This window comes from Stutzerimonas sp. S1 (genome assembly GCF_025966695.1).
Lineage (GTDB): Bacteria > Pseudomonadota > Gammaproteobacteria > Pseudomonadales > Pseudomonadaceae > Stutzerimonas.
Map to the genome: position 1 here is coordinate 115,344 of NZ_JAOEIY010000005.1, position 55,708 is coordinate 171,051.

53 protein-coding genes and 1 pseudogene (2 of these 54 only partly in view) are annotated in these 55,708 nt (G+C 64.6%); 26 read left to right on the forward strand and 28 right to left on the reverse strand.

Annotated features, from left to right (window positions below):
- The 3 genes from N8H22_RS11940 to argA all read left to right on the forward strand — a co-directional run.
- Positions 1-1,125, forward strand: the 3' portion of a protein-coding gene (locus N8H22_RS11940; RefSeq protein WP_264590731.1) for an inorganic phosphate transporter. The gene continues 141 nt to the left of window position 1, outside the view; the window shows 1,125 of its 1,266 coding nt (coding positions 142-1,266); the start codon falls outside the window, past its left edge; the stop codon is at positions 1,123-1,125.
- A gap of 127 nt (positions 1,126-1,252) precedes the next feature.
- Positions 1,253-2,407 (forward strand): acetylornithine deacetylase, encoded by a 1,155-nt coding sequence (argE, locus tag N8H22_RS11945; RefSeq protein ID WP_264590732.1) that lies wholly within the window; start codon positions 1,253-1,255, stop codon positions 2,405-2,407.
- Between the two features lie 35 nt (positions 2,408-2,442).
- Complete coding sequence (argA, locus tag N8H22_RS11950) at positions 2,443-3,741, forward strand: amino-acid N-acetyltransferase (protein WP_264590733.1); 1,299 nt, start codon at positions 2,443-2,445, stop codon at positions 3,739-3,741.
- Positions 3,742-3,778: 37 nt separating this feature from the next.
- Here argA and N8H22_RS11955 read toward each other — a convergent pair whose 3' ends face one another.
- The 4 genes from N8H22_RS11955 to N8H22_RS11970 form a co-directional block, all read right to left on the reverse strand.
- On the reverse strand, positions 3,779-5,521 hold the full coding sequence (locus N8H22_RS11955) for a CocE/NonD family hydrolase (protein ID WP_264590734.1): 1,743 nt from the start codon (positions 5,519-5,521) through the stop codon (positions 3,779-3,781).
- 195 nt (positions 5,522-5,716) lie between these two features.
- Positions 5,717-7,294 carry a glutamate--cysteine ligase gene (gshA, locus tag N8H22_RS11960; protein WP_264590735.1) on the reverse strand — a complete coding sequence of 526 codons (1,578 nt, stop codon included), beginning with the start codon at positions 7,292-7,294 and terminating at the stop codon, positions 5,717-5,719.
- A 97-nt stretch (positions 7,295-7,391) separates the two neighbouring features.
- On the reverse strand, positions 7,392-7,781 hold the full coding sequence (locus tag N8H22_RS11965) for a PaaI family thioesterase (RefSeq protein ID WP_264590736.1): 390 nt from the start codon (positions 7,779-7,781) through the stop codon (positions 7,392-7,394).
- A gap of 2 nt (positions 7,782-7,783) precedes the next feature.
- Positions 7,784-10,102 (reverse strand): Tex family protein, encoded by a 2,319-nt coding sequence (locus N8H22_RS11970; RefSeq protein ID WP_264590737.1) that lies wholly within the window; start codon positions 10,100-10,102, stop codon positions 7,784-7,786.
- 237 nt (positions 10,103-10,339) lie between these two features.
- Here N8H22_RS11970 and ompR point away from each other — a divergent pair, with 237 nt between their 5' ends.
- Entirely contained in the window at positions 10,340-11,074 is a 735-nt protein-coding gene (gene ompR / locus N8H22_RS11975; RefSeq protein WP_264590738.1) for a two-component system response regulator OmpR, read from the forward strand.
- 76 nt (positions 11,075-11,150) lie between these two features.
- Complete coding sequence (locus N8H22_RS11980) at positions 11,151-12,482, forward strand: ATP-binding protein (protein ID WP_264590739.1); 1,332 nt, start codon at positions 11,151-11,153, stop codon at positions 12,480-12,482.
- 37 nt (positions 12,483-12,519) lie between these two features.
- Here N8H22_RS11980 and rimK read toward each other — a convergent pair whose 3' ends face one another.
- On the reverse strand, positions 12,520-13,425 hold the full coding sequence (rimK, locus tag N8H22_RS11985; RefSeq protein WP_264590740.1) for a 30S ribosomal protein S6--L-glutamate ligase: 906 nt from the start codon (positions 13,423-13,425) through the stop codon (positions 12,520-12,522).
- Positions 13,422-13,889, reverse strand: a complete 468-nt coding sequence (locus N8H22_RS11990; protein ID WP_264590741.1) for an ATP-dependent zinc protease — start codon at positions 13,887-13,889, stop codon at positions 13,422-13,424. Before N8H22_RS11990 ends, rimK begins: the two co-directional genes overlap by 4 nt.
- Positions 13,890-13,990: 101 nt before the next feature.
- On the opposite strand from N8H22_RS11990, the gene N8H22_RS11995 reads away from it, so the two are divergent.
- The 4 genes from N8H22_RS11995 (at position 13,991) to N8H22_RS12010 (ending at position 17,849) form a co-directional block, all read left to right on the forward strand.
- Positions 13,991-14,386, forward strand: a complete 396-nt coding sequence (locus N8H22_RS11995; protein WP_264590742.1) for a S4 domain-containing protein — start codon at positions 13,991-13,993, stop codon at positions 14,384-14,386.
- 93 nt (positions 14,387-14,479) lie between these two features.
- Complete coding sequence (gene hslO, locus N8H22_RS12000; RefSeq protein ID WP_264590743.1) at positions 14,480-15,367, forward strand: Hsp33 family molecular chaperone HslO; 888 nt, start codon at positions 14,480-14,482, stop codon at positions 15,365-15,367.
- A 157-nt stretch (positions 15,368-15,524) separates the two neighbouring features.
- Positions 15,525-17,069, forward strand: coding sequence for a phosphoenolpyruvate carboxykinase (locus tag N8H22_RS12005; protein ID WP_264590744.1), 1,545 nt, complete (start codon positions 15,525-15,527; stop codon positions 17,067-17,069).
- Between the two features lie 177 nt (positions 17,070-17,246).
- Positions 17,247-17,849, forward strand: a complete 603-nt coding sequence (locus N8H22_RS12010) for a nitroreductase family protein (protein WP_264590745.1) — start codon at positions 17,247-17,249, stop codon at positions 17,847-17,849.
- Between the two features lie 59 nt (positions 17,850-17,908).
- Here N8H22_RS12010 and N8H22_RS12015 read toward each other — a convergent pair whose 3' ends face one another.
- A complete protein-coding gene (locus tag N8H22_RS12015; RefSeq protein ID WP_264590746.1) occupies positions 17,909-19,930 on the reverse strand; it encodes an FIST N-terminal domain-containing protein in 2,022 nt (673 codons plus the stop codon).
- Positions 19,931-20,130: 200 nt separating this feature from the next.
- Positions 20,131-20,313, reverse strand: a complete 183-nt coding sequence (locus N8H22_RS12020) for a hypothetical protein (protein ID WP_264590747.1) — start codon at positions 20,311-20,313, stop codon at positions 20,131-20,133.
- 225 nt (positions 20,314-20,538) lie between these two features.
- Between N8H22_RS12020 and N8H22_RS12025 the strand changes: the two genes are divergently transcribed.
- From N8H22_RS12025 to N8H22_RS12035, 3 genes are all read left to right on the forward strand, one after another.
- Positions 20,539-21,459 (forward strand): aldo/keto reductase, encoded by a 921-nt coding sequence (locus N8H22_RS12025; protein ID WP_264590748.1) that lies wholly within the window; start codon positions 20,539-20,541, stop codon positions 21,457-21,459.
- Positions 21,460-21,463: 4 nt separating this feature from the next.
- Positions 21,464-22,771, forward strand: coding sequence for an MFS transporter (locus N8H22_RS12030; protein ID WP_264590749.1), 1,308 nt, complete (start codon positions 21,464-21,466; stop codon positions 22,769-22,771).
- A 294-nt stretch (positions 22,772-23,065) separates the two neighbouring features.
- Positions 23,066-23,926, forward strand: a complete 861-nt coding sequence (locus N8H22_RS12035; protein WP_264590750.1) for a dienelactone hydrolase family protein — start codon at positions 23,066-23,068, stop codon at positions 23,924-23,926.
- 14 nt (positions 23,927-23,940) lie between these two features.
- Here N8H22_RS12035 and N8H22_RS12040 read toward each other — a convergent pair whose 3' ends face one another.
- From N8H22_RS12040 to N8H22_RS12055, 4 genes are read right to left on the reverse strand one after another with little or no spacing between them, the layout of a single operon-like run.
- Complete coding sequence (locus N8H22_RS12040) at positions 23,941-26,133, reverse strand: urea transporter (RefSeq protein ID WP_264590751.1); 2,193 nt, start codon at positions 26,131-26,133, stop codon at positions 23,941-23,943.
- Positions 26,133-27,563 carry a hypothetical protein gene (locus N8H22_RS12045; RefSeq protein ID WP_264590752.1) on the reverse strand — a complete coding sequence of 477 codons (1,431 nt, stop codon included), beginning with the start codon at positions 27,561-27,563 and terminating at the stop codon, positions 26,133-26,135. The genes N8H22_RS12040 and N8H22_RS12045 overlap by 1 nt, the downstream gene beginning before the upstream one ends.
- Before the next feature lie 7 nt (positions 27,564-27,570).
- Entirely contained in the window at positions 27,571-28,644 is a 1,074-nt protein-coding gene (locus N8H22_RS12050) for a hypothetical protein (protein WP_264590753.1), read from the reverse strand.
- Positions 28,641-28,934: a PqqD family protein gene (locus tag N8H22_RS12055; RefSeq protein WP_264590754.1), complete on the reverse strand. Its 294-nt coding sequence runs from the start codon at positions 28,932-28,934 to the stop codon at positions 28,641-28,643. Before N8H22_RS12055 ends, N8H22_RS12050 begins: the two co-directional genes overlap by 4 nt.
- Positions 28,935-29,188: 254 nt before the next feature.
- On the opposite strand from N8H22_RS12055, the gene N8H22_RS12060 reads away from it, so the two are divergent.
- The gene (locus tag N8H22_RS12060) at positions 29,189-30,751 is read left to right on the forward strand and encodes an ABC transporter substrate-binding protein (protein WP_264590755.1); all 1,563 of its coding nucleotides are present in this window, start codon (positions 29,189-29,191) and stop codon (positions 30,749-30,751) included.
- A 58-nt stretch (positions 30,752-30,809) separates the two neighbouring features.
- On the opposite strand, the gene N8H22_RS12065 is transcribed toward N8H22_RS12060, so the two are convergent.
- Both N8H22_RS12065 and N8H22_RS12070 read right to left on the reverse strand, forming a co-directional pair.
- Positions 30,810-31,277 (reverse strand): hypothetical protein, encoded by a 468-nt coding sequence (locus tag N8H22_RS12065; protein WP_264590756.1) that lies wholly within the window; start codon positions 31,275-31,277, stop codon positions 30,810-30,812.
- 534 nt (positions 31,278-31,811) lie between these two features.
- Positions 31,812-32,729 (reverse strand): LysR family transcriptional regulator, encoded by a 918-nt coding sequence (locus N8H22_RS12070; protein ID WP_264590757.1) that lies wholly within the window; start codon positions 32,727-32,729, stop codon positions 31,812-31,814.
- A 102-nt stretch (positions 32,730-32,831) separates the two neighbouring features.
- On the opposite strand from N8H22_RS12070, the gene N8H22_RS12075 reads away from it, so the two are divergent.
- Genes N8H22_RS12075 through N8H22_RS12090 form a run of 4 tightly spaced genes read left to right on the forward strand, consistent with a single transcriptional unit; the run spans position 32,832 to position 37,519 of the window.
- Entirely contained in the window at positions 32,832-34,070 is a 1,239-nt protein-coding gene (locus tag N8H22_RS12075; RefSeq protein WP_264590758.1) for a 3-hydroxyacyl-CoA dehydrogenase, read from the forward strand.
- A gap of 2 nt (positions 34,071-34,072) precedes the next feature.
- Positions 34,073-35,863 (forward strand): acyl-CoA dehydrogenase C-terminal domain-containing protein, encoded by a 1,791-nt coding sequence (locus N8H22_RS12080; RefSeq protein ID WP_264590759.1) that lies wholly within the window; start codon positions 34,073-34,075, stop codon positions 35,861-35,863.
- A gap of 24 nt (positions 35,864-35,887) precedes the next feature.
- Positions 35,888-37,051: an iron-containing alcohol dehydrogenase gene (locus N8H22_RS12085; protein WP_264590760.1), complete on the forward strand. Its 1,164-nt coding sequence runs from the start codon at positions 35,888-35,890 to the stop codon at positions 37,049-37,051.
- A gap of 36 nt (positions 37,052-37,087) precedes the next feature.
- Positions 37,088-37,519 (forward strand): thioesterase family protein, encoded by a 432-nt coding sequence (locus tag N8H22_RS12090; protein WP_264590761.1) that lies wholly within the window; start codon positions 37,088-37,090, stop codon positions 37,517-37,519.
- Between the two features lie 41 nt (positions 37,520-37,560).
- Here N8H22_RS12090 and N8H22_RS12095 read toward each other — a convergent pair whose 3' ends face one another.
- The 3 genes from N8H22_RS12095 to yrfG all read right to left on the reverse strand — a co-directional run bounded on the left by N8H22_RS12095 (position 37,561) and on the right by yrfG (position 41,649).
- Positions 37,561-38,022, reverse strand: coding sequence for a glycine zipper domain-containing protein (locus N8H22_RS12095; RefSeq protein ID WP_264590762.1), 462 nt, complete (start codon positions 38,020-38,022; stop codon positions 37,561-37,563).
- A 201-nt stretch (positions 38,023-38,223) separates the two neighbouring features.
- On the reverse strand, positions 38,224-40,785 hold the full coding sequence (locus N8H22_RS12100; RefSeq protein WP_264590763.1) for a PAS domain-containing protein: 2,562 nt from the start codon (positions 40,783-40,785) through the stop codon (positions 38,224-38,226).
- A 183-nt stretch (positions 40,786-40,968) separates the two neighbouring features.
- Positions 40,969-41,649 (reverse strand): GMP/IMP nucleotidase, encoded by a 681-nt coding sequence (gene yrfG, locus N8H22_RS12105; protein WP_264590764.1) that lies wholly within the window; start codon positions 41,647-41,649, stop codon positions 40,969-40,971.
- A gap of 112 nt (positions 41,650-41,761) precedes the next feature.
- Between yrfG and nudE the strand changes: the two genes are divergently transcribed.
- Both nudE and cysQ read left to right on the forward strand, forming a co-directional pair.
- On the forward strand, positions 41,762-42,328 hold the full coding sequence (gene nudE, locus N8H22_RS12110) for an ADP compounds hydrolase NudE (RefSeq protein WP_264590765.1): 567 nt from the start codon (positions 41,762-41,764) through the stop codon (positions 42,326-42,328).
- Positions 42,325-43,143 (forward strand): 3'(2'),5'-bisphosphate nucleotidase CysQ, encoded by an 819-nt coding sequence (cysQ, locus tag N8H22_RS12115; protein ID WP_264590766.1) that lies wholly within the window; start codon positions 42,325-42,327, stop codon positions 43,141-43,143. Before nudE ends, cysQ begins: the two co-directional genes overlap by 4 nt.
- 63 nt (positions 43,144-43,206) lie before the next feature.
- Here cysQ and N8H22_RS12120 read toward each other — a convergent pair whose 3' ends face one another.
- Both N8H22_RS12120 and N8H22_RS12125 read right to left on the reverse strand, forming a co-directional pair.
- Positions 43,207-43,659 (reverse strand): thioesterase domain-containing protein, encoded by a 453-nt coding sequence (locus N8H22_RS12120; protein ID WP_264590767.1) that lies wholly within the window; start codon positions 43,657-43,659, stop codon positions 43,207-43,209.
- Positions 43,660-43,810: 151 nt separating this feature from the next.
- Positions 43,811-44,245, reverse strand: a complete 435-nt coding sequence (locus N8H22_RS12125) for a YkgJ family cysteine cluster protein (RefSeq protein ID WP_264590768.1) — start codon at positions 44,243-44,245, stop codon at positions 43,811-43,813.
- 162 nt (positions 44,246-44,407) lie between these two features.
- Here N8H22_RS12125 and N8H22_RS12130 point away from each other — a divergent pair, with 162 nt between their 5' ends.
- From N8H22_RS12130 to N8H22_RS12150, 5 genes are all read left to right on the forward strand, one after another.
- Complete coding sequence (locus N8H22_RS12130; protein WP_264590769.1) at positions 44,408-46,861, forward strand: glycogen/starch/alpha-glucan phosphorylase; 2,454 nt, start codon at positions 44,408-44,410, stop codon at positions 46,859-46,861.
- A 160-nt stretch (positions 46,862-47,021) separates the two neighbouring features.
- Positions 47,022-48,032, forward strand: coding sequence for a class 1 fructose-bisphosphatase (locus N8H22_RS12135; protein WP_264590770.1), 1,011 nt, complete (start codon positions 47,022-47,024; stop codon positions 48,030-48,032).
- 3 nt (positions 48,033-48,035) lie between these two features.
- Positions 48,036-48,638, forward strand: a complete 603-nt coding sequence (locus tag N8H22_RS12140; RefSeq protein WP_264590771.1) for a DUF924 family protein — start codon at positions 48,036-48,038, stop codon at positions 48,636-48,638.
- Positions 48,639-48,711: 73 nt separating this feature from the next.
- A complete protein-coding gene (locus N8H22_RS12145; RefSeq protein WP_264590772.1) occupies positions 48,712-48,966 on the forward strand; it encodes an outer membrane protein assembly factor BamE in 255 nt (84 codons plus the stop codon).
- Positions 48,963-49,514: a lipocalin family protein gene (locus N8H22_RS12150; protein WP_264590773.1), complete on the forward strand. Its 552-nt coding sequence runs from the start codon at positions 48,963-48,965 to the stop codon at positions 49,512-49,514. Before N8H22_RS12145 ends, N8H22_RS12150 begins: the two co-directional genes overlap by 4 nt.
- A gap of 12 nt (positions 49,515-49,526) precedes the next feature.
- Here the strand turns inward: N8H22_RS12150 and N8H22_RS12155 are convergent, their stop codons facing one another.
- A complete protein-coding gene (locus tag N8H22_RS12155; RefSeq protein ID WP_264590774.1) occupies positions 49,527-49,958 on the reverse strand; it encodes a hypothetical protein in 432 nt (143 codons plus the stop codon).
- 78 nt (positions 49,959-50,036) lie between these two features.
- Here N8H22_RS12155 and pip point away from each other — a divergent pair, with 78 nt between their 5' ends.
- Positions 50,037-51,011, forward strand: a complete 975-nt coding sequence (gene pip, locus N8H22_RS12160; protein WP_264590775.1) for a prolyl aminopeptidase — start codon at positions 50,037-50,039, stop codon at positions 51,009-51,011.
- Positions 51,011-51,448 (forward strand): D-aminoacyl-tRNA deacylase, encoded by a 438-nt coding sequence (gene dtd, locus N8H22_RS12165; RefSeq protein WP_264590776.1) that lies wholly within the window; start codon positions 51,011-51,013, stop codon positions 51,446-51,448. Before pip ends, dtd begins: the two co-directional genes overlap by 1 nt.
- Before the next feature lie 15 nt (positions 51,449-51,463).
- On the opposite strand, the pseudogene N8H22_RS12170 reads toward dtd, so the two are convergent.
- The 8 genes and pseudogenes from N8H22_RS12170 to ubiB all read right to left on the reverse strand — a co-directional run.
- Positions 51,464-51,871, reverse strand: a pseudogene (locus N8H22_RS12170) (UPF0158 family protein); the annotation flags it as partial.
- A gap of 100 nt (positions 51,872-51,971) precedes the next feature.
- Positions 51,972-52,679 (reverse strand): 16S rRNA (uracil(1498)-N(3))-methyltransferase, encoded by a 708-nt coding sequence (locus tag N8H22_RS12175; RefSeq protein WP_264590777.1) that lies wholly within the window; start codon positions 52,677-52,679, stop codon positions 51,972-51,974.
- Positions 52,676-53,482, reverse strand: a complete 807-nt coding sequence (gene tatC / locus N8H22_RS12180; protein WP_264590778.1) for a twin-arginine translocase subunit TatC — start codon at positions 53,480-53,482, stop codon at positions 52,676-52,678. Before tatC ends, N8H22_RS12175 begins: the two co-directional genes overlap by 4 nt.
- On the reverse strand, positions 53,479-53,898 hold the full coding sequence (gene tatB / locus N8H22_RS12185) for a Sec-independent protein translocase protein TatB (protein WP_264590779.1): 420 nt from the start codon (positions 53,896-53,898) through the stop codon (positions 53,479-53,481). Before tatB ends, tatC begins: the two co-directional genes overlap by 4 nt.
- 89 nt (positions 53,899-53,987) lie before the next feature.
- Positions 53,988-54,218 carry a twin-arginine translocase TatA/TatE family subunit gene (gene tatA, locus N8H22_RS12190; RefSeq protein WP_264590780.1) on the reverse strand — a complete coding sequence of 77 codons (231 nt, stop codon included), beginning with the start codon at positions 54,216-54,218 and terminating at the stop codon, positions 53,988-53,990.
- A 19-nt stretch (positions 54,219-54,237) separates the two neighbouring features.
- Entirely contained in the window at positions 54,238-54,570 is a 333-nt protein-coding gene (locus N8H22_RS12195; RefSeq protein WP_264590781.1) for a phosphoribosyl-ATP diphosphatase, read from the reverse strand.
- The gene (gene hisI, locus N8H22_RS12200; RefSeq protein WP_264590782.1) at positions 54,563-54,958 is read right to left on the reverse strand and encodes a phosphoribosyl-AMP cyclohydrolase; all 396 of its coding nucleotides are present in this window, start codon (positions 54,956-54,958) and stop codon (positions 54,563-54,565) included. The genes N8H22_RS12195 and hisI overlap by 8 nt, the downstream gene beginning before the upstream one ends.
- 49 nt (positions 54,959-55,007) lie before the next feature.
- On the reverse strand, positions 55,008-55,708 hold the end of the coding sequence (ubiB, locus tag N8H22_RS12205; protein WP_264590783.1) for a ubiquinone biosynthesis regulatory protein kinase UbiB. It continues 910 nt past the right edge of the window; only the last 701 of its 1,611 coding nucleotides appear in the window; the start codon falls outside the window, past its right edge; its stop codon occupies positions 55,008-55,010.

Below are 55,708 nucleotides of genomic sequence, written 5' to 3' on the forward strand. Positions count from 1 at the left end.
CAGGCGATCGTGATCGCCATGATCTTCGAGTTCTGTGGTGCCTACCTCGCCGGCGGTGAAGTCACCGAGACGATCAAGAACGGCATTGTCGATGCCGAGGTCATTTCTGCGGATCTGATGGTGCTGGGCATGATGTCGGCGCTGCTGGCGGCCGGGACCTGGTTGCTGATCGCGACGATGAAAGGCTGGCCGGTTTCCACCACGCACTCGATCATCGGTGCGGTGATCGGCTTCGCAGCGGTCGGGGTGTCCACCGATGCGGTGCACTGGAGTGCCATCGGCCCGATCGTCGCCAGTTGGGTGATCACCCCGTTCCTGTCCGGACTGGTTGCGTTCGGCCTGTTTGTCAGCGTGCAGAAATTGATCATCAACACCGACGAGCCTTTCCGCAACGCCAAGCGTTTCGTGCCGCTGTACATGTTCATCACCGGTTTCATGGTCGCCCTGATGACCGTGACCAAGGGCCTCAAGCACGTCGGTCTGCACCTGAGCGGCGAGCAGGGCATCCTGCTGGCGCTGGGCATCGGCGTGCTGGTGATGCTGGTAGGTATCGCGCTGCTCTCGCGGATCCAGGTAGACGTCGAAGCGGACCGGACTTTCCATTACGCCAGCGTGGAGAAGGTGTTCGCCGTGCTGATGATCTTCACCGCCTGCTCGATGGCTTTTGCCCACGGTGCCAATGACGTGGCCAACGCCGTCGGCCCGCTGGCGGCTGTGGTCGGTGTGATCCAGTCTGGTGGTGCTGCCGAAATCGCCGCCAAGTCGGCGGTACCGGGTTGGGTGCTGCTGCTCGGCGCCATCGGTATCGTCATCGGCCTGGCCACCTACGGCTACAAGGTGATCGCCACCATCGGCAAGGAAATCACCGAACTGACCCCAAGCCGCGGCTTCGCCGCCGAACTGGCGACCGCCTCCACCGTGGTCGGCGCCTCGGCTATCGGCCTGCCGGTTTCCACGACCCACACCCTGGTCGGCGCGGTGCTCGGTATCGGTATCGCGCGCGGTATCGGTGCGCTGAACCTTGGTGTGGTCGGCTCGATCTTCATGTCATGGATCATCACCCTGCCGGCCGGCGCGGTGCTGGCGATCGTATTCTTCAGCATCCTCAAGGCGATCTTCGTCTGATCGCGGACGCCTTGTTTCAGCGGCACACACGCCCCGTCAGCCGACGGGGCGTTTTGCTTCCAGGTCCCGCACCAGGCCGTTTCGTGCTTCACTGAGCGCTCCTGTCGCGCATCGAAGGAGGCCGCCGGTGCCCATCCCCTCGCTCAAAGAACAGTTTGCCGCGCTGATTGCTGCACCCTCGGTCAGCTGTACCCAGCCGCACTGGGACCAGAGCAACCGTGCGGTGGTCGAGCTGCTGGCCGCCTGGCTGAGCGATCTCGGCTTCGCCTGCGAGCTGCAGCCCGCCAGCCCTGGAAAGTTCAATCTGCTCGCCAGCTATGGCAGCGGCCCGGGTGGCCTGGTGCTGGCCGGGCATAGCGATACCGTGCCGTTCGATGCGGCGTTGTGGCAATCCGACCCGCTGCGTCTGCGCGAGGCCGACGGCCGCTGGTACGGCCTGGGCAGCTGCGACATGAAGGGCTTCTTTCCACTGATCATCGAGGCGGTGCGTCCGCTACTGGCGCAACCGTTTCGTCAGCCGTTGCTGATCCTGGCCACCTGCGACGAGGAAAGCTCGATGTCCGGCGCCCGAGCGCTGGCCGCCGCCGGAAGGCCGCTGGGGCGCGCCGCGCTGATTGGCGAACCCACCGGGTTGCGTCCGGTGCGTCTGCACAAGGGCATCATGATGGAACGGCTGGACATCCTCGGGCAGAGCGGCCATTCGTCCAATCCGGCCTATGGCCACAGCGCGCTGGAGGCCATGCACGCGGCGATGGGCGAGCTGCTGACGCTGCGCCGCCAGTGGCAGGCGGAGTTCAACAACCCGCTGTTCGATGTGCCACAGCCGACGCTGAATCTCGGTTGCATCCACGGCGGCGACAACCCCAACCGCATCTGCGGACAGTGCGCGCTGGAGTTCGACCTGCGCCCGTTGCCGGGCATGGATCCGGCGCAGCTGCGCGCGACCATTCGCCAGCGCCTGCAGCCCCTCGCCGAGCAGCATCAGGTGAAGATCGAGCTGGCACCGATCTTCCCCAGCGTACCGGCCTTCGAACAAGCGGCGGATAGTGAACTGGTGCAGCTGGCCGAACGCCTGACCGGGCACCGCGCCGAGGCGGTGGCGTTCGCCACCGAAGCACCTTATCTTCAGCAGCTCGGTTGCGAGACGCTGATCTTGGGCCCGGGCGACATCGCCTGTGCGCACCAGCCGGACGAGTACCTCGAGCTGGCGCGCATCGAGCCGACCGTCCAGCTGCTGCGCCAGCTGATCGAACACTACTGTTTGCACCCGGCGCGGGCCTGACGCCGTCTCTTCGTATTGATCCGACAGGTTTATTCATGCACGACTACGTCACCTGGCTACGCGACTCCTCGCCCTACATCAATTCCCACCGCGACCGCACCTTCGTCGTCATGCTGCCTGGCGACGGCCTGGAGCACGCCAATTTCGCCAACATCGTCCACGACCTGGTGCTGCTGCACAGCCTCGGCGTGCGTCTGGTGCTGGCGTTCGGCTCGCGTCCGCAGATCGAGGCGCGGCTGACGGCACGCGGCATCGAGCCGCATTTCCATCGCGATCTGCGCATCACCGATGCGGCGACCCTGGAGTGCGTGATCGACGCCGTCGGGCAGATGCGCATCGCCCTCGAGGCGCGGCTGTCGATGGACATGGCGGCCTCGCCGATGCAGGGCGCGCGGCTGCGCGTGGCCAGTGGCAACTTCGTCACCGCGCGGCCGATCGGTGTGCTCGATGGCGTCGACTTCCACCATACCGGCGAAGTGCGGCGCATCGACCGCAAGGGCATCGGTCGCCTGCTTGACGAGCGCACCATCGTGCTGCTTTCGCCGCTGGGCTACTCGCCCACCGGCGAGATCTTCAACCTGGCCTGTGAGGACGTCGCCACCCGCGCGGCGATCGATCTGCAGGCCGACAAGCTGGTGCTTTATGGCGCCGAGCCGGGGCTGCTGGATGAAAGCGGCAAGCTGGTGCGCGAGCTGCGCCCGCAGCAGATTCCGGCCTATGTCGAACGCCTCGGCAGCCAGTACCAGGCCGAGTTGCTGGATGCGGCGGCGCAGGCCTGCCGCGGCGGCGTGCGGCGCAGTCATGTGGTCAGCTATGCCGACGATGGCGCACTGCTCAACGAGCTGTTCACCCGCGACGGCGCCGGCACCCTGGTGACCCAGGAGCAGTTCGAGCAGCTGCGCGAGGCCACCATCGAGGATGTCGGCGGGCTGATCGATCTGATCACCCCGCTGGAGGAACAGGGCATCCTGGTGCGCCGCTCGCGCGAAGTGCTGGAGCGTGAGGTCGAGCAGTTCAGCATCGTCGAGCGCGACGGGCTGATCATTGCCTGCGCGGCGCTCTATCCGATTGCCGACTCCGATGCCGGCGAGCTGGCCTGTCTGGCGGTGAATCCGGAATACCGCCATGGCGGCCGCGGCGATGAGCTGCTCGAACGCATCGAGGAGCGCGCGCGCAAGCTCGGGCTGAAGAAGCTCATCGTGCTCACCACCCGCACCGCCCACTGGTTCCGCGAGCGCGGCTTCGAGCCGATCAGCGTCGAGCGCCTGCCGGCGGCGCGCGCCTCGTTGTACAACTTCCAGCGCAATTCGAAGATCTTCGAAAAGCCACTCTGAGGCACGGCGGCGGGCCGCGCGCCCGCCGTCCGCCCTGTCACTGCAGCGGCAGCTGCACCGTCCCGCGCAGGCTCACGGCGCTCGGCACCCGTGAGAAGCTGAGGGTGTACTGCGGATGAAAGCCGTAGAGCATCAGTCCGACCTCATCACCCGAATTCAGTCGGGTGCTCACCGCCACCAGTTCGGTCTGCCGCGCGCCGACGCCACGCAGCGGCAGAATCTGGTCGTGCAGCAGCTCGGTGCGGCCACTGGCTACGCGCTTGACGCCGAGCCCGACGAACAGGCGCGGGTCCAGCGCCGCTTCGCCATCGATGGTCAGGTCTGCCAGTGGCACGCCAGCCACGGTTTGTGCACCGCTGGCGCGATACAGCGGCACGAAGCGCGGGGCGGTGCCGAGTTCGGCGATCAGCTGCGGCGGTAACGCCGTAACCAGTTCGGTGAGGATCGCGCTGACTTGCTCCGGGTTACCGGTGGCAATGCCGCTCAGTGCGCCGAGGAGGACTTTCACGCTGTCGGCCGACAGCCGGCTCAGCAGCTCGGACAGCGTCGCTGGGTCGAGCTTGCGCAGCAGGTTCAGAACCACATCGATGGACGGCGGGCCGACCAGCAGATTGCCGCTTGCGGTGCTCAGGACAACCCCACCGCGCGGAACATCGTCGCGCACGATGCCGTGATCCTCGCCCTGAGTGAAGCAGACGCGTGGCATGTCGATCTGCCGTTGCAGTTGACGCAGCTTGCCGTCGAGAAAGGTGTAGGCGAGGTCGGTGATGCGGTAGGTGCGATCGCCGCAACGCACGTCGGCGTCCACCGAGCCGATCGCACCGTACTGCAGGCCCGGCAGCAGATGACCGCCGCTGGAGACCAGCAGATAGGCGTCGTTGCCGGCCGCGCGCAGGCATTGGTAGTTCCAGCCTGCTTCGTTGGCATTGAACAGGGTGTCGTTCACGCCCTGAATGAACAGCGCATCGACCCGTGGTGGGTTCGTGCCGCAGAACGCCCCCAGGCCGTGGCCGGCCAGCCGTTCGGAGGTTGCCGCATCTATGCTCCCGGTCAGTGACTGGGCATAGGCGCGCGTGACCCAGGGCGCCTGATCGTTAACCGCCAGGGCGCTGAGCAGCGTCAGCCAGAGCGTCTTCGGAACGGCGTTGGGCGTGAGACTGTAGGCGAGGTCGTTCCAGGTGATCATGGGCACCAGGGCATCGAAACGCGGATCGATGCCGGCGCCGATCAACTGGAAGCCGCCGCCGTAACTCAGCCCGATGCCGCCCACCAGCGGATCGCCGCTCAGGTAGGCGAGATGCGGTGTCAGGCTGCCTTCGGCCCAGTCGAGTAGCGTGCGGATATCCCGGCCCTCGATCTGCGGGTCCTGCACATGGGCCTGCCCGCCGCTTTCGCCGAAGCCGCGCTGATCGAAGGTCATGACGAAATAGCCGCTCTCCCAGGCCTTGCGGGCGGTCGCCGTCAGCGAATCGCTCTCGCTGAGATCCTTCGAGCGACTGCCGCCCCAGCCGTGGCTGTAGACCAGTAGCGGGGCGGCCTGGCCTTGGGCGAGCGCGGGCTGGAAGACGGTGACTGCGAGCGGTGTACCGTCGAAGGAGGTGATGGTCAGGTCGTAGCGCAACGCCGACAGGGCCGGTCCGCCACCGCTGATGGCGCCGGCAAGCGGTGGGCTGGCGGCTTCCGTGGTTGGTGACTGGGTCAGGCCCAGCAGCGTGGCGAGCACCAGGGCGGCAGCCAAGGTGCCTCGGCGGGCGCAAAGCAGGATCGAATGCAAGGACATCAAACGCACCTCTTTTGTTGTTGTTCTGGAGAGCAGGCGTGGCAGTGCGCCACGGCCGCTTTCGGCGTACCGCTGTTAGAGCCGTAGAGGTGGGGAAAAAGTTCGACGTAGCGGACGCGCAGCACTGCGGATGCGCTGTGGTGGGGGAATCGGGGCGCCGATGGCGCCCTGTAGATCTGGGGATGCTGCTGGGGGTCAGGCGCTAAGGCTGCGCTGGTACTCGGCGACGAAGCTGTCGAAATCGAGCGTGTCTGCCGCTTCCATCGCTGCTTGCTGCTCCAGCGACTGGCGGGCCGCTGTCTCGAAAGCGGCCACTGTCTCGGCCGGCAACGGTTGTCCGCGGAAATGTTCGGCATGGTTCAGCGTCTGACGCATGGCGAACTGGCGGAAGCTCTCGCCGGTACGCTGCAGCTCGTCGAGCACGCGCGCCGAGGGCGTCAGGCGGCTGTCGGCGACCTTGGCCTGTTGTGCCGCGATGGCCTGGGCATGCTGCTGGCCGTCGTGAGCGCGGTCGAGCAGGTCGGCAACCGTGCCGATCTCCTCGAGCAGCGAAGCGGCCCAGTCGACCAGCGGGATGCTCCGGCCGCTGCGGCGCAGCTCCAGGCCCGGACGCCGGCCTTCCTTGACGACCTTGAGGAAGTTGTCGGTCGCCGCGCCGCATTCGCCCTCGATCAGGCACGGGCTGTTCTTCAGTGCACAGAACAGCAGGAAGGCGTCGAGGAAGCGTGCCTCCTCAAGGTCGATACCCAGCGGCAGGTACGGATTGATGTCCAGGCAGCGCACTTCGATGTACTGGATGCCGCGCGCGCGCAGCGCCTGCAGCGGCCGCTCGCCGGTGGCGGTGACACGCTTCGGGCGGATGTTGGAGTAGTACTCGTTTTCGATCTGCAGCACGTTGGTGTTGAGCTGCTGCCAGTTGCCGGCGGCATCCTTGATGCCCATCGCCTCGTAAGGGCCGTAAGGCGTGGAAACCGCGCGGTAGAGGCTTTCGGTATAGCTCGGCAGGTCGTCGTAGCAGGGCGTGAGGCCGGCCTGAGCATTGTTCTGGTAGCCCAGGTCGCTCATGCGCAGGCTGGTCGCATACGGCAGGTAGAGCGTGTCGGTATCGAGTTGTTCGAGCCCCTGTGCGCGACCGCGCAGGAAGCCGGCGTCCAGTGCCGGCGAGGCGCCGAACAGGTACATCAGCAACCAGCTGTAGCGGCGGAAATTGCGGATCAGGCCGATGTAGCGCGCCGACTGGTAGTCCTGCCGTGCGCTGTGATCGCCTTCGGCCTGCTGCAGCAGCGGCCACAGCGCCTCGGGCAGCGAGAAGTTGTAATGGATGCCGGCGATGCACTGCATGGTCTTGCCGTAGCGCAATGCCAGACCCTGGCGATAGACGTGCTTGAGTCGGCCGATGTTGGAGCTGCCGTATTCGGCAATCGGGATGTCCGCCTCGTCCGGCAGCGGGCAGGGCATCGACGGGCTCCAGAGGTACTCGCCGTCGAGCTTGGTATAGGTGAAGCGGTGAATGGCCTCCAGCTCGGCCAGGGTCTGCGCCGGGTCAGCTGCGGTGCCGGTGATGAACTCCAGCAGTGCCTCCGAGTAATCCGTGGTGATCTGCGGATGGGTCAGCGCGGAGCCGAGTGCCCGAGGATGCGTGGTGTGGGCCAGCTGGCCATTCGCATCGACGCGCAGGCACTCGCGTTCGATCCCGTGCAGGCATTGGCTGAGCAGCGGCAGGTTGGGGTGCTCGGCCAGCAATGCCAGACGATGAGAGAGGATATCGCTCAACTTGTGGGTTCCTTCACGCGACAGTCGGCCCAATATGGGGATGGAAACGCCGCTTCACAAGAGGCGGCGCCGCTTCGAGCCGATTCACGGCCGGCGGCTACAGGCAGGCGAACGTCGCCTGGGCCTTGGCGATCAGTTTGTCGCCCTGATGCACCTCGGCTTCGAGCACCTGGGTGCGTCGACCGCCATGCACCACCCAGGCGCGACAGCGCAGCTCGCCATCGCTCACCGGGCGGATGTAGTTGACCTTGCATTCGAGCGTGACGCTGTTCGGCGAGCCGTCGCCGAGGCTGTGGCTGGCCTGGCCCATGGCGGTGTCGATCAGCGAGAACAATGCGCCGCCGTGCAGCTTGCCGTGCAGGTTGCGCAAACCATCGTGCATGGTCAGGCCGAGCACGGCCTCGCCATGGCCGACCTGGTGAATCTCCAGGCCGAGCAGGCGGCCGAAGGCGCTGGAACTGCCCACCGCCTCGACTTGCTTGCTCATGCCTATTTCCTCAGTTGCTTGGCATTGGCGAACAGCGCGGCCATGGCCGCATTGGCCGGTGCCGGCTTGTCTTCCTTGGCATGGCGCTCGCTGCGCGGCGCGTTGCCGCGTGGCTTGCCAGCGCCGCCACGCGGCCCGTCGGTCTTGGCACCGGGTGTGTCGCTCATGCGCATGGACAGGCCGACGCGGTTGCGCGGGATGTCCACCTCCATGACCTTGACCTTGACGATGTCGCCGGCCTTGACCACCTCGTAGGGGTCCTTGACGAACTTCTCCGACAGCGCGCTGATGTGCACCAGGCCGTCCTGGTGCACGCCGATGTCGACGAAGGCGCCGAAGTTGGTGACGTTGGTCACCACGCCTTCGAGCACCATGCCCGGCTCCAGATCGCTGAGCTTCTCGACGCCGTCCTGGAATTCGGCGGTCTTGAACTCGGGGCGCGGGTCGCGACCCGGCTTGTCCAGTTCACTGAGGATGTCGGTGACGGTGGGCAGGCCGAAGGTCTCGTCGGTGAACTGCTTGGGGTCCAGGCGCTTGAGGAAGGCCGAGTCGCCGATCAGCGAGCGGATGTCGCGACCGGTATCGGCGGCGATGCGCTTGACCAGCGGGTAGGTTTCCGGGTGCACGGCGGAGGCGTCCAGCGGATTGTCGCCGTTCATTACGCGGAGGAAGCCGGCGGCCTGTTCGAAGGTCTTGTCGCCCAGGCGTGGCACCTTCTTCAGCTCGCTGCGGGACTTGAACGCGCCATTGGCATCGCGGAACTGCACGATGTTCTGCGCCAGCGTCGCGTTGAGGCCGGAGATGCGCGCCAGCAGCGCGGCGGAGGCGGTATTCACATCGACGCCGACGGCGTTCACGCAGTCCTCGACCACCGCATCCAGCGAGCGCGCCAGCTTGAGCTGCGAGACGTCGTGCTGGTACTGGCCGACGCCGATGGATTTCGGATCGATCTTCACCAGCTCGGCCAGCGGGTCCTGCAGGCGGCGGGCGATGGAGACGGCGCCGCGCAGGGACACGTCCAGATCGGGGAATTCCTTGGCGGCCAGTTCCGAGGCCGAGTACACCGAGGCGCCGGCTTCGCTGACCATGATCTTGGTGAGCTTGAGGCCCGGCACCTTCTTGATCAGCTCGCCGGCCAGCTTGTCCGACTCGCGGCTGGCGGTGCCGTTGCCGATGGCGATCAGATCGACGGCGTGCTTGGCACAGAGCTTGGCGAGGATCGCCAGGGTGCCGTCCCAGTCGTTGCGCGGCGCGTGCGGGTAGACGGTGGCGGTCTCCAGCAGCTTGCCGGTGGCGTCCACCACCGCGACCTTGCAGCCGGTACGCAGGCCCGGGTCCAGCGCCAGGGTCGCGCGCGGGCCGGCCGGTGCGGCCAGCAGCAGGTCATGCAGGTTGCGGGCGAATACGGAGATGGCTTCGTCTTCGGCCTTGTCACGCAGCTCGCCGAGCAGGTCGGTTTCCAGATGGGTGTACAGCTTGACCTTCCAGGTCCAGCGCACCACTTCACCGAGCCACTTGTCGGCGGCGCGCCCGCGGTTGGCGATGCCGAAGCGCTCGCCGATCATCGTTTCGCCCGGGTGCATGCTGCCCGGCGTCTCGTCACCGACCTTGAGGCTGACGCTGAGGATGCCCTCGTTGCGCCCGCGGAAGATCGCCAGCGCCCGGTGCGACGGCGTGTTCTTCAGCACTTCGTCATGCTCGAAATAGTCGCTGAACTTGGCGCCTTCGGTTTCCTTGCCCGGCACCACGCGCGCACTGAGGGTGGCGTTGTGCTTGAGGAACTCACGCAGCTTGGCCAGCAGGTCGGCGTCCTCGGCGAAGCGCTCCATGAGGATGTACTTGGCGCCTTCGAGCACGGCTTTCACATCGGCGAAGCCCTTCTCGGCGTTGATGAAGCGCTCGGCTTCCTGCTCGGGGACGAGCTCCGGGTTGCCGAACAGCGCATCGGCCAGCTCACCGAGACCAGCTTCGAGAGCGATCTGGCCCTTGGTGCGGCGCTTCTGCTTATAAGGCAGGTAAAGGTCTTCAAGGCGGGTTTTGGTGTCGGCGAGGTCGATCTCGCGCTTGAGTTCGGGGGTCAGCTTGCCCTGTTCCTCGATGCTGGCGAGGATCGAGACGCGCCGCTCGTCCAGCTCGCGCAGGTAGCGCAGGCGCTCTTCCAGGTTACGCAGCTGGGTATCGTCGAGGCTGCCGGTGACTTCCTTGCGGTAACGGGCGATGAAGGGAACGGTGGAGCCTTCGTCGAGCAGCGCCACGGCGGCGGCGACCTGTTGCGGGCGCACGCCCAGCTCGTTGGCGATACGGGAATTGATGCTGTCCATGAACCTACCTGGGTCAGTCGAACCATTGCAGGCCGGGCCTGCGCGAAAGCCGGCGATTATAGGGGAAGTGCGACGACTGGCCTCAAGCGAATCGGCCGGATGGCGCTCGCACAGGTGCAGACGACATGCGCCGCCGGCGGAAGGCCAGCTTCGGCGGGAAAAATCTGCTAACAATGGCTGTCAGTAGCGCCGATCCACACTGCGCCATAATGCGCCGTCGATAATCCGGGAGTTCCCATGAGCAGCACAGCGCCCGCCAGCGAAGGCGAAAAAATCCTCATCGTCGATGACGATGCCCGTCTGCGGCGTCTGCTCGAGCGCTTTCTCGACGAGCAGGGCTATCGCGTGCGCACCGTGGAGAACACCGAACAGATGGACCGGCTGCTCAGCCGAGAGCTGTTTCATCTGGTGGTGCTCGATCTGATGATGCCCGGCGAGGATGGTCTGTCAGCCTGCCAGCGGTTGCGCGAGGGCAACAACCAGATCCCGATCATCATGCTCACCGCCAAGGGCGACGAGGCCAGCCGCATCCAGGGGCTGGAGCAGGGCGCCGATGATTACCTGGCCAAGCCGTTCAACCCCCGTGAGCTGCTGGCGCGCATTCGCGCGGTGCTGCGCCGGCAGGCACCACAGGTGCCCGGTGCGCCGGGCAGCGAGGACGAGATCGTCACCTTCGGCGACTACCAGCTGTCGCTGGCGACCCGTGAGCTGACCAAGGGCGATCAGGTGCACATGCTGACCACCGGCGAGTTCGCCGTGCTCAAGGCGCTGGTGCAGCACGCCCGCGAGCCACTGACCCGTGACAAGCTGATGAACCTCGCTCGCGGGCGCGAATGGGACGCCCTGGAGCGCTCCATCGACGTGCAGATCTCGCGCCTGCGCCGGCTGATCGAGCCCGACCCGTCCAAGCCGCGTTACATCCAGACGGTATGGGGCGTGGGCTACGTGTTCGTGCCGGACGGTAACAAGTAGTCGTGAGGCCGCGCAGCTGGCGGCCTTGTTTCGTTCGCGCGGCGCGAGCCGCGTTCCCACGCAGTCCTGGCCCGTCATGAAAACCCCGCTGTGGTTCCCGCAAAGCTTCTTCGCCCGCACGCTGTGGATGGTGCTGGTGGTCGTGCTGTTCTCCAAGGTGCTGACGCTGTTCTACCTGATGGCGAACGAGGATGTACTGGTGGATCGCCAGTACAGCCACGGTGCGGCGCTGACCCTGCGTGCCTACTGGGCGGCGCGCGATGACGACCGCGAGCGGATCGGCCGCGCGGCCGGCCTGCAGACGGTGCCGGAGCTGGAAGTGCCGCGCGGCGAATACCACTGGCCCTACACCGATATCTTCCAGCGCCAGATGCGCGCCGAACTCGGACCGCAGACCGAAGTTCGCGTGCGCATCCAGCCGTCCACCGCGATCTGGGTGCTGGCGCCCAGCCTCGGCCGCGACTGGGTGAGGGTGCCGCTGTACGCCTATCCGCTGCGCGGCCAGCGCATCTGGAGCGTGCTTGGCTGGTTCCTCGGCATCGGCCTGCTGTCGACGGCCGCGGCGTGGATCTTCGTCAACCAGCTCAACCTGCCGCTCAAGCGGCTGGTCTACGCCGCGCGGCAGATCGGCAAGGGGCGCAGCGTGCGCTTGCCGATCGGCGATACGCCGAGCGAGATGACCGAGGTCTATCGTGCCTTCAACCAAATGGCCGAGGACGTCGAGCAGGCCGGTCGCGAACGCGAGCTGATGCTCGCCGGGGTGTCGCATGACCTGCGCACGCCACTAACGCGCCTGCGCCTGTCGCTGGAGCTGATGGCCGGCGACGACGAACTCACCGAGGACATGATCCGCGACGTTGAGGACATGGATGCGATCCTCGATCAGTTCCTCGCCTTCGTCCGCGACGGCAGCGACGAACCGGTGGAGAACCTCGATCTGGCCGAGCTGATCCGCGAGGTGGTGGCGCCGTACAACCAGCACGAGGAGTCGGTGCGCCTGTGCGTCGAGCCGATGCCCAAGCTGGCGCTGCGGCGGGTGTCGATCAAGCGCCTGCTGGTCAACCTGATCGAGAATGCGCGGCGCTATGGCGGCGACGGCGTGGAAGTCGCCGCGTCCGTTTCCGGCGACAGCAACGCGCCCTACGTGGTGCTCAGTGTGCTCGATCGTGGACCGGGCATCGCTCCGAGCGAGCTGGAAGGCATCTTCAATCCGTTCATTCGCGGCGACCGTGCGCGTGGCGGCAAGGGTGCCGGTCTAGGCTTGGCGATCGTCAAGCGCATTGCCTCGCAGCACGGCGGCGTCGTCGAGCTGCGCAATCGCGAGGGCGGTGGCCTGGAGGCGCGGGTCAGCCTGCCGCTGGGGTTGCTACTACCGCGCGATGCGGTGCAGGGCAAGCCGGCCGGCTGAAGCGTCCGGCGCCTGCATTTGGCGCGCGGCGCGGGGCTCAGCCCTTGCCCTTGGTCCGCGTCAGGTGCGGGCCGCCGTTCTTCTCCAGGTATTCGATGATCAGTCCGGCGACGTCCTTGCCGGTGGTTTCCTCGATGCCGGCCAGGCCCGGTGAGGAGTTGACCTCCATCACCAGTGGACCGTGGTTGGAGCGCAGGATGTCGACGCCGGCCACGTTCAGGCCCATCACCTTGGCCGCGCGGATGGCGGTCATGCGCTCTTCCGGGGTGATCTTGATCAGGCTGGCGGTGCCGCCGCGATGCAGGTTGGAGCGGAACTCGCCGGGTTTGGCCTGGCGCTTCATCGAGGCGATCACCTTGTCGCCGACGACGAAGCAGCGGATGTCGGCGCCGCCGGCTTCCTTGATGTACTCCTGCACCATGATGTCCTGTTTGAGGCCCATGAACGCCTCGATCACCGACTCGGCGGCCTTTTCCGTCTCACAGAGCACCACGCCGATGCCCTGGGTGCCTTCCAGCACCTTGATCACCAGCGGGGCGCCATTGACCATCTGGATCAGGTCGGGAATATCGTCGGGCGAGTGGGCGAAGCCGGTCACCGGCAGGCCGACGCCGCGTCGCGACAGCAGCTGCAGTGCGCGTAGTTTGTCGCGCGAACGGGCGATCGCCACCGACTCGTTGAGCGGAAACACGCCCTGCATCTCGAACTGGCGCAGCACGGCGCAGCCGTAGAAAGTTACCGAGGCGCCGATGCGCGGGATCACCGCGTCGAACCCCTCCAGCGGCTTGCCGCGGTAATGAATCTGCGGCTTGTGGCTGGCAATGTTCATGTAGGCCCGCAGGGTGTCGATCACCACCACCTCATGGCCCCGCTGCTGGCCGGCTTCGACCAGGCGGCGAGTTGAATACAGGCGCGGATTGCGCGACAGCACGGCGATTTTCATTGGGCACCGGGGGAAGTGAGGATCTGGGGTTTGTCTTGGATGTAGGAGCTTGATGGATCGATCAGCCATTGCCCGTCGATAAGCGCCTTGGAGCCGAGCAGCAGACGGTAGCGCATGGTCTTACGGCAGGTCAGGGTGAACTCCACTGGCCAGACGTGGCTACCGAGCGCGAGCAGGGTACGCACCACGTAGCGTGTTTGCACCTGGCCGTTGGAACTCTTGATGGTCTTGTGCGCCACCAGCGGTGCTTCGCAGCGGTGCCGGCGCTGTACCAGGGTGCCCAGATGCGCGGTGAAGCGAACCCAGGGCTGGCCGTCACGCTCGAATTCGCTAATCTCGGTGGCGTGCAGCGCCGAGGTGCTGGCGCCGGTGTCGATCTTCGCGCGCAGGCCGACCACGCCCAGATCTGGCAGGGCGACCCATTCACGCAGCCCGATGACGGTATGGGGATCAAGGCTCTTCAAGGGGGGTATCCGGAGAGTGTGCGGCCATTCTAGACGGGGTGCATGACAACTGCATCCGTCTGCTCCAGGCTATGACCACGAGCCGGTGAACAGGTTGAGCGATGACTGTAAAAGACGATGACAAGGTGCGCCTGGACAAGTGGCTGTGGGCTGCGCGCTTCTTCAAGACCCGTGCGCTGGCCAAGGAGGCCATCGAGGGCGGCAAGGTGCATTGCCGTGGCGAGCGCTGCAAGCCGGGAAAGGAACCCAAGGTGGGCGATGAACTGGTGATCCGCGTCGGCTTCGATGAGCGCACGGTGGTGATTCGTGAGTTGTCCGCGGTACGCCGGGGCGCGCCGCAGGCCCAGCTGCTTTACGAAGAAACCGCGCAGAGCCTGGCGCGACGCGAGGAGGCCGCAGCGCAGCGCAAGGCCGGGGCGCTCGGCGTACAGACCGACGGCCGGCCGAGCAAGAAGCAGCGTCGGCAGATCCAGCTACTGCGTGATTTCAAGGGCTGACCGCCGGTTCCGCTGCGCCGGCGGTTCTTGGTGCAGGCGCGCTTTGCGCCTAGAATCGATCCCCTTTCCGCGTCCTGTACCTGCGAGCCCGGCATGTCCGATCAAACCCAGCGTTTCATTTTCGATGACTCCGATGTGCGTGGTGAAACCGCCACGCTCGCCGAAAGCTACCAGCACGTGCTGGCCAAGCACGCCTATCCGCAACCGGTGGCGCAGTTGCTCGGCGAACTGCTGGCGGCGGCGGCGCTGCTGGTCGGCACGCTGAAGTTCGACGGCCTGCTGTCGTTGCAGGCGCGCTCCGAAGGGCCGGTGCCGCTGCTGATGGTGGAATGCTCCAGTGATCGCGAGGTGCGCGGTATCGCCCGCTATCACGCCGAGCAGATCGAAGCGGGCGCGACGCTGCACGAGCTGATGCCCGACGGCATGCTGGCGATCACCGTCGACCCGACCAGGGGCCAGCGCTACCAGGGCATCGTCGGCCTGGACGGAGTCGATCTGGCTGCGTGCCTGTCCGAGTACTTCGTCGCGTCCGAGCAACTGCCGACCCGCTTCTGGCTGGCCGCCGACAGTCGCCGCGCCTGCGGTCTGCTGCTGCAGCAGCTGCCGGCCGATCGCATCCACGATCCGGAAGAGCGTGAAGCCAGCTGGCAGCACCTGCGCACGCTGGCCGATACCCTTACCGCCGAGGAACTGCTCGGCCTGGACACCGAGACCGTGCTGCATCGGCTCTATCACGAGGAACAGTTGCGCCTGTTCGAGGCGCAACCGATCCGCTTCCGCTGCAGCTGCTCGCGCGAGCGCTCGGCCAATGCGCTGGTCAGCCTCGGCCAGCACGATGCCGAACAGTTGCTCCAGGAACAGGGCGGTACGGTCACCGTGGATTGCCAGTTCTGCAACGAACGCTATGCCTTCGATGCCGCCGATATCGCCCAGCTGTTCGCCGGCGGTGGCGTTCAGGAGGCTTCGGACACGCGTCACTGATAGCGTTGTGCTGCGATGAACCTTTTGGCCATCACAGGCTCATACCCTGCGCGTCGCGTTTTCTGGCATAATCGCGCGCACTTTTTTTCGATGTAGTTCGCCGTTTGGCGCACTACAACAGCATGGAGGAATCGGCCCAGGGCCGACGGGGACACTCATGACGCAAGCGACCAACGCCGTGTACACCGACATCAGCATCGCGCAATTGATTGAAGAAGCCGTCAAGCGCGGTGAGGGTGAGCTGGCTGCCAATGGCTCTCTGGTGGTTAAGACCGGGCACCGCACAGGTCGTTCTCCGGCTGACCGCTTCATCGTCGAGGAGCCAAGCACTCAGCACCACATTGCCTGGGGTCCGATCAACCGCCCGTTCCCGGCCGGCAAGTTCGAGGCGCTGTGGAACCGCGTCGAAGCCTACCTTGGTGAGCGCGACTGCTTCGTTTCTCACGTGCATGTCGGTGCCGACCCCGAGCACTACCTGCCGGTCAAGATGAGCACCGAAACCGCCTGGCACAACCTGTTCGGCCGCTGCCTGTTCATCGAGCCGGAAACCTTCAATCCGGCTGGCAAGAGCGAGTGGCGCATTCTCAACGCGCCGTTCTTCGTCTGCGAGCCGGAGCGTGACGGCACCAACTCCGATGGTTGCGTGATCCTCAACTTCGCCGAGAAGAAGGTGCTGATCGCCGGCATGCAGTACGCCGGCGAGATGAAGAAGGCCATGTTCTCCGTGCAGAACTACCTGCTGCCGGACGTCGACGTGCTGCCAATGCACTGCGCTGCCAACATCGGCGAGGATGGCGATACCACCCTGTTCTTCGGTCTGTCCGGCACCGGCAAGACCACCCTGTCGGCGGACGAGTCGCGTTACCTGATCGGTGACGACGAGCACGGCTGGGGCGTGGGTCGCGTGTTCAACATCGAGGGCGGTTGCTACGCCAAGTGCATCGACCTGTCCGAGAAGAACGAGCCGGTGATCTGGAAGGCCATCAAGTTCGGCGCCGTGCTGGAGAACGTGGTGCTCAACGAGCAGACCCGCCTGCCCGACTACGCCGATGCCAGCCTGACGCAGAACAGCCGCGCCGCCTATCCGCTGGAGCACGTCGAGAAGCGTTCCGAGAAGAATCTCGGCGGTGAGCCGAAAGCGGTGATCTTCCTGACTTGCGACCTGACCGGCGTGCTGCCGCCAGTGTCGATCCTCAACAACGAGCAGGCGGCCTACCACTTCCTGTCCGGTTACACCGCGCTGGTCGGCTCCACCGAAATGGGTTCGGGCAGCGGCATCAAGTCGACCTTCTCCACCTGCTTCGGCGCGCCGTTCTTCCCGCGTCCGGCCGGCGAGTACGCCGAGCTGCTGATCAAGCGCATCAACGCGTTCGGCTCCAAGGTTTACCTGGTCAACACCGGCTGGACCGGTGGTGGCTACGGCGTCGGCAAGCGCTTCAACATCCCGACCACTCGCGCGGTGATCGCGGCGATCCAGAGCGGCGCGCTGGTCGGTGCCGAAACCGAGCACCTGCCGATCATCAATCTGGATGTGCCGAAGGCCGTCGCTGGCGTTGAAACCCAGCTGCTCAACCCGCGCAACACCTGGACGGATTCGAGCGCTTACGATCTGGCTGCGAAGGAACTGGCGACCAAGTTCATCGAGAACTTCAAGAAGTTCGACGTCTCCGACGCCATCAAGAACGCTGGCCCGCAGCTCTAAGCTGGTACCGTGTTAATGAAAAAGCCGCCTTCGGGCGGCTTTTTCGTGGGCGTCTTCTGGGCTTATCGGCTGGTGAATTATCGAGAAGGTCGATTCTTATCATCAGAAAGGTCCTGTGGTTTCGATCAATTGTGGCCTTTAGCATGGCGGCTTACGTTGGTTCAGGAGCCGTCTCCCATGAATATCGAACAAGCCATTGTCAGCCGCCGCGCGGTCAAAGCCTATGATCCGGACTTCCAGCTCAGTCGCGAGGAGAAGGATGAGTTGCTGCGTCTGGCGCTGCTCGCACCGTCGGCCTTCAACCTGCAGCATGTGCGTCTGGTCGAGGTAAGCGATCCCACGCTACGGGCGAGGATCCGCGAGGTCGGTTGGAATCAGGCCCAGATGACCGATGCCTCGATGCTGGTGGTGGTTTGCGCCAAGCTCGACCGCTGGGAAACGGATGTCCGTCGCGTCTGGGAAGGTGCGCCGGAGCAGGTGCAGGACTATATGGCCGGTGCCATCGACAACTATTACCGCGACAAGCCGCAGGTGCAGCGCGACGAGACCATGCGCAGCTGCGGCCTGCTGGCGCAGACGCTGATGCTGGCCGCGCGCGGCAAGGGCCTGGAGTCCTGCCCGATGGATGGCTTCGACTTCGAGGCGGTAGCGCGGCTGATCAATTTGCCGGCCAACCATGTGATCGGCCTGATGGTCGCGGTGGGCAAGGGCACCGCTGAGCCTAAGCCGCGTGTCGGCAAGTTGCCGTTCGACGAGCAGGTGATCCGCGACCGCTTCTGAGCGGGCGGAAGTAAAAAGGGCGTGCCTCGGCACGCCCTTTTTCGTTGCCGCCGCGAAACTCAGAGGGCCGTCAGGCCGAGCAGGTGGTCGGCGACGCCTTTGGTCTGCCGCGATGTGTCGGCGGTGAGGCCGCTGGTACTTTGCAGCGCCTCGAGCACGCCGGTCAGCGCGCCGACGTCCGCTGACTGGCTCTCGATGTGCTGCGCGACGGCGCGGATCTCGTCGGCCAGCCGGTCGATGTCGCTGCCGATCTCCTCGGCATTATGCCGGGTGATCTCGGCCAGCTTGCGCACCTCGTCGGCGACCACGGCAAAGCCACGGCCCATCTCGCCGGCGCGGGCGGCCTCGATGGCCGCGTTCAGTGCCAGCAGGTTGGTTTGCCCAGCGATCTGCTGGATGGTCTGCACCACTGACTGGATGCGCTGGCTGGACTGCGCCAGATCGCGCGCGCTACCGACTACCTCATCCGCCTGGCTGACCATTTGCCGGACCGAACCGCCAGCCTGATCGATCACCAGACCCTGCTGATCGATGTTCAGCGCCAGCTCGTCCATCGAGCGGTGCAGGTCGGTGGCGCATTGACGGAGCTGATCGGCCATGTGCTGACGCTGCTGGTCGGCGTCCAACAGCACGGCGCCAAGGTCGGCCAGGCCGCTGAACACCGGACGGATGTGCTCGTCGAGGCCGCCGACGTCCAGACTGCTCTGATAATCCTGGCGCTTGAACTGCTCGATCTGCTTGACCACCACCTGGCTCAGGCCGGCGAGTTTCTTGATCTGGCGACGCAGGAAGAACGCCTTGAACTCGCCGTGGTAGGCGATGAAGTTGTCGGTGTATTCATCGTGAAACGCGGCGCTGCCATGGGTACGGAAGAAGAACACCGCGGTCAGCGTCTGGTTGAGGTTCAGGCCAAGGATCTCGCCAAAGGTGGAGTAGCCGACTACTGGCGTGCCTGCGAATACCTCGTGCATGCCGTTCAGTGCCTGGGCGTTGTTCAGTCGGCGCAGGATGCAGTCGTTGAGGATGCCTACCAGCGGCCGGCCCGGCTTGTTGCGCATGAAGCGCTGGAAGTCACGTCGGGTGGCTTCGACCAGCGGCGTGCGTTTGACCATCACCAGCTCCTCGCCGGGCGCGACGTCGCAGAACAGGTGTACGCGCTCGTTGGCGAAGTCGATCCGCGCGATCGAGCGCACGAACACCTCCTCGCCCACGCGGATGGCGAAGGAGTAGTCCGCCAGCCGCGCCTCCAGTTCGCTCGACGAACAGTGCAGCGCCTCGCAAAGAGCGGCGACCATGGAGCGGATGTTGCCGCGGGCGTCCACCACCTGGCTGATGTAGCGATCTTCCAGCGAGGCGCTGAGTACGCTCAGGCTGAGTGCGGTCGGTTCGAAGTTCTGGCTTTTGAACACACCGAAACGCACGTCGCGGGCGCATTTGAGGAAGACGATCAGGGCGTGGTTCTGATAGGCGCGCTTGCCGTCGTGCAGCTGCGTCTTGCGAAAGTCCAGGGTGCCACCCGCCGAACCGCCGACGAACAGGCAGGGAAACCGGCCAGACTCGTACAGCGCTTCCATGAAGAACGACTCTGAGGCCGAAAGGCCGTCGAAAAAGATGTTCGCCAGGGTGTCGCGGTAGTCGATCGGCATCGTTACCTGCAGGCGCCGCAACGATTCGGTGAGGCGGGCGATGCGTTGCGCCATGCTCAGGCGGGCACCCTGGCCGCGGATGTCCTCGCATTCCAGCGGTACATGGACGATCTCTGCCGCGGCAATCACGCTGGCGTCGAACAGCTGCAGCGCGACGCGATCCCAGCTATCGCCAGTGCTGCAGTACAGGTGGGCGTTCTGGCTGGACAGCTCGCCAGCGGTGCTGCACAGACTGATGGTCGCCAGGGGGAAGCGCTGCGTCAGTTGTCGTGCGATGGCATCGAGGTCGACATGTGGCGAGACGAAACCGGCGACGTAGGTCGGCCGGAAGCGCAGTGCCGCGAGTTGCTGGGGAAGCTGTGCGGCGCTGCAGAGCAGGCTGTGCACGCCTTCGGCCTGACCGGCTTTTGACTTGGTTCGAAGAAAGGGAATCATGGCGGCTTCGCTCGTAAGACTGCAGGAATCCAGCGCCGCTGCAGTGCCAATGTCGCCAGGCGGGTGCCGGGGCAGGGCAACGCAAGTCGCGCGGCTTCAGGGTGACGTTACGAGCATGTGCGGGTGGGTGGCTATGCAACCATGGCGCCGCTACGGAAGTAGCAAGTGCCGACGCCTTTGGTAGGGTGCGGCGGCTTGGCTCAGGCGCCCCAGAGCAGCTTGCCGAGTCCGGTGTGCTCTGGCAGCAGGTAGAGGCTGAGGGCGAAGACCAGAATCAGCGCGAGCACGTAGGCCAGCGATACCAGCGTGCTCGAGCGTGTGTGTCGAGCGGGCGAATCAAGCGGAGTGGCGGATGAGGCTGGCTCTTGGCGATGGCGGTCCATGGTGGCCTTGCGAGATTGGCGCGGCGGCAGTGAAGCCGCGTCGAGGCGCGCAAGGTTAAACGCGAGACAGGCAAAGTGCCAGTACTGGCGTTGATCGTGGCGCCGTTGAACGCCTCGCGAGGAACGGCCAGTCGACGGGCGTACCAGCGATCGTGTGCAGGTCGTCCATACTCAGCTTCCGGCCCGGCCGCTGGTGCCGGTCCTACGTTGCTCGGGAGGCTGCCCATGTTCACCCGTCGCCAGATGCTGCAAGGTTCCGTGTCCGTTGCGGCGCTGGCTGCGACAGCGCCGCTTTCGTCGATGCTGTCGCTGGCGGCCGAGGGTCTGCACAGGCGGTCGATTCCCGCTAGCGGCGAGCTGCTGCCGGTGATCGGGCTCGGTACCTCGCGCACCTTCGACGTCGATCCGCGTGGTGCCGCGATGGGCGATCTGCTCGAGGTACTGCGGCTGTTCATGCATGGCGGCGGCAGGTTGATCGACACTGCACCCAGCTATGGCAATGCCGAGCGGGTCACCGGCGAGTTACAACGGCGCGCTCACGCCGTAGGCAAGCTGTTCCTTGCCACCAAGGTGTCTGCCACCGGCCAGGCCGCCGGCGAGCGGCAGATCGCGGCCAGCTTTCAGGCCCTGAGAAGCAAGACCCTCGACCTGATCCAGGTGCACAACCTGCAAGACACCGCGACCCAGTTGCAGGTGCTGCGCACGCTGAAGGATCAGGGGCGGGTGCGCTACATCGGCATCACCCATTACCTCGAGTCGGCGCATGACGAGTTGCTGGCGGTACTGCGCAAGGAGAAGGATCTCGACTTCGTGCAGTTCAATTACTCGGTGGGCGAGCGCAATGCCGAGCGGCGTCTGCTGCCTTATTGCGCCGACAACGGTATTGCCACGCTGATCAATCGACCTTTCCTGCGGGGTCAGGCTTTCGCCAGGGTGCGGAACCAACCGCTGCCGGAGTGGGCTGCGGAAATTGATGCCACATCCTGGGCGCAGCTGTTGCTCAAGTTCATCCTCGCCGAACCGGCGGTGACGGCGGTGATCCCGGCGACCTCGACGCCGCGTTACATGGCCGACAACCTGCGCGCCGGTGTTGGCCGCCTGCCGGATACGCAACAGCGCGAGCGGATTGCCCGGGCGTTCGGCTGAGCGGATGCCAGCGGCGCTGCGGCGTGCGCGCCTGGCGCGGATGATCGGCGCCGGTCCGGGCGAACTGCCGGCGGCGCTGGTTGGATTCAGTCTGTTTCTCTGCCTGTTCGGCGGTTACTTCATGCTGCGGCCGATCCGCGAGTCGATGGGCATCCAGAGTGGGGTGGAGAACCTGCAATGGCTGTTCAGCGCGACTTTCGTGGTCATGCTGCTGGCGGTGCCGCTGTTTGCCTGGCTCAACTCATGCGTTCCGCGGATGCATTACATCGACTGGGTGTACGGGTTCTTCTGCGCCAATCTGCTGCTGTTCGCCGCGCTGTTTGTGGCGACTCCGCAGTCGATCTGGCTGGCGCGGGTGTTCTACGTATGGATCTCGGTCTACAACCTGTTCGTTGTCTCGGTGGCTTGGAGTCTGATGGCGGACGTCTTCGATGCGCCGCAGGCCAGGCGCCTGTTCGCCTTCATCGCCGCTGGAGCCAGTGTCGGCGGCCTGTCCGGTCCCGCGCTGAGCGCCTGGCTGGTAATGCCGCTGGGCCGTGGCGGGCTGATGCTGCTGGCCGCCCTCCTGCTGGGCGTGGCGGTGGCACTCAAGTATTACCTGATGGCGTGGCGCGCCACCGGTGGCGCCGGGCGACCCGGTGCCGGACCTGCGGAGAACCCACGGCACGCGGTACCTGGCAACCCCTTCAGTGGTATGACGCGGGTGCTCGCCTCGCGCTATCTGCTGGGCATCAGCGCCTTCGTCGTACTGCTGGCAACCGCCAGCACCTTCCTTTACTTCGAACAGGCACGTCTGGTGGCTGCATTGTTTCCTGATCATGCCGAGCAGGTGCGAGTGTTCGCGGCTATCGATTTCGTCGTACAGGCTGGGGCGTTGTTGATACAGCTCTTCATTGCCGGCCGTATCGCCCGGCGTTGGGGTGTTCGCGTGCTGCTGGTGGCGGTACCGGCGCTGGTTTTCCTAGGGTTCGTCGGTTTGGCACTGGCGCCGAGTTTTGCCCTGCTGGCAGCAGTGATGATCGTGCGCCGCATCGGCGAGTACGCCTTCATCCGCCCTGGTCGGGAAATGCTCTTCGCTGCGCTGGATGCCGAGAGCAAATACAAGGCGAAGAACTTCATCGATACGGTCGTTTACCGAGGTGGCGACGCCCTCAGCGGTTGGCTCAAGGCGCTGCTCGACCTGCTCGGGCAAGGTGCTGCCTGGGTCGCGCTGGTCGGCGCTGCCTGTGCCCTGCTGTGGGGTTGGCTTGGCTGGTCGCTAGGCCGTACCGCCGATGAACGCTCGGCGCCTAAGGTACGCCACGCCGACTGAGTGGGCGCTGCGGATTGGCTGCAATGCATTTCTGTCTTTTGAGAGCCGGATAGTTTTGTGCTCTGCGTCGCTGTGGCACTTCAAGTAATGCGGTTATCTGCCGATTTATAAATGACGATAAACAACTGCGCGTTGCTGTCTTTTTATGCTTTGCGCTGTATTATCGCTTTTCAATATAAATTAATCGCCCAATAGCATAATGAGATATTAAGAAGTTTGTTTAAGTTTTTATCTTAACTATTTGATTTATATATTTAGTACATTGGAGTGAACACTATGGTTGGAAAACGGCTCGTGCTGCGCTCTGTTTTGTTCGTCACCCTGACGGCGGTCACTCTCCTCTCTCACGCGCATACCACCATCCGGCTAAAGGCCTCCGAGCCGCATACCGCGCGCTCGCTGATGCTTGAGGCGGAACTGTTCCGACCCGATGGCGAGGGACCCTTTCCGGCCATCGTGCTGATGCATGGTTGTGGTGGCTGGCAACCGGCGGTGCGTTATGGTTTGCACGCCCACGCCAGCTTCCTCCGAGAGCAGGGCTTTGTCGTACTCAATCTTGATAGCTTCGGTCCGCGTAATTTCACTGGCGGTAAGTTGTGTTCAAATAATCCAGCGCTATATAAGGCGATTTCTTATCGCACCAGTGATGCATTCGATGCGATGCGTTATCTGTCGCAACAGAGTTTCGTTGCGGCCGATAATATTTTTCTGATGGGACAAAGTAATGGCGGCGCCGTGGCGATTCGCGCCGCCAAGCAATCCTCGCCGGCAACCTATGGCCAGAGTGATCAGGCGTTTCGCGGCGTGGTTGCCTTCTATCCGTGGTGTGGCGAGCTGGGGCGTTCGCGTGTATCGCTCAGCGCCCCTTTGCTGATCCTGGCTGGAGGTCGTGATAACTGGGTGCCGGCGCGGGAATGCCAGGGTGTGCAGGGCAAGGGCGCGACGCTTGAGGTCAAGGTTTATCCGAACGCGGCCCACTCGTTTGACCTGGATCTGCCCCCGCAAAGCTTCCAAGGCAAGCTGATAGGGGGGGATACCATGGCCACCACCGACAGCCGCAGCCGGATGCTGCAGTTCCTGGTCCGGAACCTGACCCGGGAGCAGCAGCTCGCCTACGCCGAGCGCAGTGGCCGCAACGTGCTGGCCAGCAACTGAGCTGGCGCTCTGGTTCAATGATCGAAGGGCAGGCCGGGTTCGAAGGACAGTAGTGAGTAAGTGATGCTGCCGTGCGGGAAGTCGGCCTGCAGATAGACCGGCCCGCAGAGGCGGTCGAATCGGCAATGCAGCCGTGATGGCAGCCCGGGCAGCGGCGTTTCGATTTCGCTGATGACGGTCAATCCCCGGCCGTCGTTGTCCGCTTGTGTCGTGCAATGGCAACGCACGCGAACGAACGGTGCGGACAGGTAGGGCGCCACGAATGAGGCCAGCCCTGCGCTAAGCCGAGACGAGAGGAGTGGAACCAGGTCGTCCCATTTCATGCCTGGTGTCGCCGCATAGGGTACTGAAGGAACCGCGAGCGCCAGTAGCCACAGCAGTGGCGAGCAGTCTTTCTGCAGCTCATTGACGCGCCAGGCATCGGCGGCGATCTCGACGATCAGCGCGCCACTGCGCTCACCATGCAGGATGTGCTGTCCGCTCGGGTCGAGGCGAATGCTGACGCGTTCGGTGTCGCCCTGGCGGCGCAGGATGCGCTTCGGCACGACGCCGTCGGTTTCGATGTTCCAGGTGGCAACGCCCGGGGCGGCACTGGCCAGTAGTGTCTGCACTGTCGGGTTGTTCAGCGCAGGGGACACCAGCGCTCCTTGCGACGGCATCGCCGCCGAATGCCAGTGGAGAAACGGCTGGTTCGCCTCCTGTGCGCAGAGGAAGTTGGCTAGGCGGAACGGCTGTGTCGGGGCAGACAGCTCGGGAGCTGACTGGCATTGCAGGTGCAGATGTGGAGTGGGTGAGCGGCCGGAGTTGCCGATCCGGCCGACAAACGCGCCGACCTCCACGCGCATGCCCGGACTGACCACAATCGAGCCCTGCTGCAAGTGCGCCAGCAAGGCCCAGCCGCCTTGGTCGAGGCGGATCATCACATAATTGCCCCAGTTCTCCGCATAGTTGCAAACGCCCACCGGGTTGTCGCTGACGCCGTCATGGATCCGCTCGATGAATCCTCCCGCCGGCGCCATCACCATGCCGTCATAGAATCCGGGCTCCGCGACCGGGATGAGCTGGAAGTCCAGCGCATGTCGCCAGGGGCCGACGTGACTCAGCTGGCCGTCCTCGCCTTGGGCGATGCGCGATTTACCGCAGAGCGGCACGATGAGGAACGGTCCGCTGTCGCCGGAGCGGCGAGACCAGTAGTTGAGGCGCTGCCAGGCGGCCTCGGGAGGCAGGTCCACCGTACGGTTGCGGCGCACGATGCGATTTTCGGTGACTTCCTGCGCGCAGATCGCGACCCAGATGGTCAACGCGGAAACCAGCGGCAGATAGCCGATGGCCGTGTACGGGGACAGATGCTGAAAGCCCGCCGCCAGCAGCGCAGCTGCGGCACCGCCGACTGCCGCCAGCGGGAGGCTGAATCGGCTGGGAACAAAGAACACGGCACCCAGTGCTGCGCCTGCCAGGAAGAAGTTATATGCCGTGGGCATCCAGTAGAAGAGTACGCCCTGATCGTTCAGGTAGACGGCGGTGAGAATGCCGGCGATCCAGCCGATGGTGCCCGCCAGGAATACCAGGCGTGACCAGAGCAGGATGGCCAGGGTGATGATCATTCCGATACCCAGGGTCGGTGAGAACAGCAGTGCGCCGAGGGTGCGGAAGTAGGTAATGAGCCATTCGTACGGGGTGCTCGGCACCGGCCACCACTGCATCGATCCGATCGCCGAGAGCGTCCAGTGCGGAAAGATGGCGAACAGGAAGACCGAAATCATGCAGTAGCTGACCACCAGCGGCGGAAGGTTCGCCCTGAGCAGTGGCCGCAGCATGGCCGCGGCGAGCACCGTGACTGCAATGACGGCACTGGCTACCACGATGATCTGAGATTCCACCGGGATGCCGGAGAACTCCGTCAGCCAGGCAGCGGCAATGGCTGAAAGCAGTGCATTGGCCTTCAGGTTGCCTTCTGCCGGAGAGTTGTCGCTGATCTGGAACAGCCGCAGGATGCCCTCGGCCAGGACCGTGCCGAACAAGGCAAAGGCGGCAAACCGAAGGTTCTGAAAGAGCCCGAGCCAGAGCAGTGCGCCGATCCACGGATGGGGGATCATGAACGCGCCACCCAGCGCCGGCCCGAGGATGGACACCAGCGGCGTGGTGAATCGATGGGCAGTACGCAGGGAGCTACTCGACGTAGCGCCCTCCGGATACGGCTTGTCCATCATTTTTCCGCCAGACGTGAGGGCAGCCGCTCCAGCCGTTGTACCTCGTCCAGGGTTTCTGCCGCGCGAATCAGCTCCGGCTTTCCGCTCTCGTCGATCAGCACGACAGCCGGGCGGTAGGCGATGAACTGCATCGACTGGCTGATGTTGTAGGCTCCCACCGGATGCACGCTGAGTACGTCGCCGACCGCCAGGGGCGGCAGGTCGACATGTTCGCGGATCACGTCGATGGCCATGCACAGTGAGCCGTAGACTCGCGACGGCACCGGCGGCTCGGCGACCATGCGCGACGGTCGGACGTCGAAGCGGTACCACGCGGAGGTGTAGAGCAGGTTGATACCGGCGTCGGCGATGTAGTTGACCTTGGAGTCCGCCCCGCTGATCAGCTGCTCCTTGTAGTCGCGCGCGGACAGGCTTTCACCCTCGGCACGCGGCCGGTTGATCCCCTTCACCGCCACCACGGTGGTGAGCAGATAACCGGCCTCGTCGACGATATGGCGGCCGGACTCCAGGCGCAGCAGCGGCCGTTTCTTTTCCGGCAGCTTGTTGAGCACCTCGGTGATGGCGTCGGCGTAGGCCTCGATCGGCGGCACAACCTGCTCGGCGGGGCCGGTCATGCTGTGCAGCAGGCTGTTGGAGGGAAAGCCGCCGCCGAGGTCGAGGCATTCAATCAGATGGTCGTGCTTGCTGTGAATGACGTCGCGCAACGCCAGCAGCTTCTGTGTGGCAGTGCGATAGGCATCAGGCGCGAGGATGTAGGTGCCAATGTGAGTGTGCAGCGTATGCAGACGCAGCTTGGGATTCTTCACGATGCGGTCGGCCGCGCGCTCGGCTTCGCCGTTGGCCAGGGCAAAGCCGAACTTCGACCAGACTGGCCGGATGCCCGCGTCGAGCCAGATCCGGATGCCGACGTCCAGTGGCTGGCGGCGGTCCTTGACCAGCTCCTCCACCAGATTGAGCTCGTCCCAGTTGTCGATGTGCAGCAGCGCCCCTTCGTCGATTGCCCGTTGCAGAATGTGCCGCGGTTTGTACGGGCCGTTGAAGACGATTTCAGGGCCGGCGAAGCCTAGATGACGTGCTTTTTCGTATTCGAAATCGGATACCACTTCGGCGATCCAGCCTTCCTGGCGCAGGATCTGGCAGACGCTTTGCAGATTGTTGGTCTTGAAAGACCAGGCGAAGCTGGTTTTCGGGTAGCGGCGTTTGAAGGCTTCGCGCGCATGTCGGGCCTTGTTGCGCAGCGCATGTTCGGAGAATACGAACAGCGGCGAGCCGAACTCCCCGACGAGCGCCGGAATGGGGTTGCCGTCGATCTCGAATAGCGCCGGGACGTGCATGCCGCGCGCGTAGTAGTTGCGCTCGACCGCAGCGTTCGGGCTGTTGCTGCCAAGTTCACCGCTGATCATCGGTTGGCTGTAATCCTGGGTCACTTCTTGATTACCTCGAGGTTGGCTGACCATCGTCGGTCGCGCTGGTGCGCTGGCCGGTGATGGTCATCTTCGCGACGTCAGCGATATGGGTTACTACGTCGATGCTGTGGCGGATGAACATCTGTCCCGGCGTACAGGCCTGCAGGGGTTCGGCTTCGATGCCTTGCAGCTGCTCCAGCAGCCGAGCCGGCATGTTGCAGCCGACCTGCGAGGGGAAATCGACCCAGGCCGGGAAGCGTGGATTCATCTCGAATAGCGCATGGGGCTTGCCCGGAACCTTGATGAACTCCAGTTCGAACGGTCCGGCCCAGCGCAGTGCTCCAATCACCCGGGCGACCAGCTCGTCGAGGTCCGGATCGGCCACGACTACACCGGCGAAGCCTTTGCCCGCTGAGGTGCGCAGCATCTTGCGGATCGTGCAGGAGGCGAGCAGGCCGCCCTTGCCGTCGCCGAGGCCGAGAATGTCGTACTCCTCGCCGACGACCATTTCCTGCACCAGAACCGGGGTGCCCCAGACGCGCGCAATGTCGTTGAACGCCTCGTACAACTCTTTGGGCGTCGTTGCCAGATGGGCTTCGTAGAAGCGGCCTTTTACGTAAACCGGGTAGCCGAGCTGCAGGGCGAGCGAGGCCAGGGTGTCCGCATCATTGGCCATGAGGGTTCTGGGCGTGGGCACGTCCAGTTCGCGGCAGAACTTGTCGAGGTTGGGCTTGGCGCGGTCATCCAGCGCCTGCTGGGTCGGCAGAACGCAGCCGATGCCGCGCGCTTTCAGTTCTGCTTGCAGTTCGATGTAGTTGTCCAGCTCCGAATCCAGGCAGGGGATCAGATAATCGATGGATTCCGTTTCGAGGATTTCGTCCAGTCGATCCAGCGTCGCCTTTGCGCCCGCTCCCGGGAAGGGCATCAGGTAGGCAACGTCCGGGCGACCGCCGTCGTGGCAGTAGAGGGCGCTTTCCAGCGGATCGTAGGACAGGCCGACAATGCGGATGTCGGGGAAGCGCCGGCGCAGACCCGCCGCCACTGCGGCGCCTGGCTGAGGATTGTTGCCTCGATGCAGCCCGGTGATGGCGACGCTGATCATGACGCGACCCTCAGCGGATGGCTCAGCCGGTCGAGTGGCTCCAGTGCCGCCAGGCTGTTGAGGAACAGCTGGGCATCCCGAGTCGCGGTTGCCCGGTCCAGCCCGTAGCGCTGTTGCAGCTGCTGTGGCAGGTCGGCAGGTGCGCCTCCGGCAGCCAGCGCTCGCAGCATGAAACTTCCGCTGGGATTAAGCCGAAAGAACATGCCCGTGACCTTGTCGAAGACAAACTCTTCGCCATAGAACTGCAGACGGTCGGGCTTTTCGCCGCTGGAAGAGTGCTGATTCGACATTGGACTACTCTGTCAAGGTGCTGCTTCGGGAAGGAATTTATCGCAAACGTCTTTAAAATAGCGCTAATCTACGCGCCAAAAGTTGACATTAGTCATTATCAATCGATATTTGCCGTTTTGTCGAAAAGGGTTGATTGGGATCAAAGGGCAGGTCGTATTGTACGATCAACATTAATGACAAAACATTAGTACCGCCTTTACTGATACAAGCTGTCGTGTAAGAAAAAATTTGCATGGGTCGAAGGAGGCCGGCGATGCACCACATGAAGAAAAAGCTGTTCACGGTATCGGCCATAGCGGCTGCGCTTCTACTCACCGGCTGTGCGGACAAACTGGTCGTTGCGTCTCACGCACGTCTGACCAATCTGGATCCGGTTACCAGTACCGCCTATGTGACGCGCAGCCATGGCTACATGGTGTACGACACGTTGTTCGCCCTGGATGAAAATCTGCGGCAGCGCCCGCAAATGGCCGAAACCTGGACCTCGTCCAGCGATCTCAAGACCTGGCACATCAAGCTGCGCGATGGGCTCAAGTGGCACGATGGCACCGCGGTCACGGCCGAGGATTGCGTCGCTTCGCTGGAGCGTTGGGGCAAGCGCGATGGCGCTGGTCAACAGCTGTTCAAGAACATCAAGAGCATCACCGTCGAGGACAATCAGAACTTCACCATCGTGTTGAACGAGGCTGATGTCGGCATCATCCGGACGTTGGGCAAGGTTTCGGTCAACGTACCGTTCATGATGCCCAAGCGCCTTGCCCAGACCGATGCGTTCACCCCGATTACCGAAGCGATTGGCTCGGGTCCGTTCATCTACCAAGCGGCGAAGAAGAGCGCGGACAAGGCGGTCTACGTCCGCAACCCGGACTACATGCCTCGCCGCGATCCGCAATCGCAGGCGGCGGGCGCCAAGGTGGCCGGCGTGGATGTCGTCGAATGGCGGTACTACCCGGCGCAACAGGATGCCGTGCAGAAGCTCATCGATGGCAAGGTTGACTATGTCGAATCGCCGTCCACCCGCCTCGTTTCGCTGATGGAAGGCAACCCGGACATCACCGTTGCCTCGACCGATCCGCTCGGCAACGTCGCCATGGCCCGCTTCAACCACCAGCAGGCTCCGTTCGACAACCCGGGCGTTCGCCGTGCCGTGCTGATGGCCATGCAGCAGGACGCCTATATGTCGGCGGCCCTGGGCGATGAGCGCTACTGGCGTAACTGCTACTCCGTATTCCCCTGCGGTACTCCGCTGGCCAACGAAGCGGGTAGTGAAGTCATGAAGCAGGGTGACCTGACGGCCGCGAAGCAGGCGCTCAAGGACGCCGGCTACGATGGCACGCCAGTGGTACTGCTCAACCCCACCGATACGCCGGTGATGGCGGCCTTCACCCAGGTCACTGCCGATCTGCTGCAGCAGCTGGGAATGGTTGTCGAGGTGCGCGACATGGATTGGGCGGCGCTGCTGGAGCAGCGTGAGAATCGCGCCTCGGTTGCCGATGGTGGCTGGAGCATGTTCCACACCTGGTGGAACGCGGTCGACCTGATCGATACCTCGGCGATCGCCTTCTCCGGCGATGCGAAGTCCGGCTGGTTCGGCTGGGCCGAAGACGCGGAGCTCGAACAGCTTCGCGCCAAGGCGGCCAAAGCGAGCGGCGCCGAGAAGGCTGCGCTGGCGGCGCAGATCCAGCAGCGCCTGTGGGACATCGGTGCCTTTGCGGTTCTCGGCCAGTTCTTTGAGCCGGTCGCTTTCCGCGCCGATCTGCAGGGCATCACTTCGCCGATGCAGTTCTACTGGGGCGTTTCCCACGAAGAGAAGTAACCTGCAAGCGTAGTCAAAAGGCCCGCCAATTGGCGGGCCTTTTACTTTCCGGAGCTGCCTATTGCGCGGGAGCGGGGCGCAGCCAGCCTGCGAGATCGAAGAACAGGTCACCGAGCTCGCGATAGGCGCCGGCAGCCGGGCTCCAGCGATCAACTACATGGTACTGGCCGTGGCGGGTGCCTTCGATGATCCATTGCCCGCCGTGGATGCCGTAGAGGTTGCCGGAGGTCGGCAACTTCCAGAAACCGGCCTTCTGCAACGCGGTCTGCAACCGCTGCCAGTCCTGCGACGACAACCTCTTTTGCGAATAGGCAATGGGTACGCCGGGGTCGCTGGCGCCCCAACCGGAAAGCTGGAAGGCATCGAGCGTGACGATGTCGTCGGTATGCGTGATGCGTACCGCTACCGGATGAGCTTGGCGGTTCAGCCAGAGAATTCGGTAGCTTTCGGACGTCAGGGGCTGGCCGCAGGACAGCGAAGGCTCGCCCAAGCGCGCCAGTGGGCCCGCGTACCAGCGCCGCCGCATGTCGTCGGAGCCTGGGTACTGTTTGGGAAAGGTACCCGCCGGGAAATAGTAGTTCTCCCCGGCGCACGTGGTGCTGGGTAGCGGCGGGTGCTGGCATCCCGTCAAGCCAAGCGCAGCGCAAAGCATCACCGCCGGTAGGCGAGTTCGAGAAATAGTGTGTCGCACTGCCATAGTTTGCTGCCCCGGAGCCTGGTCAATGAAGAACTGTGGCGCGATAAAGCACGTGGGTTGCTGACCAAACTCAAGCGTCGTGTTGATTTCTAGCCGGTTGCCTCGTGCTCATCGCCGAGGCGGTCGCACGCTAGCGCCTGCCAACTGTTATGGCAAATGTCTTACACGATGCGACGGCATTTCGCGCTGCCGGGATGAACTCCGGATGGTTAATCTGTGCCGGTCTCTGAAGCGCAGGACGCGCTCAGGATCAAGGATGATCGGCCATAGCCAGGAAGCCGCTCCGAACGGATCTCGGGATGGTCAGGAAAAACCCGCTTCGGCGGGTTTTTTGTTGTCTGCAGAAAACCAGCCGGTTAGCGGCTAGGGCGCGGCCACCGTGCTAACTGGCGATACACGGTCGATCTGCTCGATCAACCACTGCAGTGCTGCATCGTTTTGACGTTGCGCCACGCTGACGATATCCAGCTCGAAGCTACCCAGATCGAACGGCAGATCGAACAGTTGCAGCGGCAGCAGGGTAGCGAAATAGCGCGCCAGCTGGGCCGGCAATACCGCGGCGAGATCGCTGCTGGCGACGATGTGGGCGGCCTGCAGGTAGTTCGGCGTGGTGTAGACCACTTCGCGGCTCAGCCCCTGTTCTTCCAGCCATTGATCGACCATGCCGCGGGTCTGGCCGCCGTGCACCCAGAGGTGGCGCAGACGCAGAAAAGCATTCAGGTCCAGTCCCGCCATCAGCAGTGGGTGATCCCGGCGCACCGCCACCTGCAGCGTTTCGCTGGCCCAGCGGCGCACGTGAAAGCGTGACGGCACGTCGAGAAAGCGCCCGACCGCGACGTCGATTTCGCCATCGTCCAGCGCTTCGCCCGGCAAGGTCGGTGTCAGGTGCTGGATCGCCAGTTGAATTCCAGGTGCATGTTCGGCCAGGCGCCGCATCAGTGCCGGCATGCAGATCAGCTCGACGTAGTCGGTCACGGCGATGCGAAAACGCTGCTGGCTGCGCGCCGGATCGAAGGCTTCGCCGGCGATCAGGCTGTGTTCGATCTGTTGCAGCGCATGGCGGATTGGCGCTTCCAGTGCCAGCGCCCGCGGCGTCGGCTGCATGGCCCGGCCGACGCGAACCAGCAGCGGATCGTCGAGCAGTTCGCGCAGGCGGCCCAGGGCATTGCTCACCGCCGGCTGGCTGAGCGATAGGCGCTCGGCGGCACGCGAGACGTTGCGCTCACGCAGCAGGGCGTCGAGCACGCGAAGTAGGTTGAGGTCGAAGTTGTAGATATTCATTCGGTGAATCCGAAACATCACAAGACTAAATTTCAAAAATAGTAGCGTCTTCGTCTATGGTTGGTCTCCAGTTTTTCCAGCCTTGCAACGAGGACAGCTGCAATGAGCCAAACCCGCTTCGATATCCAGACCGCCGCCGTGATCGGCGCGGGCACCATGGGCCGCGGTATCGTCATGAGCCTGGCCAACGCCGGCGTGCAGGTGCGCTGGCTGGACAATAACCCCGAGATGCTCGAACAGGCCTTGGGCGTGGTGGCCGACACCTATGCGCACAACGTGCGTCAGGGTCGGATCGACGAGGCCGAAGCGGCGGCGCGCCGCGCCCGTATCGCCAAGGCGGCGGATTACCAGGCGCTGGCCGACGTGGACCTGGTGATCGAGGCGGTCTACGAGAACCTTGAACTCAAGCAGAACATCTTTCGCGAGCTGGACGGCATCGTGAAGCCGGCCGGCATCCTCGCCAGCAATACCTCGGCGCTGGATATCGATGCCATCGCCGCGGTCACTAAGCGGCCGGAGCAGGTCGTCGGTCTGCACTTCTTCAGCCCGGCGCACATCATGAAGCTGCTGGAGATCGTCCGCGGCGCGAAGACATCGAAAGCGGTGCTGGAGGCGTCCACCGCGCTCGGCAAGCGCATGGGCAAGGTCAGCGTGATCGCCGGCAACTGCCAGGGCTTCATCGGCAATCGCATGCTTGCCAGCTACGTGCGCGAGGCGCGGATGATGCTGCTCGAAGGCGCCTATCCGCATCAGGTGGACGCCGCGCTGCAGGGCTTCGGTTTCGCCATGGGGCCGTTCCGCATGTACGACGTGGTTGGCATCGACTTGGAATGGCGCGCCCGCCAGCTGGCCGGCAAGGGCCAGGATGAGCCCGAGGTGCAGGTCGACAACCGCCTCTGCGAGCTGGGCCGCTTCGGCCAGAAGTCGCGCATGGGCTACTACCGCTACGCCGAGGGCAGTCGCCAGGCCGAGCACGATCCTGAAGTGGATGCGCTGGTGCAGCGCGAGTCCGAGCGCCTCGGCTTTCAGCGTCGCGAGATCGGCAGCGAGGAAATCCTCGAGCGCTGCCTGCTGGCGCTGGTCAATGAGGGCGCCAAGATTCTCGAGGAAGGCATGGCCGAGTCCAGCGCCGATATCGACACCGTCTACCTCTACGGTTACGGCTTCCCTGCCGACGTCGGTGGGCCGATGACCTGGGCCGATCGTCAGGACCTGCCGGCCATTCGTGATCGCCTCAACGCACTGGCCGAGCGCCACGGTCAGCACTGGCGGCCGGCCGCGCTGATCGACAGCCTGGCCACCCACGGCGGCCGCTTCGCCGACTACCGGAAGGAGGCTTGAGCATGGACTACAAGGCCCCCCTGCGTGACATGCGCTTCGTGCTGCATGAGCTGTTCGACGCCACCGGCCATTGCGAATTGCTCGGCAACGGCCTGGACCGCGAGCTGATCGACGGTGTGCTGGAAGAAGCCGCGCGCTACACCGGCGGCGAGATCGCGCCGCTCAATCGCAACAGCGACGAAGAGGGCGTGACCCTGGAAAACGGTGAGGTCAGCACGCCGCAGGGCTTCGTCGACGCCTACAAGCAGTACGTGGACAACGGCTGGGCGAGCATGACCGGGCCGACCGAATACGGCGGCCAGGGCTTCCCGCAGCTGGTGGCCTGCAACTTCCACGAGATGCTGATGGCGGCGTCGCTGTCCTTTCGCATCTATTCCGGCCTGACCGAGGGCGCGGTGCTGGCGCTGTACAAGCACGGCAGCGATGAACTGAAGAATGCCTATCTGGAGAAGCTGGTCAGCGGCCGCTGGAGCGGCACCATGTGCCTCACCGAGCCGCAGGCGGGCACCGACCTCGCCCTGCTGCGCACTCGCGCCGAGCCGCAGGCGGACGGCAGCTACAAGGTCAGCGGCAGCAAGATCTTCATCTCCGGCGGCGAACACGACATGAGCGAGAACATCGTGCATCTGGTGCTGGCGCGCCTGCCGGATGCGCCGGCCGGGGTGAAGGGCATCAGCCTGCTCTTGGTGCCCAAGTTCATCGCCAATGCCGATGGCACGCCGGGCGAGCGCAACGCGCTGAGCTGCGGCGCCATCGAGCACAAGATGGGCATCAAGGGCGCGGCCACCTGCGTGATGAACTTCGATGGCGCCGCCGGCTGGATCGTCGGCGAGCCCAACCAGGGCCTGGCGTGCATGTTCACCATGATGAACGACGCGCGCTTCCAGGTCGGCTTGCAGGGCCTCGGGATTGCCGAACAGGCTTATCAGGGCTCGCTGGCCTATGCCCGTGAGCGCTTGCAGTCTCGTGGGTTGGCCGGCGCGCAGCACCCGGACAAGCCCGCTGACCCGATCATCGTGCACCCCGACGTGCGCCGCATGCTGCTGACGCAGAAAACCCTGGTCGAAGGCAGCCGCATGCTCGCCGCCTATTGCGCCCGCCAGCTGGACCTCGAGCACGGCCATCCCGAGCCGAGCTATCGCAAGGCGGCGAGCAAGCGTGCGGCGCTGCTGATCCCTATCGTCAAGGCGTTCTTCACCGATATGGGTCAGGAGGTGGCGAGCCTCGGTGTGCAGGTCTACGGCGGTCACGGTTATATCCGCGAGTGGGGCATGGAGCAGTTGATGCGCGACAGCCGCATCACCCAGCTCTACGAGGGCACCAACGGTATCCAGGCGCTGGACTACATCCGCCGCAAGCTGCTCGGTGACGGCGGTGCGGAGCTGTCGGCGCTGCAGGCGGAGTTCAGCGAGATTTGCGACCAGCAGATCGATCGACCGGCGCTGCACGAGCTGGCCAGCAAGGTGCAGACGCGTCTCGGCGAATGGCGCGAGCTGACGGCCGAGATCATCGCCGCCACCGGGCGTGATCCCCAGGAGATCGGCGCGGTGTCGGTGGATTTCCTGCAGTACTCGGCCTATGTCTTGTTGGCCGGCCTCTGGCTGCAGGCGGCGGCGCGGGCGCAGGATGCGCTGGAGCAGGGCGCCGGCGAGGAGGCGTTCTATCAGGCCAAGCTGGCCAGTGCGGATTTCTATCTGCGCCGTGTGTTACCGCGGGCGAGTGCACATCGGGAAGCCATTCAGGGGGGCGCGGATTGTTTGATGGCGCTGCCGGAAAGCGACTTCGCGTTTTGAGCCAATCGATCACAGGAGGCACCGATGCATCCGTTCAGTTTTGCCACAACCGCGCAATTGATCTGCGAGCCCGGCTCTTCGCGCCGCTTGGCCAGTCTCTGCAAGGAGCGTGGCGCACGCTCCGTTCTGGTCGTCACCGATCCGGGAATAATCCGCTTCGGCCTGCTCAACGAAGTCCTGCCAGGCTTCGGGAACGAAGGATTGCGGGTTGCCGTGTACGATCAGGTCATCGCCGACCCGCCCGAGCATATCGTCCTGGCCGCGGTGGAGCAGGCCAGAGCAGCTGGTGCTGACCTGGTCATCGGTTTCGGCGGCGGCAGTTCCATGGACGTCGCCAAGCTGGTCGCGTTGCTGGCCCATCCCGACTGCGCGCAATCGCTGCAGGACATCTACGGCGTCGGCAACGCCAGGGGCCAGCGCTTGCCGCTGATCCAGGTGCCGACCACCGCCGGCACCGGCTCGGAGGTCACGCAGATCGCCATCGTTACCACCGGCGAGACTACCAAGATGGGCGTGGTCTCGCCGCTGCTGCTGCCGGACCTGGCGCTGCTCGACGCCGACCTGACCCTCGGCCTGCCACCGGCGGTGACCGCGGCCACCGGCATCGACGCCATGGTGCATGCCATCGAGGCCTACACCAGCGCGCTGAAGAAGAACCCGATGTCCGATCTGCTGGCCCGTGAGGCGCTGCGCCTCTTGGCGGCCAATCTGGACGAGGCGGTGCACAACGGCAGCAACCGCGCGGCGCGTCAGGCCATGCTGCTCGGCGCCTGTCTGGCCGGTCAGGCGTTCGCCAACGCGCCGGTCGCCGCCGTGCATGCGCTGGCCTATCCGCTGGGCGGCAACTTCCATATCCCGCACGGCCTGTCCAACGCGCTGGTACTGCCGCAGGTGCTGCGCTTCAACGTCAGCGCGGCGGCCTCGCACTACGCCGAACTGGCGCCGATCATCCTTGGCGAGCGCCTGCGCGCGGATGATCCATCCAGCTATGCCGAGCAGCTGATCGAGGAGTTCGAGCAGATGAGCGCTCGCGTCGGCCTGCCGACCCGCCTGCGTGATGCCGGCGTGCCCGAAGAGATGCTGCCGCAACTGGCGAAGGAGGCGATGCTGCAGCAGCGCCTGCTGGTGAACAATCCACGCGAAGTCAGCGAGGCCGATGCGCTGGCGATCTACCAGGCCGCGTACTGAGCAGCGCCTCCCATCATCCTGCCGCCGAGAACGAACATGCCCGAGCAACCCAAGCACCTGCGCCACGACTACAAGCACTTCCAGGCGATCACCACGCGCTGGCACGACAACGACATCTACGGCCACGTCAACAACGTCACTTATTACAGCTTTTTCGATACTGCGGTGAATGGCTACCTGATCGAGCAGGGTGGGCTGAACATCCATGACGGTGAAGTGGTGGGCTTCGTGGTCAGCTCATCCTGTGATTACTTTGCGTCGATTGCCTACCCGGATGTGATCGAGGTGGGCGTGCGCGTTGCCAGGCTGGGCAGTTCCTCGGTGCAGTACGAACTGGCGGTCTTCCGTGAGGGGGAACACGAAGCCTGTGCGGCGGGCCGCTTCGTGCATGTCTTCGTCGAGCGGGCAAGCAACCGGCCCACGCCAATTCCCACCCGCTTGCGCGCCGCGCTGCAAGCGCTGGCCTGAGCAGGGCTCAAAAAAACCGGGCTGTTAGCCCGGTTTTTTGTTCAATGGTGATGGCGGTGCCGCTTCTTGTAGTGGCCCTTGCCCGGATGGCGGTGACGATGGCCGTCACGGTAGTAGCGCCGGTCGTCGCGATAGCGAGGGTCGTCATCGTCGCCGTAGGCGTTGCCGACTGCTCCACCGGCGCCGCCACCCAGCGCTGCACCGATCAGGCCTCCAGTGCTGCCACCGACGCGCTGACCGATCACGTTGCCGCCCGCTGCGCCGAGGCCGCCGCCGATGGCCGCCTCGGTACGGCTGCGCTTGTCTGCGCCGACCACGCCGCCTGCGGCGCCGCCGACACCGGCACCGATGGCGGCCCCGGTGGAGCCGCCCAGATGTTCGCCCACTACCGAGCCCAAGGCGCCGCCCAGCGCGCCGCCGACTGCCGCTTCGGTGTTGCTTCCAGCAAATGCGGCGCTGCTGAGCAGGCTCGCGGATAACAGCAGAATCGATGAATACTTCATCAACGAAACCTCAGAGTGGATTGCGCCGCGATCCTTACCTGCCGCAGGGCATGTGCGCAAGCGCCACGCGATGAAAGGTGGGGCATTTAACAGATTGCGTAAGTATTTGTTTTAAATGGGAACTTCCCCTAAGCGAAGCGGTCGAACCGGGCTTGGTCCGGCGCCCCTGAGAGGGCGCACTGTTTCGCTACTACGCCCATTTCAGGGCGCAATACCGTCCGCCAGGATGGTGCGGATCCGCTGCGCCAGCTGCTCGATGGTGAACGGCTTGCTGATCATGTTCATGCCGCGGTCGAGGAAGCCGCTGCTGGCAGCCTGTTCGGCGTAGCCGGTCATGAACAGTACTGGCAATTGCGGCCGCTGCTGGCGCGCGACATCGGCCAGCTGACGGCCGTTCATCCCTGGCAGGCCGACATCGGTGACCAGCAGATCGATGCGCTCTTCCGATTCCAGAATGGACACCGCCGCGTTGCCCTCGGCGGCCTCCAGAGCGCGATAACCGAGCATTTCCAGCACATCGAGTACCAGCAGGCGCACCGCCGGGTCGTCCTCGACCACCAGCACGCTCTCCCCCTGTTCGGCCCGCAATACCGCGCCGGAGCCATCAGGCATCGGCGTGGATGGCGCCGTTTCGGCATGGATCGGCAGGTACAGCCTGACCTCGGTGCCGCTGCCCGCCTCGCTGGTGATCTGCAGGTGACCACCGGCCTGGCGGGCGAAACCGTAGATCATCGACAGACCAAGGCCGGTGCCCTGGCCGATGGGTTTGGTGGTGAAGAATGGCTCGAAAGCGCTGGCCAGTACCTTGGGCGTCATGCCGCAACCGCTGTCGACAACGTTGAGGGTGATATAGCGCCCGGCCGGCAGCTCGCCAACCTGATGGGAGCGCTCGAGGCAGACATTGGCGGTGCTGATGCGCAACGTGCCGCCGTCGGGCATGGCGTCGCGGGCATTGATCACCAGATTGAGCAGGGCACTTTCCAGCTGGTTGTCGTCACTGTGCGCCGGCCACAGATCGGCTTGCAGGTGGGTTTCGATCTGGATATGGCTGCCGAGCGTGCGGATCAGCAGGTCGTGCATCGACTCGATCAGGGTATTGAGCTCGACCCGCGTGAGATTCAGTGGCTGGCGGCGGGCGAATGCCAGCAGGCGGTGGGTCAGTGCCGCGGCGCGATTGGCGGAGGTCACCGCCGCATCGATGAAGCGCTGGGTTTCAGCGTGGCGTCCGGACTGGATGTAGCGCTGAATCAGGTCCAGACCGCCGATGATGCCGGTGAGCATGTTGTTGAAGTCATGCGCGATGCCGCCGGTGAGCTGTCCCACGGCTTCCATCTTCTGCGCCTGGCGCAGGGCGTCCTGCGCCTGTTCGCGGCTGGCCATTTCCTTGAGCAGCCGTTCGTAGACTTCGGCCAGCGCCTCGGTGCGCTCCTGGATGCGGCTTTCCAACGTCTCGTTGAGTTCGCGCAGGGCCTGTTCGGCACGCCAGCGCTCGGTGACATCAAGGGCCATGACGAAAAAACCCAGCACCTTGCCGCTGGCATCACGGCGCGGCAGGTAGTGCACCAGCGACTGTCGTGGCTGGCCGTCGCGATGCGGGCTATAGGCTTCGAAGGTGATGTCCTCGCCGGCCAGCGCGGCGCGAATATTGTCGCGGCGCAGGGCGTAGCCGCGTTCGCCAAGGACCTCGCGCACGGTCTTGCCGCGCAGCCATTCGGGCGAGTGGCCGAACCACTCCTCGTAGTAGCGGTTGTTGAAGCGAAAGCGTTCCTGGTCGTCGATGTAGCCGATCATCAGCGGCAGCGCGTCGGTGATCAGCTTGATCTCGGCCTCGCTCTTGCGCAGCGCCTCCTCACTGGCATGCTGGCGACTGATATCCATGACCGCGCCGGGAAAGCGCAGCACTTTGCCGTCTTCGTCGTAGTGGCAGCGTCCGCGTGCCTGTGCCCAGCGTGATCGACCGTGGTCATCCAGCAGGCGATAGCGCTCGGCGAAGATGCCCGAGCCGGTGATGCAGTGCTGCATCGCGGCGAGTACGCGAGCGCGATCTTCTGGGTGGACGTGGGCGAGGAAGGGCTGTACCGAGAGACTTTGCTTGGCGCCCGGATAGTCCTCCTGCGGCACGTGACAGAGCAGCTCGACCTGATCGGACGGGGTGCCCGCCTGTACGTCCCAGTCCCAGATACCGATCAGGTCGCTGGCCTCCAATGCAAGGTGCAGACGGTGCTCGCTGAGGCGATAGGCTTCGGCGCTGAGCTTGTAGCGCATGGCGGCCTGCGACAGCCGCGCTTCGGTGCGCATGCGTTCGCTGGTTTCGTTGAGGCACAGCAGCAGGCCGACAATCTCACCGTGACCGTCACGGATCGGGCTGAGCGCCATGTCGAACCAGGCATCTTCCGGTTCGTGGTGGCGTTCGATCAGCAGGTGGCGGTTGTGCAGCATGCGTGCTTCGCCTCGCCTTACGGCGTCGCAGGCTGGCTCGAGCAGCTCCCAGATGGCGCCCCAGGCCTGGCACGCGGGGCTCCCCAGTTCGCCGGGGTGGCGCGTACCGATCAGCGCGGCGTGGGCGTCGTTGTACAGCTGCACGCCGTCGCTGCCCCAGAGGATGCACATCGGCACTGGGGCCTCGAGCATCGTGTCGACCAGCAGGCGCAAGGCCTGCGGCCAGCCGGTTGGCGATCCAAGCGCAGTGCCCCGCCAGTCGTGTCGGCGAATCCGTTCGCCCATGTCGCTACTGCTGTGCGGCCAGCGCTCAGCTGTTGCCATTACCTGTTCCATCTTTTCTGCACCGTGGCCGATCGTTAGCAGCCGTGAAATTACGTCGGGCCATACGCGCGGCGTCGCGGCCTGAAGGTGGCGGTGTTCGAGTCTCGCCGGCATGCCTCCCTGGCCATGCGCGCGAGGGCGAGGATTCTAAGCCGTTCCCTCGCACAAAAGAGGTACGGCTTATCAGCCTGGCTGCCCCGCCAGGCTGCGGACCAGTTCCAGGTAGTCCTCGACCGCGGTGAACTCCTCGGTGTCCTTGTGCCCGCGCCGGCTATCCGGCTCACGCACCGCCAGCAGCTGGCCGATGCCAAAGTCGCGGGCGCTGCGCAGAATCGGCAGGCTGTCGTCGATGAACAGCGACCGGGCCGGATCGAACTCCAGATCCTGCCGCAGGGCAAACCAGAACTGCGGGTCCTCCTTGGGGAAACCGTAGTCGTGCGAGCTGATCAGACGATCAAACCAGGGCGCAAGTTCGACGCGCTCGAGTTTCAACGACAGCGAATCGCGATGGGCGTTGGTGATCAGCACCACGCGCTTGCCAGCGTGGCGTAGGGCAGCGAGGAATTCGTCGGCTGCCGGACGCAGGGCGATGAGGTGGGCGATCTCGCGCTTCATCTCGCGAATTGGCAGCTCCAGCTCGCGGGTCCAGTAGTCCAGGCAATACCAGGTCAGCTTGCCGAGGTGCTCGTTGAACAGCGGCGCCAGCTCCAGTTCTGCCATGGCGCGGCTGATGCCGTGGCGCTCGGCGTAGCGTTGCGGCAGAAATTCGAGCCAGAAGTGGTTGTCGAAGTGCAGGTCCAGCAGCGTGCCGTCCATGTCGAGCAGGACGGTGTCGATGGCGGACCAGGGAAGGGAAGCGATCATGGCGAGTTCTTGGTGACCGGATACGAATGGGATGGCGGCGCGTTGCAAAGCGTTCACGGTCGCCGCAAAAAGCCGGGTTATGATAGCCCCTCGCGTTTGCAGGAGTGCCCCCATGCGCCAGAAACCCACCGTGCTCGCCCGTGAGATCGTCGCGAGCAGCCGCCTGTTCCGTGTCGAGGAGCTGCAGCTGCGCTTCTCCAACGGCGTGGAGCGTACCTACGAGCGCCTCGTCGGCAAGGGCTCCGGCTACGGTGCGGTGATGATCGTGGCGCTGGCCGATGCGCACACCGTGCTACTGGTCGAGGAGTATTGCGGCGGCACCGACAGCTACGAGCTGTCATTGCCCAAGGGCCTGATCGAGCCGGGTGAGGATGTGCTCGAGGCGGCCAACCGCGAGCTCAAGGAGGAGGCCGGTTTTGGTGCGCGCCGCCTGGAGCTGCTGACCGAGCTGTCGTTGTCACCGGGCTATATGAGCCAGAAGATCCAGGTGGTGCTGGCCCGCGACCTCTACCCGGAGCGCCTGCCGGGCGACGAACCGGAGCCGATGCGCGTCGAGCGCTATGCGCTGAGCGAACTGTCGAACCTGATCCAGCATCCGCAGTTCAGCGAAGGCCGTGCCCTGGCAGCGCTGTACCTGGCGCGGGACCTGCTGAGCCAGCGCGGGGAGTTCGGTCAATGAGCCATCCTTACCTGCCGGCGGTGATCGATCTGGTGCGCGATGCGGGTACGGCGATCCTGCCGCACTGGCGCAGCGAACTCGCGGTGCAGACCAAGGCCGATGAATCGCCGGTGACGGCAGCGGACATGGCCGCCCATCGGGTGCTGTTCGACGGGCTGACGGCGCTGGATGCGAGCATTCCGGTGCTCTCCGAGGAGGACTGCGCATTGCCACTGGCCGAACGTGCCGGCTGGACGCGCTGGTGGCTGGTCGATCCGCTCGATGGCACCAAGGAATTCATCGCCGGCAGCGAGGAGTTCACCGTCAACGTGGCGCTGATCGAACAGGGCCGGGTGCGTTTCGGCGTGGTCGGCATCCCGGCCAATGGCCGCTGCTATTACGGTGGCGAAGCGTTCGGCGCCTGGTGCAGCGAGCCCGGTGGCGAGGCGCAGCCATTACGCGTACGTCAGCAACCGCATGGAGCGTTCACTGTGGTGGCCAGCCGGCGACACAGCAGCCCGGCGCAGGAGCACCTGCTCGAGAGTCTGCGTCGGCAGTTCGGTGAGCTGGCGCTGGCGAATGTCGGCAGTTCGCTGAAGTTCTGCCTGCTCGCCGAAGGAGCGGCGGACTGCTACCCACGTCTGGCGCCTACCTCGCAGTGGGACACCGCGGCGGCGCAAGGGGTGCTGGAAGGGGCGGGCGGCGAGGTACTGGATGTCAATGGCGCCCCGCTGACCTACGAGGCGCGCGAGAGCTATCTCAATCCTTCCTTCCTGGCGCTGCCCAAGGGCGTCGACTGGCGCGACGGTTTGCTCGCGCTAGCCAGCCGGAGCTGATGCGGCGGGCGATGGTGCGGCCTGCTGGCTGCACCATCCGGATGCAGTGCCGCGGTCCAGCGCTTACTTGTGCAGCACGAACTGCCCGGTGAAGCGCACCGCATCGCGGCCATCGGCGGCGAGGATGCGGCTGTGCAGCTCGAGTCGGGAGCGGCCGCGGCGGCGGTAGATGGCTTCGAAGCGCTCCCAGGCCTCCGGCGATGGCGCCGAGCAGATGGCGATCGCATCGTCCACCACCGGCAGCGGGTACTCGATCTGACCCTCGTGGATGACGATATGACCATCCTCGATGCCCGCCTCGCGTAGACGCAGATGCAACCAACCCCAACCGGCCAGCACCGCGGCGCAGTACAGACTGCCGCCGAACATGCTGCTCTTGTGGTTGATATTTGGCTGCAGCGGGACGTTCAGGCGCAGTTCATGGTTTTCCCACTGCGCGACGCGCAGGCCCAGCGAGCGGGTCAGCGGGATGTCGTGATGGAGGATGGCTTCCAGGTAGCGGCTATCGCGGCTCATGCCGGGGAGATTCCTAAAACGTGACGGAGATACAGGCAGACGCCAAGCATGACTGCTGAGTCACGCTTTTGCCAGCTCCGCTCGGCAATTCACCACAGCCTTGGCGCGCCGCGCGAATCTGCCTCGTCCGGCTATAGCCGCCTCGCCCGGCTCAGCGCTCGCTCTTGCGCTGATAGGCGCAGTAACCCGGACGCGGGCCGACGTGCGGATGATTGCGACAGGTATCCGGACGCTTGGCATACACGGTGCATAGGCGGGTCTGGCGGTCGAGGTACAGGCAGTCGCCATTGGCCAGCCGGGTCAGGGTGAAGATCTCGCGCTTCTGGTTGAAGTGTTCGATCACCCCTTCGCGACTGAGGCGCTTGGCGACCTGTTTGGCCGGTTCGTCGCGCTCGAATTCGTCGACCAGGCCGAGGCGGATCAGGTCGTCGATGCGTACTTCCACCGGCAAGGTGCAGCAGGTCGCGTGGCAATCGCGGCATAGGCCGTTGCTGTAGCGGGCCCAGGTTTCCAGGCGTTCCGGGTCGGCGGAGGCGATCAGCTTGTTTTTCACGGTGCAGGCTTCGAGAAGAGGGCGCGCGATCATAGCGATCCGCACGGGAATTGCCAGCAGCAAGCGCCCCCGGACGGACGGTCGCGCAGATGTAAAGGAAACCTGCAAACCTGTCTGCTCTGCCCATCGCGAGGTGAACAGGCGCCGCTGCCATGAGTCCCTCTTGTATGTTTTCGCCCGCTGCGAGGTTTACCCATGACGCAGGAATCCGCCGTATCTCTCTCCGACGACGTCGCCGCATTCCGTGAAAAAGTTCTGCGCAAGCTGACCTACTCGGTCGGCAAGGATCCCGAACACGCCTCCGATTACGATTGGTTCGAGGCCGTGGCGCTCGCCGCTCGTGACCGCATCATCGATCACTGGATGGAATGCACCCGCCAGACCTACAAGGATGGCTGCAAGCGGGTGTACTACCTCTCGCTGGAATTTCTCATCGGCCGCCTGCTGGTCGACAGCCTGAGCAACCTTGGGCTGCTCGAAGTGGCGCGTGAGGCGCTGGCCGATCTGGATGTGGACATCGAGCGGATCCGCCTGGTCGAGCCGGATGCCGCGCTGGGCAACGGCGGTCTCGGCCGGCTCGCGGCCTGCTTCATGGAAAGCATGGCGACGCTCGGCGTGGCGGCGCATGGCTATGGCATTCGCTATGACCACGGCCTGTTCCGGCAGGCCATCGTCGATGGTTGGCAGCATGAACAGACCGAGACCTGGCTGGACTTCGGCAATCCCTGGGAATTCGAGCGGCCCGAGGTCAGCTATCTGATCGGCTTTGGCGGCCATGTCACGGCGATGCCCGCCGAGGGCGGCGGCGAGCCCAAGCACTTCTGGCACTGGGCTGAAGGGGTGCGGGCAATCGCCTACGACACCCCGATCGTCGGCTGGCGGGGCGCCAGCGTGAACACCCTGCGCCTGTGGCGCGCGCGCGCCGAAGCGGATTTCCACCTGGAGCGCTTCAATGCCGGCGATCACATCGGCGCGGTGGCCGAAGAGGCGCGCGCGCAGAGCATCTCGCGGGTGCTCTATCCGGCCGACAGCACCGAGGCCGGACAGGAGCTGCGCCTGCGCCAGGAGTACTTCTTCGTCGCCGCCTCGCTGCAGGATCTGCTGCGCCGCCATCTCGACCAGCGCGGCACGCTGGACAACCTGCCGGACTACGCGGCGATCCAGCTCAACGACACCCATCCGGCCATCGCCGTGGCCGAGCTGATGCGGCTGCTGGTCGACGTGCATGGCCTGGACTGGCAGCGCGCCTGGCGACTGACCACGGCGACGCTGTCCTATACCAACCACACCCTGTTGCCCGAGGCGCTGGAAACCTGGCCGGTGGGACTGATGGAGCGCCTGCTGCCGCGGCACATGCAGATCATCTACCTGATCAACGCCCATCATCTGGACTGTCTGCGCGATCGCGGCGTGCACGACGCTGACCTGCTGCGTTCGGTCTCGCTGATCGAGGAGGATCATGGTCGCCGCGTGCGCATGGGCAACCTCGCCTTCCTGGGCTCTTACAGCGTCAACGGCGTGTCGGCTCTGCACACCCAGCTGATGCGCAAGACGGTGTTTACCGACCTGCACGGGCTCTACCCGCAGCGGATCAACAACAAGACCAACGGCATCACCTTCCGCCGTTGGCTGTACCAGGCCAACCCGCACCTCACCCGCCTGCTGGTGGAAAACCTCGGCGAGGCGTTGCTGGACGACCCGGAAACCCGCCTGCGCGGGCTCGAGCCGTTTGCCGAGCAGGCCGCCTTCCGCCAGCGCTTCGCCGAACAGCGGTTGGCCAACAAACGTCACCTGGCCGCGCTGATCCAGGAGCGCGTAGGTGTCAGCGTCGACCCGCACGCGCTGTTCGATGTGCACGTCAAACGCATCCATGAATACAAGCGCCAGCTGCTCAACCTGCTGCACACCGTGGCGCTGTACCACGCGATCTGCGCCGATCCGGGCGGTGACTGGGTACCGCGGGTGAAGATCTTCGCTGGCAAGGCTGCGGCCAGCTACCACCAGGCCAAGCTGATCATCAAGCTGGCCAACGACATCGCCCGCACCATCAACGACGATCCGACCGTGCGTGGCCTGCTCAAGGTGGTGTTCCTGCCGAACTACAACGTCAGCCTGGCCGAGGACATCATCCCTGCCGCCGATCTGTCCGAGCAGATTTCCACCGCCGGCCTTGAGGCGTCCGGCACCAGCAACATGAAGTTCGCCCTCAACGGCGCGCTGACCATCGGCACGCTGGACGGCGCGAATGTCGAGATGAGTGAGCAGATCGGTCTGGAACACATGTTCATCTTCGGTCTCACGGCGCAGCAGGTGGAGGCCCGCAAGCGCGCCGGCGAGTTCAATGCCGAAGCCACCATCATCGGCTCGCGGCGGCTCAGCGAGGTGCTGTCGGCAATTCGTGGCGGCGCCTTTTCCGCCGAGGACCCAGGGCGCTACGTCGGGCTGGTGGACGGGCTCAGCTGGCATGACACTTATCAGGTCTGTGCCGATTTCGAAGCCTACTGGCAGGCGCAGCTCGACGTCGAGGCACGCTGGCGCGATCCGGATAGCTGGTGGCGCTCGGCGGTGCTGAATACCGCCAGAACGGGCTGGTTTTCCTCCGATCGCACCATTCGTGAGTACGCCAGCGAAATCTGGAAAGTGATGTAGCGCAGACGGCCGTGGCGCCCTGGCAGCCGCGGCGGTTAGCCGTATGGCACGTTGCCCGCCGTGGCGCTGAACTCCGGTGTGGCGACGCCGGTCTGAGGGGGGTTAGTTTTCCGCCGGCCTGTTAAACTGCGCGGGTTTTTTTCCCTCTGGAGCCTTGTCCATGTCACGCGTAACTCTGAGTCGCTACCTGATCGAGCAGACCCGCAGCAACAACACCCCTGCGGATCTGCGTTTTCTAATCGAGGTAGTGGCGCGAGCGTGCAAGGAAATCAGCCATGCCGTATCCAAGGGCGCACTCGGCGGCGTCCTCGGCAGCGCCGAAAGCGAGAACATCCAGGGTGAGGTGCAGAAGAAGCTCGACGTGCTATCCAACGAGATCCTGCTCGAGGCCAACGAGTGGGGCGGCCACCTGGCCGGCATGGCTTCCGAGGAAATGGACAACGCTTACCAGATTCCCGGCAAGTATCCCAAGGGGGCCTACCTGCTGGTCTTCGATCCGCTGGACGGCTCCAGCAACATCGACGTGAACGTATCGGTCGGCACCATCTTCTCGGTGCTGCGCTGCCCCAACCAGTGCTTCTCGCAGAACGACAGCCTCGGTGAGGAAGCCTTCCTGCAGCCGGGCACCGAGCAGGTCGCCGCCGGTTATGCCATCTACGGTCCGCAGACCATGCTGATCCTGACCCTCGGGCACGGCGTGATGGGCTTCACCCTCGATCGCGAACTGGGCAGCTTCGTGCTGACTCACGAGCACCTGCAGGTGCCGCAGAGCACCGCCGAATTCGCCATCAATATGTCCAACCAGCGCCACTGGGAAGAACCGGTCAAACGCTACGTTGGCGAGCTGCTGGCCGGCAAGGAAGGCCCGCTGGGCAAGAACTACAACATGCGCTGGATCGCCTCGATGGTGGCCGACGTACACCGCATCCTGACGCGTGGCGGCATCTTCATGTACCCGCGCGATGCTCGCGATCCGTCGATGCCCGGCAAGCTGCGCCTGATGTACGAGGCCAACCCGATGTCGATGATCATCGAACAGGCTGGCGGGGCGGCGACCACCGGGACCCAGCGCATCCTCGATATCCAGCCGAGTTCGCTGCACCAGCGAGTGCCGGTCTTCCTCGGCTCCAAGGAAGAAGTCGAGCGCGTCACCGGCTACCACCAGGCCTGAATGATGCGCGCGCCCTGGCAGGCGTTGCTGGACTGGTGGTTCGGCCAGGGCACCACGGCGGGCGAAATCGCCGCCGAGAAGCATGCTCTCTGGTTCGGCTATCGGGCCGAACAGGACGATCTGGCGCGCGAGCGGTTCGGAGCGCTGTGCGACGAGGCACTACACGGCGGTCTCGAGGCGTGGGCGGAGAACCCCGCTGGCTGGCTGGCGCTCATCCTGCTGCTCGACCAGTTGCCGCGGATGATCCATCGCGGCACACCGCTGGCGTTTGCTGGTGATGGACGTGCCGAGCAGCTGGTGCGGGATGGTTTGGCGCATGGCGGCGATGTGTTGCTGTCACCCATCCAGCGCGTGTTCATCTACCTGGTGCTGGAGCACGCCGAGAATCTCTCGTGGCAGGAACTGGCCGTAGCGCAGTTCGGTCAGTTGAGGGACATTGCGACGGTGGATGAACAGCCGCTGTTCGACGATTTTCTCGATTACGCCGTGCGCCACCGCGCGGTGATTGCCCGCTTCGGCCGTTTTCCGCATCGCAACGCCATCCTCGGGCGCGAATCGACGGAAGCCGAGCGGGCCTTCCTGGCCGAGCCGGGTTCGCGTTTCTAGCCGTGACCTGATCGCTTGGCGGGCGCGGGGCGAACCCGGAAGCTACGCTGTCATGAACCCAAGGAGTCCGTCCATGTCCGTGCGTTATCCCGCTCTGATCACCCTTGCCCTGTTGCTCGGCGGCTGCAGCCCGATCACCCAGGACAACTTCGCCAAGCTCAAGGCCGGTATGCCGCGCACCGAAGTCGAGCAGCTGCTCGGCAAGCCGGAGGAGTGCGCCGGTGCGCTGGGTATGTCCAGCTGCACCTGGGGCGACAAGAACCGCTTCATCAGCATCCAGTTCGCCGGCGACAAGGTGATGATGTTTTCTGGCAAGGGGCTGAAATGACTGCCAGATGCGTGCTGCTCGCTCTGAGTTGCGTTCTGCTGCTGGGCTGCACCGGCGCGAACACTCGTGAAGCGCCGCCACGCACGGCCGGGCAGGTGGATCTGCAGCGCTACCAGGGCACTTGGTATGAACTGGCGCGGCTACCGATGTTCTTCCAGCGCAACTGTGTGGAGTCCGAGGCGCATTACCGCCTGCAGGACGACGGCAGCGTAGCGGTGCGCAATCGCTGCCGTACGGCCGATGGCACCTGGCAACAGGCGGATGGGCAGGCGCTACCGCAGGAACAGGGACGCACCGATCGTCTGTGGGTACGCTTCGACAACTGGTTCAGCCGGCTGTTTCCGCGGCTGACCCGCGGCCACTACTGGGTGCTGTACCTCGAGCAGAACTACGAAACGGTGCTGGTGGGCAGTCCTGACCGCGAGTATCTCTGGCTGCTGGCGCGCTCGCCGCAGGTTGCAGCGGAGGTGCGCGAACGGCTGCTGAAGGAGGCGCAGGCGCGGGGTTACGCCACGGATGCGCTGATCTGGCGCGGCGAGCGCCGTTAGCGGGCGCTTGGTTCAGTCCCAGTCCAGACGCGCCAGGCGCCAGTCGTCGCCCTCGCGCCACCACTCCAGACGCACGCTGTAATGCGCCGCCTGCTGCGGCAGTAGGCCCTCGGCGCCGGTCAGCGCAACCTGCGCCTCGGTGTGGCCTCGATCGGGGTAGGTCGGGTCGATCCAGCTGCGCTGGCCGAGCGCGAGCACCCCGACGTTGCGGTGACGCAGGAACATCAGCGCGGCGGTGCGCCGCGCCCAGTCACGGTCGTGTTGCTGCTGGGCGCGGAAATCCGGATGCAGCAGCTCCATCAGCGTGGCAGTCCGCTTCCCTTCCAGGCTGTCCTGTAGCTGTTGCACGGCGGCTTCGAGCGCCGCCTGCGGCTGTTCCGTGCAGCCGCCCAGCAGCAGGCTGCACAGGAGGCAGGCGAGAGTGGCTAATTTACGCAGTGGCATGCTCAAGTCCGCGTTCCTAGCTATGATGCCGAACATGTCGATGGGCCGACCGCCCGCCATGCAGAACGGGAGTGTGCCATGCAGAGCTTGTATCCGGAGATCAAACCCTACGCGCGACACGAGCTGGCGGTCGACGATCCGCATGTGCTCTACGTCGACGAGAGCGGTTCACCGGACGGCCTGCCGGTGCTATTCGTTCACGGTGGTCCCGGTGGCGGCTGCGATGCGCTGAGTCGGCGCTTCTTCGATCCCAACGTCTATCGCATCATCACCTTCGATCAGCGCGGCTGCGGGCGTTCGACGCCGCACGCAAGCCTGGAGAACAATACCACCGCGCACCTGATCGCCGACATGCGGCGTATCCGCGAGTATCTCGGCATCGACAAGTGGGTGCTGTTCGGTGGCTCCTGGGGCTCGACCCTGTCGCTGGCCTATGCGCAGGCGTACCCCGCGCACGTGCATGCGCTGATCCTGCGCGGCATCTTCCTTTGCCGGCCGCAGGATCTGGCGTGGTTCTACCAGGAGGGTGCCAGCCGACTGTTCCCGGACTACTGGGAGGATTTCGTCGCACCAATTCCGCCGGAGGAGCGTGGCGATCTGATGCAGGCGTTTTACCAGCGGCTCACCGGTAGCGACCAGATCGCCCAGATGCACGCGGCCAAGGCCTGGTCATGCTGGGAGGGGCGGACCGCTACGCTGCGGCCCAATCATCAGGTGGTGGAGCGCTTCACCGACACCCACCGCGCGCTATCGATGGCACGCATCGAGTGTCATTACTTCGTCAATCAGGCGTTCCTCGAGCCGAATCAGCTGCTGCGCGATATGCCGAAGATCGCCCATCTGCCGGGCATCATCGTGCACGGCCGCTACGACGCCATTTGCCCGCTGGATAATGCCTGGTCGCTGCACCAGGCCTGGCCGGAAAGCGAGTTGCAGATCATCCGCGACGCCGGCCATTCCGCAGCGGAAAGCGGTATCACCGACGCGTTGGTGAGGGCGGCGAGCGACATCGCTCAGCGGCTGATCGATGCGCCGCCGGCGGATGATGCCTGATGAAGGGGCTGTTGCAGCGGGTGCGACAGGCTCGCGTCGAGGTAAACGGCGAGGTGGTTGGCTCCATCGATCAGGGGCTGCTGGTGCTGATCGGCGTCGAACGCGAAGACAATCGAGCTCGCGCCGACAAGCTGCTGCACAAGTTGCTCAACTACCGGGTCTTCAGCGATGCGCAAGGACGCATGAACCGCTCGCTGAAGGATGTCGGTGGTGGCCTGCTGCTGGTCTCGCAGTTCACCTTGGCAGCCGATACCAAGAGCGGCCTGCGGCCGAGCTTCTCCAGCGCAGCACCGCCGGCTCTGGGCGAAGAACTCTACGACTATCTGCTGACGCAGGCGCGTGAGCAACACTCAGAGGTCGCCTGCGGACGCTTCGGCGCCGACATGCAGGTGTACCTGCAGAACGACGGGCCGGTGACCTTCCTTCTCGAGAGTTGAGGCTCAGGCGCGCGCGGGTTCGAGGTCGTGCTCGTGCAGCCAGGTGATGGCGTACTCGCGCAGTTGTACCGCCTGGTAGTCCAGCCAGGCCTGGCGCACTTCGGGAAAGTCTTCCAGTTTGTAGTCGAACGTACGTAGCGGCCGACGTCCGGCCAGCGCGTCGGCGAGTACCGTGTGCGCCAGCGGATGGTGCTGGGTGAAGAGGAACGCTTCGCGCATGGCGAGCAACTGGCTCAGTTCCAGTGGCTCGATCAACAGGTAACGGTTTGGCTGGACGTCGTACTTGTCCTTGCTACCGGGCGCGGCTTCGCCGGGAAAGACGGCACGGATCTCCCCGGTTTCCAGGTCGAGGTAGTGCTCGCTGGTGTCCCGGTTGTCCAAGGCGTATTCGAGGCGGTGCAGATCGATGGTCAAGGGGCGCATGGCAAGGGCTGCTGTTTTGTTGGATTCAGCTCATGTGACCCGTCGGCGCCGCGCGCGTGCCTTGCGTTCATCGGAGGCCGGCCGTCGTATGACAGAAGCGTCAGAAAAGGCGCGCCAGCAGGGCACTGACTGCCGTTTCCACCCGCAGGATGCGCTCGCCGAGCTGCACCGGCTGCAGACCGGCGGCGGCGAGCTTATCCACTTCGTAGGGAATCCAGCCGCCCTCAGGGCCGATAGCCAGGGTTACTGGGCCCTCGACAGCGCGTGGGCAGGCTGGATAGTCGCCGGGATGGCCGACCAACCCGCAGCTGCCCGCAACCAGCTGCGGCAGATGATCTTCGACAAAGGGCTTGAAGCGTTTCTCGATGCTGACTTGCGGCAACACGGTATCGCGGGCCTGCTCCAAGCCGAGGATCAGCTGCTCGCGAATCGCCGCCGGCTCGAGGAAGGGCGTCTGCCAGAAGCTCTTTTCCACCCGGTAGCTATTGAGCAGGACCAGTCGCGGAACGCCCATGGTGGCGATCGTCTGCAGTACGCGCTTGAGCATCTTCGGCCGGGGCAGGGCGAGTAGCAGGGTGATCGGCAGTTTCGCTGGCGGCGGCTGGTCGAACTCGACTTCGAGCTGCGCCTCATCGCTGGCAAGGTGCAACAGTTGGCCACGGCCCATGGCACCGCCCAGCAGGCCGACCCGCAGCGTCTCGCCCGGCTCGGCACGATGCACTTCCTGCAGGTGTTTCAGCCGGCGGTCACGCAGCCGTACGCGGTTGGCGGCCACGAAATCCGCCGGTTCGAGCAGCAGCAGATTCACGGCCGTGGCGCGGGCGGTTGGCTGCCGGTGTCCGGCTGCTCGTCGTCTTCGGCGTCGCCGCGGAACTCCTCGTCGCGCTTCTTGACCATGCTGCCGCAGAGTACGCCAGCCTCGAACAGCAACCACATCGGCACGGCCAGCAGCGTCTGGGAGAATACGTCCGGCGGCGTCAGCACCATGCCCACGGCGAAACAACCGACGATCACGTAGGGACGGCTCTTGCGCAGGGTGGCCACATCGACGATGCCGACCCAGATCAGCAGAAAAGTCGCCACTGGAATCTCGAACGCCACGCCGAAGGCGAAGAACAGGGTAAGGACGAAATCCAGGTACTGGCCGATGTCGGTCATCATCGAGACGCCTTCGGGCGTCACACTGGCGAAGAAGCCGAACATGATCGGGAATACCACGAAGTAGGCGAAAGCCATGCCGGCATAGAACAGGAAGATGCTGGAGACCAGCAGCGGCACGGCGATGCGCTTTTCGTGCTTGTACAGACCGGGGGCGATGAAGCCCCAGATCTGGTGCAGGATGATCGGCATCGACAGGAACAACGCGACCATCAGGGTCAGCTTGAACGGCGTCAGGAAGGGCGAGGCGACGCCAGTGGCGATCATCGTCGCGCCTTCCGGCAGGTAGGCGCGCAGCGGTGCGGCGACCAGCGCGTAGATCTGCTGGGAAAAGTAGAACAGTCCGCCGAACAGCAGGGCGATGGCGATCACGCAGCGCAGCAGGCGCTTGCGCAGCTCGGTCAGATGGGCGACCAGCGGCATTTCCTGATCGTCGAGGGAACTCTTGCTCATGGTTCTGGCGATCTGTCAGGACGAGAAACGGGCGTCGGCTCGGCGGCCTTGATGGGCTCGGGTACAGACTCCGGCTCCGGCTCGGGCTCGGGCTCGGGCTTCGGCGCCGGAGTGGCGTTGGGGGTGCTCGGACTGTCGCTGGCGGCGGTGTTCGAACTGGCGGCCGTGGTCGGCGGCATGATGCTCTGCTTCATCTCGCGCTCGAGGTCGAGAATGCGCTCGTTGTGCAACTGGCGGCGAATCTCGTCAGCGCCGATCTCGCGCTCGACCTCGGCCTTGATGTTGCTGAAGCTGCGCTTCAGTCGGCCGACCCACAGGCCAGTGGTGCGAACGGCACCAGGCAGGCGCTCGGGGCCAAGCACCATCAGGGCCACCAGGCCGACCAGTAGCAGTTCGGTGAAACCGATGTCGAACATCAGGACATGCTCATATCAAAGGGCGGGCTGCCTGGCGGATGGCGGCGTCTTCCGGGAAGGGTCGCCGCAGCGCCAGGCTGCAGGTGTGGCTAGTCTTTCTTGGTCGGCTCTTCGACCTTGCGTGCCTGGGCATCGATGGTCTGTCCGGGCTTTTCCTCGACGCTGGGCTTTTCCTCGTCGGTACCCATGGATTTACGGAACCCCTTGATCGCATCACCGAGGTCGGAGCCCAGGCCCTTGAGGCGCTTGGTACCGAACAGCATGATGACGATGAGGAGGATGATCAGTAGTTGCCAGACGCTGATGCCGCCAAAACCCATGGTGATATCTCCGAGTGAATCAGGTTTGCGGACGCGCGGCTTTTTCCGCGTGTCCGGAGAGACCGAAGCGCCGGTCCAGTTCGTCCAGGACCGCCTGGGGGTGCTGACCGAGGGCAGCGAGCATGACCAGGCTGTGGAACCAGAGATCGGCCGTTTCGTAGATCAGGTCGCTGCAGTCGCCGCTGGCTGCGGCGTCCTTGGCGGCGAGAATGGTTTCCACCGATTCCTCACCGACCTTTTCGAGAATCTTGTTCAGGCCCTTGTGGTACAGGCTGGCTACATAGGAACTGTCCGGTGCAGCGCCCTTGCGGGCTTCCAGCACCTCGGCCAGCCGGGCGAAGGTGTCACTCATGCTTGTGCTCCGCATAGATGGCGTGCGGGTCTTTCAGAACCGGTTCGACGACCTTCCAGGCGCCGTTTTCGAAGACCCGATAGAAGCAGCTTTCGCGTCCGGTATGGCAGGCGATGCCACCGATCTGCTCGACCATCAGGATGATCACATCGGCGTCGCAGTCCAGGCGCAGCTCATGCAGCTTTTGCACGTGGCCGGATTCCTCGCCCTTGCGCCACAGCTTGCCGCGCGAGCGTGACCAGTAGATGGCACGGTTTTCCTGCGCGGTCAGTGCCAGGGCTTCGCGATTCATCCAGGCCATCATCAGCACGCGACCGGTCTTGTGGTCCTGGGCAATCGCCGGGACCAGGCCGTCGGCGTTCCAGTTGATTTCGTCCAGCCAGTTCATCGGATTCTCCGCTCAATGGGCCAAGTGTGCCAGCCTGCACCAGCGATGGCTATCGGCGCACCACGATGAGGATGCCGGCCACCAGCATCACCCATGCCGGCCAGGCAGCTACCGCGGTGAGGCTGTCGGCACCGGCTGCCAGTGTCGCGCCGCTGCCGAGCAAGACCGCACCGATCAGCCGCAGCGGCCAGCCGTGGTGGCGCTCGCGCCAGGGGGGCGGCGGGTTGTCGGCATGCGGATGGGCCATGCGCTCGAGCAGCTCGCGGGTCATGTGTGCAAGGTGCGGCAGCTGTTCAATCTGTGCGTGCACGTTCTTGATCAGCTGCTTGGGGCTCATGCGTTCGCGCATCCAGCGCTCGAGGTACGGCTGCCCGGTGCTCCAGAGGTCGAGATCGGGATACAACTCGCGGCCGAGGCCCTCGATATTGAGCAGGGTCTTTTGCAGCAATACCAGCTGTGGTTGCACTTCCATGTTGAAGCGCCGCGCCACCTGGAACAGGCGCACCAGCAGCTGGCCGAAGGAGATGTCCTTCAGCGGTTTTTCGAAGATCGGCTCGCAGACGGTGCGGATCGCGGCCTCGAATTCGTTGACCTTGGTCTCCGCCGGCACCCAGCCCGAGTCGATGTGCAGCTGCGCGACCTTGCGGTAGTCGCGCTTGAAGAAGGCCATCAGGTTGCGTGCCAGGTAATCCTGGTCCTCGGGCGTCAGGCTGCCGACGATGCCGAAGTCCACCGCGATGTACTGCGGGC

Coding starts and splice junctions, on each gene's coding strand:
- tatA (WP_264590780.1), bottom strand. CDS start 54,218: ATGGGTTTTGGCGGCATCAGCGTCTGGCAACTACTGATCATCCTCCTC.
- N8H22_RS12040 (WP_264590751.1), bottom strand. CDS start 26,133: ATGGACAAGCCGTATCCGGAGGGCGCTACGTCGAGTAGCTCCCTGCGT.
- N8H22_RS12090 (WP_264590761.1), top strand. CDS start 37,088: ATGCCCGAGCAACCCAAGCACCTGCGCCACGACTACAAGCACTTCCAG.
- hslO (WP_264590743.1), top strand. CDS start 14,480: ATGTCCGATCAAACCCAGCGTTTCATTTTCGATGACTCCGATGTGCGT.
- yrfG (WP_264590764.1), bottom strand. CDS start 41,649: ATGATCGCTTCCCTTCCCTGGTCCGCCATCGACACCGTCCTGCTCGAC.
- tatC (WP_264590778.1), bottom strand. CDS start 53,482: ATGAGCAAGAGTTCCCTCGACGATCAGGAAATGCCGCTGGTCGCCCAT.
- N8H22_RS12055 (WP_264590754.1), bottom strand. CDS start 28,934: ATGTCGAATCAGCACTCTTCCAGCGGCGAAAAGCCCGACCGTCTGCAG.
- N8H22_RS11965 (WP_264590736.1), bottom strand. CDS start 7,781: ATGAGCAAGCAAGTCGAGGCGGTGGGCAGTTCCAGCGCCTTCGGCCGC.
- N8H22_RS12005 (WP_264590744.1), top strand. CDS start 15,525: ATGACGCAAGCGACCAACGCCGTGTACACCGACATCAGCATCGCGCAA.
- N8H22_RS12050 (WP_264590753.1), bottom strand. CDS start 28,644: ATGATCAGCGTCGCCATCACCGGGCTGCATCGAGGCAACAATCCTCAG.
- N8H22_RS12075 (WP_264590758.1), top strand. CDS start 32,832: ATGAGCCAAACCCGCTTCGATATCCAGACCGCCGCCGTGATCGGCGCG.
- N8H22_RS12080 (WP_264590759.1), top strand. CDS start 34,073: ATGGACTACAAGGCCCCCCTGCGTGACATGCGCTTCGTGCTGCATGAG.
- N8H22_RS12025 (WP_264590748.1), top strand. CDS start 20,539: ATGTTCACCCGTCGCCAGATGCTGCAAGGTTCCGTGTCCGTTGCGGCG.
- N8H22_RS12120 (WP_264590767.1), bottom strand. CDS start 43,659: ATGAGCCGCGATAGCCGCTACCTGGAAGCCATCCTCCATCACGACATC.
- N8H22_RS12145 (WP_264590772.1), top strand. CDS start 48,712: ATGTCCGTGCGTTATCCCGCTCTGATCACCCTTGCCCTGTTGCTCGGC.
- N8H22_RS12015 (WP_264590746.1), bottom strand. CDS start 19,930: ATGATTCCCTTTCTTCGAACCAAGTCAAAAGCCGGTCAGGCCGAAGGC.
- N8H22_RS12085 (WP_264590760.1), top strand. CDS start 35,888: ATGCATCCGTTCAGTTTTGCCACAACCGCGCAATTGATCTGCGAGCCC.
- N8H22_RS12095 (WP_264590762.1), bottom strand. CDS start 38,022: ATGAAGTATTCATCGATTCTGCTGTTATCCGCGAGCCTGCTCAGCAGC.
- N8H22_RS12020 (WP_264590747.1), bottom strand. CDS start 20,313: ATGGACCGCCATCGCCAAGAGCCAGCCTCATCCGCCACTCCGCTTGAT.
- N8H22_RS12065 (WP_264590756.1), bottom strand. CDS start 31,277: ATGCGGCGGCGCTGGTACGCGGGCCCACTGGCGCGCTTGGGCGAGCCT.
- N8H22_RS12125 (WP_264590768.1), bottom strand. CDS start 44,245: ATGATCGCGCGCCCTCTTCTCGAAGCCTGCACCGTGAAAAACAAGCTG.
- N8H22_RS12070 (WP_264590757.1), bottom strand. CDS start 32,729: ATGAATATCTACAACTTCGACCTCAACCTACTTCGCGTGCTCGACGCC.
- N8H22_RS11970 (WP_264590737.1), bottom strand. CDS start 10,102: ATGGACAGCATCAATTCCCGTATCGCCAACGAGCTGGGCGTGCGCCCG.
- N8H22_RS11995 (WP_264590742.1), top strand. CDS start 13,991: ATGACTGTAAAAGACGATGACAAGGTGCGCCTGGACAAGTGGCTGTGG.
- N8H22_RS12060 (WP_264590755.1), top strand. CDS start 29,189: ATGCACCACATGAAGAAAAAGCTGTTCACGGTATCGGCCATAGCGGCT.
- tatB (WP_264590779.1), bottom strand. CDS start 53,898: ATGTTCGACATCGGTTTCACCGAACTGCTACTGGTCGGCCTGGTGGCC.
- pip (WP_264590775.1), top strand. CDS start 50,037: ATGCAGAGCTTGTATCCGGAGATCAAACCCTACGCGCGACACGAGCTG.
- N8H22_RS12030 (WP_264590749.1), top strand. CDS start 21,464: ATGCCAGCGGCGCTGCGGCGTGCGCGCCTGGCGCGGATGATCGGCGCC.
- N8H22_RS12140 (WP_264590771.1), top strand. CDS start 48,036: ATGCGCGCGCCCTGGCAGGCGTTGCTGGACTGGTGGTTCGGCCAGGGC.
- N8H22_RS12100 (WP_264590763.1), bottom strand. CDS start 40,785: ATGGCAACAGCTGAGCGCTGGCCGCACAGCAGTAGCGACATGGGCGAA.
- ompR (WP_264590738.1), top strand. CDS start 10,340: ATGAGCAGCACAGCGCCCGCCAGCGAAGGCGAAAAAATCCTCATCGTC.
- cysQ (WP_264590766.1), top strand. CDS start 42,325: ATGAGCCATCCTTACCTGCCGGCGGTGATCGATCTGGTGCGCGATGCG.
- nudE (WP_264590765.1), top strand. CDS start 41,762: ATGCGCCAGAAACCCACCGTGCTCGCCCGTGAGATCGTCGCGAGCAGC.
- N8H22_RS12010 (WP_264590745.1), top strand. CDS start 17,247: ATGAATATCGAACAAGCCATTGTCAGCCGCCGCGCGGTCAAAGCCTAT.
- N8H22_RS12155 (WP_264590774.1), bottom strand. CDS start 49,958: ATGCCACTGCGTAAATTAGCCACTCTCGCCTGCCTCCTGTGCAGCCTG.
- N8H22_RS12195 (WP_264590781.1), bottom strand. CDS start 54,570: ATGAGTGACACCTTCGCCCGGCTGGCCGAGGTGCTGGAAGCCCGCAAG.
- N8H22_RS12150 (WP_264590773.1), top strand. CDS start 48,963: ATGACTGCCAGATGCGTGCTGCTCGCTCTGAGTTGCGTTCTGCTGCTG.
- rimK (WP_264590740.1), bottom strand. CDS start 13,425: ATGAAAATCGCCGTGCTGTCGCGCAATCCGCGCCTGTATTCAACTCGC.
- N8H22_RS12135 (WP_264590770.1), top strand. CDS start 47,022: ATGTCACGCGTAACTCTGAGTCGCTACCTGATCGAGCAGACCCGCAGC.
- argA (WP_264590733.1), top strand. CDS start 2,443: ATGCACGACTACGTCACCTGGCTACGCGACTCCTCGCCCTACATCAAT.
- N8H22_RS12130 (WP_264590769.1), top strand. CDS start 44,408: ATGACGCAGGAATCCGCCGTATCTCTCTCCGACGACGTCGCCGCATTC.
- hisI (WP_264590782.1), bottom strand. CDS start 54,958: ATGAACTGGCTGGACGAAATCAACTGGAACGCCGACGGCCTGGTCCCG.
- N8H22_RS11980 (WP_264590739.1), top strand. CDS start 11,151: ATGAAAACCCCGCTGTGGTTCCCGCAAAGCTTCTTCGCCCGCACGCTG.
- N8H22_RS11955 (WP_264590734.1), bottom strand. CDS start 5,521: ATGTCCTTGCATTCGATCCTGCTTTGCGCCCGCCGAGGCACCTTGGCT.
- dtd (WP_264590776.1), top strand. CDS start 51,011: ATGAAGGGGCTGTTGCAGCGGGTGCGACAGGCTCGCGTCGAGGTAAAC.